Genomic DNA, 56,739 nt, shown 5'->3' on the forward strand with positions numbered 1-56,739 from the left:
CTCTGGAAAAAGCCAAAACGAGCATGAGGGCCTCGGGCATGTCATCGCTTGACGAGACCGAGACCATCTACCCGGTACAGTTCCAGCCCCAAGACTGGTTTAAGGGGCTGTCCACGGACTTTCAGGCCGAAGACCTGCTGATTGACCCCATGGCGCTACAGTCAGAGTTGCTTCAGAAGCAGCAGCAGATCGCCCAGCTGCAGGAGCAGTACACCTTTTTGCAGTCAGGCCACACCGGCGACGAAGCCGATCTGCATGAAAAGGCGGACGCCTGCCGCAACGTGCTCGACACGGCCCTTAGCGGCCTGACCCAAATCTACGGAGAAAACACGATCACCGTAGCTCGGATGTATTTCGCCTCCACAAAAGAGAAGGATGCAGACAAGACCGGCCTGGACGCGGCTCTTGAGAAGTCCGGTGTCGAGAAGAAGGACCCTATATCAGACCAGCAATGGAACGAACTCAAATCAGGCATGGCCGCAGTTAGCACGGCGCAACAGAACCTCACGGCGGCTGGCCGGAACCTTGTGACTGTCCAGGTGGCGGAGGCCACGGCAAAGACTACGGACAACAAGCAGCTGATGGACCAGCTTCAGACGCAAATGGCCCAACTTCAAAGCCAGGTCCAGAGCCTTCAACTGACCCTTTTCTCCGCCCAAGGCCGAGCCAAAATGGCGGCGCTGAACACGGCCACGGACGGGACCGTCAACTACACAACCGAAACCGCCCCCGATGCGGCCGGAAAGTTGACCAATTACCCTCTCCTTCCCACACCCATGCCGGCCCCGGGCCAGTTTTTTGATGTCGTCTTTCATTTCACCGAGGATTCCTCAAACACGACCTCCAGCGCCCAGGCCGCCTCCTCGCAATCCAGCTACGACGTTGACCTGTTTTTCGGCAGCGCGAGCGGGTCAACACAAAACACTGAAGGGTCAGCGGCTTCATCATTCGACGTCCGCCACTGCGACATCCAGATCGGCTTCCGCGTCATGAAGGTCACCATGGATCGTGGCGGATGGTTTGACCCGACCGTGTTCGACGACACCAGCGACTTGGCCCATCTTCCCGCAACCTACACGCCCGTCTCATCCGGTGCGCCGAAGGCCTCAGGATATTCGGACCCTAACGCAGCGAAGGAATTCGCCGCCACGGCTGCTGCACAGATACTGCCCGCCTACCCCGTTTCGTTCATCGTCGCCAAAGACGTGACCATAGTCGTGAACGACAGCAACGCCACAGATGCGACCGTGGCAAGCGCTGCATCCGCAGCCACGTCAAACTCCGGAGGATGCTTTTGCTTCAGTGTTTCCTCCTCCTCGGCGTCGTCCTCCTCGTCCCATTCCGCCGTCTCATCCAGCATCGGGAAGAACATGATCATCAAAATTCCGGGGCCCCAGATCCTGGGGTGGTTCTCTGAATACGTCCCGGCAGACGTCTCGAAGCACTACGATGGCATGCCCACGGGCTTCATCCCGACGAAGCCTGCCGCGTCAACGCCCACCGCACCCCATCTCGAGTTTGCCGGCCCTCCACAGTTGCGCGGGCTTATCCCCTCCGCAGCACCAGGGGAGCCGCCGGCAATGGCGGAAGGTGAGATGGAATCCGCACTCGGCGCAGAAATCTCATCGCTGATCATGCAAACCGAAGGGGCCCGACCGGCTGCTTCTTCCGAAATCCCGACCGCCAATACGCATTCGGCACCAGGAGTCACAAATCTCGGTGTTGCCAACGGTGCAGTAGCGAGCCGCGCCTAGTACGTACGCCCGGCGCCGCGGCAAGCGCGCTTGCTGTACTGCGCAGAAAGATTGGTAGAGCGGCTGATGGGCGGGTGGTGCAATCGTGACGAAGATCCAAGCCCAGCTTTCAGCTGTGGGGAGGGGCTCAACCTGGCCCCTAATGGGCACAACCCGTTCTAGGGTGCTGGTTTCCTGCCGCGCGTCTTACCGGTCCGTCAGCCCGGGACGGCGGCGTCGAGGGCTGTACGCTCGCGGGGTCGAGTTCGCCACGGCGCAGCTTGAACCGCGGGGCGTGCAATCAAACGCCGAGCTCGTGATCTTCGCCGCTGCCGGTGGCTTTGTGGCGCGGCTCCGGCACTCTGTTCCAGTCACGTCGTGGCGCGGTGATAATGCCGGCGCTGCGCCGATCAGGGATACTCTCACCTTCGAATCAAGCCTGTTGCGACGATGGTTGGATACCGCCCTGTCCCAACCAATGAATGACACGCCGCCGGTCGACTGAGCCAGGATCGCCTGGATTCCCGGGCGTGGAGAGACTCCGCACGCCGATCGCTGCGCTGGTGAGCGTGGCGGCTCCTCAGCTGACGGCCTTCTTCATGAGCACGCTGCTCCTTGGGTTCATACGGCGGCCAGTTTGAGCTGTGCGGAGGCTCCACTGGCCCCCAGTGGGCGGGGCACAACCCGCTAGGGTTTGGGCTTCCTGCCGCGCGTCCTTCCGACCCGCCACCCCGGGACGGCGTTGTCCAGCGCCTCCGCCCTGGCGGGGGCGAGTTCGCCGCGGCGCAGCATGAACCGCTGCGTATGGAGCCACACGCCGAGCCCATGCTCTTCGCCGGTGGCCGTTGCCTTGTGGCGCGGCCAGTCCTGCCCGGAGGCCCGGTACGCCGCCAGGGCCGCGAGCTGGTCCTGCCACCGGGCCTGTTCGGCCACCGCCCGGGGGACGCCCCGCCACGCCGGCAGCATGCCCAGAACTTCGTCCAGCGCGGGCGCCAATGTCCCGTCGGCGGCTTCACGGCGGCGCCACTGAAGCCACTCGGCCAGCGTCCGTTCCGAGACGTCGTCTGAGCTTCTGGACGGGTACCCGCCGGTATCCTGCACAAACGCCACAAGCTGCTGCACCCGTTCCGCGACCTGTGCCGTGAGCCGGGCGGGTTTCCGGCTCGCCGTTTCATGTTCGCGCTGCAGCCCAGGGTCGAGTCTACGCGCGAGCCCGAGGTGGTAGCCCACGGTCGCCGGCGCGGCACGGGTGAGGTCGGCGATCTGGCCACGGGTCAGTCCCTTCCGGTACATGAGCACCCACTCCTGGTAAGGAGCGCCGCGTCGCGGAGTCGTCGTCATGGCTTTATCCTGCCAAAGTCCGGCCAGATTCTTCGCGCTTCCGCTGCATGCAGGGACACGGGAGCTATGTGGTCTGCTGGCTGTCAGTATCCGGGAATTCACGGAGCGTGGCCGCTACGGCCCTAACGGCGGCCGGGTCTTCCGCCCAAGGCCGGCCCGTCCGCGTGCAGGCCTGGAAGCTGGTCACTTTCGAGGCTTTGGCTGCCTCAACGAGTTCGTCCCACGCGCACCGCAGATCCTCCAGGAGTTCCGGTGACAAGGGCTCATCCTGGGTTACGGCAGCCACGGGAGCGGTCACCTTAGGGGCCGTGGCTGCAGCTTTTCGCTGAAAGAGATTTCTGAGGCCCATTTCTATCTCCCTTCTGACAACGGGGAGCGTATGGCCAGGCTTCACGAAGGCTTCCAGCAGACGGCGGCGCAGTCATTTGATCCCCCAATAGTCGAGCTTCCATTCTGATCGGCACGACAGCTTAGTGTCCATCCATCACTCTTGGGCAACCGCGTGTTCGCAGGGCTCGCACCCCTTCGGGCGTCCGCTTCTCGGCGGGCTATTGGGTCCAGTGCGCCGCCGCAGAGCTCCGGCCCCCTGGACGGCAGAAGTTACAGCACAGGACGCACGGGTGCACGTCATCACAGTTCACCAATGCTATCGAGCGTGTACGCGGGTGGACTAGCGAAGTGACACGATCACATGCAGCAGCAGTCGTTGGATCGTCAGGGAGCGCTTTACCGACGCATCAGAAGTAGACACGTTTGACGTGCGCCGAGGCGCTCGCAGTCTGTTAGACCGAGTACGGCCAAGTCCAAGCAACGCCCTCTTGGGGTTCGAAGGCCACCGAGCCCTTGGACGTCGACACATCCAGTAAGACTATGCCATTGAGTTTCTCGCCTTTGCCTACGTGGTCGGGCAGCAACACAGTGCTATCGCTCAGGCAGTTGTGGCTGAAATTCGAATCCACGGTGTTCATCCGTGTCCCGTTAGCCGCATATCCCCGCCAGTAGTAAGGAGAAAAGCTGATCATTCCGGGTGCGCCGTTGATGATCAGCGGCCCCTCGAAGCTGGGCGTTGTCTCGATTTCCACAGCCACCGCAATAGCCTGTCCCTTAGGTGGGGCTGCATACGGGGCGTCGCAGGTGACCGCTTTGATTGAGGTGACCTTGAATTTCATGGTTATAGAGTCGCCGGCGTCGGCAGTCCCCATACCGGCTGTCTCGCCGATTTTCTTGATGATCTGGCCGCGTTCATTGGTTTTTGGGGTTGCGCTTGCCGTTGCTGTAGGCGTGGGGGTGGGGGTCGGCGTTGATGCCGGAGGGACGGAGACCGTCGGTGCTGCCTGGGGCTGTGGGCCGGAGCATGCCGTGAGCAATAGGGCCAAGAGGGCAGTGCCAGCGACGATGCGAGACGTATTCATTTTTCCCCATGATGTAAGAAGTGACGAGATGCCGTAATCGTAGAGGCAGCTGCTGACACTTTTGAATCCGTGACCAGCGCGTCCACCACTAACCCCGTTTGCACCCACGGTCGAGAGCGACAGCGGTGTGCACGGGGGACCGATCGATCTTCCAACCCGAGAAGGGCGGCCCTCCCCGGGCTGATGGCCGGCCAATACTGGGGGTCCGGAGGGCTCGCGGACGGCAAGAAGCTCTAGCGAAAACTGCGACGGTATCTTACGGCCATCGTTAGGATCGGCGCACTTCGCCCGCATCGAGGCTGCGCTGAACACGCCGACCCTGAAGCTGCTGGACCGCAAGTCCGTCGGCGTACATACCCCTCTTGAACCGCATCGACATGCTCATTCAACAGGGAATTGACCACCTTCCTCCCGCTGCTGCAGTCCTTCACGTCTTGGGCCTCTACGTGGGGGCGTGCGGAGTCTGAGACCTGACCGGAGGAAGCATTCTTCGCAAAATGCCTTTCAACCGTTCTGGAAAGCTGGAGCTTTTTGGGTAGTAACCTATTTGGGGTTTAGTGCGGATGTATTTGACAGCAACAAAATCTACATCTTCAGCTCGAATCATAACAAGGGAATAGTCAAAATCCTGAACCTCTCCATCAGCATAGGTATATTTTACAGGCCGAAGAGTGAGTGCCCATTCGGAGGAGCTGTCCGCGATGCTGTAGCTGTAAAGATATCCCTCAACCAGCGCGCCGTTCTTTAACCTCGCGTGGACATATGTCGAGGTGCCTCTCCGTCCGATCAGAAGCGTCTGCCAGGTCGTTTGTTCCCGATCTACGAGCTTACGGCTGTCGAAGTACGGGTCCCTAAGGCGGAGAAACAGGTCATGGGATTTCTTTCCGCCTAGAAGCCACCCCAGCCACGTTCCTGCCAGCAGGGCCGCCACTAGTACGAGGAAGAAAAATTGCGAGTCATTCCGAATGAGTTGCGTTGAATCGAGTACGAGCAGGCTCAACCAGTTTCGGATATCCGCGCTAAACAACCCAGTCAGCACTGCAAGCAGGAAAACAGTACCGATGCAGAGCACGCTCACAAAGACAATTGTGGCTGACTCGCGGAAAGCTGATCTTCGAGATGGAGGGCGGTGCGCTTCTCGAGCAGCCGAGTAGGCAAGACCAGGAAAAAGTAAATATATATAGAAAAGTGCCTCCAAGAGATTCTTTGGCAAGTGCCCCTCCTCATCGTGGATTTGATCAGGCATGCAGGCCTATGATGGCACTTGAATGCCACGAGCAACAGGAGGTACGGGGCGTATGAATGGACTCCCCCTCGGAGAAGAGGGTAAGCAGTTCCCAGACAGGCGCGTCCCAGACAAGCGCGCCGACGCTCCGGCAGGCTCAGACGACGAGCCAAAGGAGTACGACTCGCCCGCTGATGGTGGGGGGCTCAGGCCGGAAAAGCCGAAGCCCAAAGAGCGCTGAGCAAGTATTTAGGGTGAACGTCGAGTTTCACTTTGCCCGCAGAGCGGGCCGCCTGGGGTTAACCTCTGTTGGTGCGGTCTGTGGCTGTACTCACGTTGTGCCTGTGCACCCCGGGGGAGGCGCTAACGACTCCAAATCCACCGGGTCACGTTCGCAACTGTGGCCAAGCAGAGCGGCGCTGCGATGGCCGGGCGGACAACCCTGCGGAGTCGCCCAGGGAGCCATCCTCGTCGGGTGCCGACGGAAGGCCCAGCAGGCCCAGAAGGTGCATGGCGTTGGTGTTGCTGACGTTCAGGTCCGGCATTGGCAAGTGCCGCGGTGTCCGGTCTTTAACCAGCGACTCTCTAACCAGCAGCGTCTCCTCCGTTATGCAGCGAGCTCATGGCAGTCGGCCTTTGTGAAGGTCTGGCCCGCCAGGGAAGCAGCGCCAGCCCCGAGCCGGCCATCAGGGGTGGGAGAATTCACCCATGGCCTTCACCCCGTTGCACCGCGCCCTAGGACTTCAACCTTCCGACCTGACGTTTACGATGCTGCAAAGCGCCATCGAGCAGCAGGTGAGGGAAAAGGGCGACCTGGATTGGAAGGAAAGACTGCCCGACAACCGCAACCCCAAAGCCCCTGAGGAGTTCGTCAAGGACGTTGCGGCCATGGTCAACGGCGGAGGAGGGATGATCGTCTACGGCGTTGCGGAGGATCGTGCCAGCAGCGCGGCGAAGGAGATAGTTCCTGTCGACGCCTGGACGGATGTCATAGAGCGGAAACTAAGGGGCTGGGCGTACTCCCTGATCCAGCCGCCGGTCCACGGCCTGGAGTTCACTTCCCTGGAAGAGACCGGCAATGATTCCCGTGTCGTCGTCCTGACAGTTCCGGCAAGTCTGGAGACACCTCACTTCGCCATGAAGGACGATGCACTCAGGGCCCCACGGCGGTATGGTGCCCAGACTGTCTTCATGAGTGAACGGGACATCGAGCAGGCCTACCGCACACGCTTCGAGGACCGGCGGAACAACGCCAGGAACCTATCGGATCTCCTGGAACAAACGACGACCGGTGTTGGCGAAGACGGCGTCTGGCTAGCAGCGGCCGCGCGTCCCGCCAGTCCTCGGCCTGCGTACGCGGGACGGATCGACCGGGAAGATGCCCAGCAGATTCTTGCTTCGCTTATGCACACGAACCCCTTCCTGAATGCCCGGCACGGGTTCGAATATGCCGGCCTGGATCCACGCCCGGGGTACCGGAAATGGCGCTCGATCAGCAACCCCGGGGGACAGATTTTTGGAATCGTAGACATCCACGACGATGGCAGCGTGAGCCTGGCTCATAGAGCATCCATCGGAAGAGACGACTGGGACCCGGATACCGACGTCCACGTCATGGATGCCCAACAGCTCCCGGCCCATATCGTCCACCTTGCAAGAGCTGTAGCCGAGCGGATGGACATGACCAGCGATTACGAGATCAGCATAGTTATGAGCGGCCGAGGCAGCGAGCCCATATTCATTAGGACCTTCGAGATGGGGATCAAGCACCTACGGAGCCGGGACCAACTTATTGCCATCCACAAATTCCACCCTGTCACAGGGGTTCTTGCCGCGAACATTCCTGCTGCTGAGGCACTGGAGACAATCCGCAGCCTGGCCTTGGACATCATGAACCAGGGAGGATCCCCGGCTTTGGGAAGGCTTTATCTAAAAGAGCAGCTTTGAGCTGGTAACTGCGGATCCGCCTGCCTGCGGACCCGTCGGTCTAGCGCTTTGAGCCTAAGATCGCGGCCCAGAGCAGGTACCGACCGGTTTGGATTCTCCCCCCTGGCCTTCCGTGATGCGCCGCAGCATGTTTGCCGGCAGGATGGCGGAGTCTGCGGCTATCCCGGCGTAGCGGCGGTTTATCGTTGCGCCATGTTTGACGCCCTGAGCTTGTTCGATCGCCGCGCGCACGAGTTTGCGGAGTGCAGCATTCTCCGAACCGGCAAGATCGACCTCGACCACTCGTTCCAAGCGGTTCTTCGTGCTGGCTACTGGTGGCTCTGCTTCGCCGTCGAATAAGTGCCGTTCCCGGACATACGCAGCCTCAGAAAGGCGTTCCAGGATGATCACGCAGTCATTGCCCACATTACGGTAGTCCTGCTCAGTTCTTGCGTTCTGGAAATGCCGCCGGAGTTCCGTGATTTCTTCGTCTACCCGGGTCCAACCGGTTCGAGGGTGCGACGTTACAGGAGCGGCGAGAGTCGAGGCGACGGTACCTGCCTCCAAATCCGCTAGCTGTTCGTGCAAAGGATCGAACAGCTCCGAGAGCATCTGCCGACGTGCCTGCCAAGAATTGGACCGTTGTTGCTTTTCCAGTAGCCGTAGAATCCGTCGAAATCATAGAAGGGGGGCCGGAAGTCAACGCCCAAGCGCTTCAGCACCGCCCTTAGGGCAGCCATCACCGCACGGGACTCATGGACCGAGATCCTGGGATTATTTTCAGTGCCGCGATTTCGATACTCGTCACGGACGAGTCTGGCCAAGGGGACGGCGATTTCGACATCAGTAGCAGAATGAAGGGGTCCTGCGTGGACTCGCTCTATAAGATCGGTGTTCAGCGTCTCCTGTTGACGGGCCCAAACATCGGCGGCCTCTGCCTCTTCGAAAAAGTCGTTCTCTCGCACCCTGAAGTCTAGATAATCCCGGCCTGCCACTGTTCTGCGACCACAGCATGTCGCCACAAAGTCAGAGCGAGCACCTAGCGGACGCTACCTGTGGACAATCTCGCCGCACGGTAGATCTCCGGGGTTGACAAGCGCGGTTGGCGAAATGCGTCGGGCTGATTGCATCGCCGGCTGGATGAGCCACAGCCCGCCTTCTTCCACTTCTGCCGCGCCACATGCCTATGCAAAGGGGGGGCTGGTCGGAAAGAACTTTCGCCGCCCATCCCTGAGTTCGGAGTTGGGGCGATCTTTGCCGCTGTCACTGGTCATGCCCATGCAGCGCGGGGGAGAGGGGTTCACGACCCAGGACAACGGGGTCACCCGGCCGCGGCCATTGCACATATCCATCTACGATGTCGCGCATGCCACCGCCCGTACCGGTGCCGGTCAATGCCAGGTCTGGCCGCACCAGCAGCGGCCTTCCTTGTGCTCCTGGATGACGAGGACCCGTTCCTCTCCGAGCAGGATGATGTCTTCGTAGCTGAGCATGGCTCCAGTGCAGCATCAGCGGCCGGCTGCCGGTAGGGGAGTCGTTGAGTATGTGGAAAACAGCTGCGATCTCAGCCCCTGCGGGCGGGCGTCTAGCGATGGAAGCGTGCCATCGAGTGCGCGGCAGCGTCTTCTTCGGCATGTCCCCTGCTCAGGTCGTGGGCGCGATGCGGTAAGTCTGGCCATTTCCGCCCGGCTCCTTTACGTGAGCGGGGAGATGCCAAGGCGTCAGGCATCTCCTCTCTTTTCCGTCGCGGGGTCGGAACTCGAGAGTTAGTGAACATGTGGTGGTCGCAGTGGAATGGGGCTGTTTGTGTTGATTTAGCAGGCATCTTTTCTCCTCGTTTATGAGCGAAAAACATACCCCTCACATAGACCCCCGGGAGCAGGCAAGACTATGCACGATCGGTGGGGCGGCGAACTTCGCCCGATCGCGGTGACGCTGCGCCGCGGTGACCATTCGAGCCTGTCCACTCGGACTCCCGGGCGACAACATTTCGGGAGACAATCGGCGGCGCACTTGTTGAAAGCGGCCTCCGCCGGACACGGGTGATCGTGACCGAGCTCGAGCCCGCGTCCCACGCGATGATCATCCATGCCGCCTGATTGCTCCTACATCAGTCGGCCGCTGGTTGGTTGAGCGGGCACGATGCGACCGGGAGCCTATGCCGACCCACCTCGTTCGTGAACGTTCGTCAGTCAAACTCCTCTCAGATGGTCTCTCGCAAGGGCGCTATCGTCCTCCGGTGAAGCTGGGCACGGTCGACTTGATCGCCGTGCAATGGGCCTACTGAGTGCCGAGAACCTTGCCTGAACAGGGGAAACACCGGTCTGAAACGACCCACCTCCTGTTTCAACATTCACCGGCGCCAACTGCAGTCTAATCCTTGGAGCCCTGTTGCTGGCGGCGCGCAGCGTGCGGCTCGGACGGCTTCCTGCGGCTGCCTTGGCCCTGGCAGGCCTGGGGCTCTTTGTGCTGATGGTTGGCCCGGACGCCAGTGTCCTGCGGGCGTCGCTGATGGGTGCGATCGCCCTGGCGTCCCTTGCCGGCGGACGAGGAGGGCGCGGTCTGAGTTTCCTGTGCCTGGCGGTCATCGGGCTTCTGCTCATCGACCCCGGGCTCGGCACGAGCTTCGGATTCCTGCTGTCGGTCCTGGCCACCCTGGGCATCATCGTGCTGGGCCGGCAGATCGTGTCGTGGATTCCACGTGTCATTCCGCGCTGGATGGCAGCCGGGGCAGCTGTGCCGTTGTCCGCCCAGCTGTTGTGCGGCCCCGTCGTGGTGCTGCTGCAGCCACAGTTCGCCACGTATTCCCTGCTTGCCAACGTATTGGCGGCACCGCTGATTGCGCCGGTCACGATCCTGGGGACCGCGGCGGTGCCGCTTGTTCCGCTGCTGCCGTGGCTTGCAGCGCCATTGATCGGGGCTGCCGGGCTTTTCGCGGCTGGAGTGGCCGGCGTGGCCAGGTTCATGGCTGGGTTGCCGGGTGCGGCCCCGCCGTGGCCGGAGGGCCCCTTCGGACTGTTCACCATGGTGCTGTTTTCCGTTCTGAACGTGTTGCTCGTCTGGTTGGCGGTGAGTCCGGCCCGGACCGTGGGGCTTGTCTTTGCCGCGCATGGCGCCATCGCTGAAATGCTGGAGCGGATCGCGCGGACGTGCCAGCGGACCGGATCCTCCCGCACCGGCCGCACCGGCCGCACCGCCGTGCGCGGCTTGGTGCACCGGGTGCGCCATGGTTGCCGTAGAGGCAGCAATATGTATCCCGGAAGGAACCTGGAGCGGCCGCTGCCCAGACCCAACGATCCAGGAAGACGTGTCCGTTATTCAGCCGATGCCCCGCGTCATTTAGCTGAACAGCTCCGGGTTAGTCACGGTGCGTTCGAAGAACCGGGACACTGTCGCGTTCGAGGGCAGCTGACCGAAGAGCCCGGGTGATGACCTGAGGATGTCCACGTCCGAGGCATGTTCGCCGCCGGCGGCGAGCATCGCCGCAAGGGATCCGAGCACACGGCCGGGACGGTGCCGTGCGCCGGGAGGAACGAACTGGCCAAGCCGCTCTTCGCACAACCTGCCAAAGCCCAGAGCGTCCATAAATCCGGTGAGGACTTTGACCCCGGCGTGGGAGACGAGCGACTGGCCGGTGAAAGAGACCGGAAGTGACGGGAAAACAAGGCTAAGATTAGACACCGGAAGGGTGCTCCTTCGCTCGGCAAAATAACGGTCTCGACAACCACTATTTTCCCAGCTCAGAGCACCCTTCCCCTGGTTTAACACGCACCCAGGAACGCCACCTCATGAAAACCCGGGGCTAGTGGAATATCCGACGCTACCGTTCCGTTTGGCTTCTCTGGTGGGAGTCCGTGCAATGGGAAAAGTTGGATACTGAGGCAGGTGTGCACGGGAATGTTCTCTTGCGGCGTCTGGACGCCTTCCGCCGGGGACTTCCACCTGGCCATTGACTGAAGCGTGTGGGGTGAGCGGCCGAAACGCGCGTGTACTCGGCGTCCTGAGCCGTCACGGGCACCCGGTCGCCTCGCCGCGGCCAGCCACGTCGACGAGGGCGCCGATGAGTTCGGGACCCAGCGCCAGTGCTGCATCGTTGTGGTTCGCCGCCGCTACCTCCACCTCGATGACGTAGTTTCCGGCGTCCCGGGCCGCCTGGGCCACGTCCCGGCTCTGCTGTGGGGGCACGATGGTGTCCGCGCTCCCGTAGACCACGGCGGTCGGGATGTCCGCTCGCGCTACGTTCTCGCGTACTGGGTAGTGATCGCGGAGCATCCAGCCCACTGGCACGCCGTAGGCTGCCCGGCCGGCGTCGGCGAGCGAGGTAAAAGGTGAGCGCAGCAGCATCGCGGCTGGAGGGTGCTCGGTGGCGAGCTCCGTGACCACGCCGGCGCCGATGCTCTCCCCGAAATAGACGAGCGAGCCGGCCGGCACTCCTGCCGCACCTGTCAGAAACTCGCGAGCGGCACGGACATCGCGCGCGAGACCGTCCTCGGTTGGGTGCCCGGGATTCGCCGCGTAACCGCGATAGTCGAAGAGCAGCACGCCGAACCCAAGCTCGCTGATCGCTCGTCCCAGCCCTGCCCGATAAGCCCGGTTGCCGCCGTTGCCCGGTGCGACGAGCACGGTCGCGCGGCAGCCGTCTGTGGCTGGCAAGTACCAGGCACCGAGCTCGAGGTCGTCACTCGTCGTGAGCGTGACTTCCTGGGCTCCGGGCAACAGCTCGGCGGCCGGGCGTGGCTGGCCGCGGTCGGGAAAATAGATGAGCGAGCGTTGGAAGAACCACGGCATGCCAATCAGGAGCCCGACGACGACGAACACGGTCGCGAGCGGCATGATCCTTCGCACCGTCAACTTTTTCGCCACCGTCTTATGATCCCAGAGCGGTTCGCGCCGCACACGGCACGTGACCCACGACCCGCCAGCGGCCGTCGTTGCGCTTTTGATGTGGCGGCTGTGCGTGAGGCGGTAGCTATCGCAGACATCGAAAAGCTGATGCGCATCGTGAACGGGGCTGTCCGCCAGCCCGCCATCGACGAGGGCCTTCGGCCAACACCGCTGGACTTCATCCAGACCAGACACTGTCAAGTCACCTCGCCGACTCTAGCCGGGGGACTCCCTGTCAGAATTCGGAGCAACTCGCCATGGCTTTCTGGGACCACGTAGACCTCGCCGAAGCCACCGCGCTTGCCGACAGGATCATCCGTGAAGACACGGAGACAACCCCGAACCAGAAGAGGAAGTGGTTGCTCGCCCAGCCCGGCCACACGCATTTGGAGCGGATCCCCTTCACCGAGCGCTTCGGCCGGCAAGAGCAGGGATGGCTGCTGCGCGAAGTACCCGAACCCACGGCTCTCTTTACCGGGGTCGGGAGAACGCAGGTCTGGGGTTCTGGAAGCGTTTTTTCGTAACCGCCCCTCTCCTCAGGACTGGGCTGGAGTGCACGTCATAGTTGCACTACTCCTGATGTCGTTACGAAGATGTGCACGATGTCTTTGTCGGCGGGTGAGACTAGGAGCGATAGCGTAAGCAGCAACCCAGACAGCACAAAGGGGCCAGATCAAGACACACAACTGTCGGAAACTTTGTCTGGGGCCAACTGCAGCCTCGTCCTTGGAGCCCTGTTGCTGGCGGCGCGCAGCGTGCGGCTCGGACGGCTTCCTGCGGCTGCCTTGGCCCTGGCAGGCCTGGGGCTCTTTGTGCTGATGGTTGGTCCGGATGCCAGTGTCCTGCGGGCGTCGCTGATGGGTGCGATCGCCCTGGCGTCCCTTGCCGGCGGACGAGGAGGGCGCGGTCTGAGTTTCCTGTGCCTGGCGGTCATCGGCCTTCTGCTCATCGACCCCGGGCTCGGCACGAGCTTCGGATTCCTGCTGTCGGTCCTGGCCACCCTTGGCATCATCGTGCTGGGCCGGCAGATCGTGTCGTGGATTCCACGTGTCATTCCGCGCTGGATGGCAGCCGGGGCAGCTGTGCCGTTGTCCGCCCAGCTGTTGTGCGGCCCCGTGATCGTGATGCTGCAGCCACAGTTCGCCACGTATTCCCTGCTTGCCAACGTACTGGCGGCACCGCTGATTGCCCCGGTCACGATCCTGGGGACCGCGGCGGTGCCGCTTGTTCCGCTGTTGCCGTGGCTTGCAGCGCCATTGATCGGGGCCGCCGGGCTTTTCGCTGCTGGAGTGGCCGGCGTGGCCAGGTTCATGGCTGGGCTGCCGGGTGCGGCCCCGCCGTGGCCCGAGGGCCCCTTCGGACTGCTCACCATGGTGCTGTTTTCCGTTCTGAACGTGCTGCTCGTCTGGTTGGCGGTGAGTCCGGCCCGGACCGTGGGGCTTGTCTTTGCCGCGCATGGCGCCATCGCTGAAATGCTGGAGCGGATCGTGCGGACGTGCCAGCGGACCGGGTCGTCCCGCGCCGCCGGCACCGCGGTGCGCGGCTTGGGGCAGCAGGTGCAGCACGGCAGGCCCAGAGGCAGCAATATGTATCCCGGGAGGAAATCACAGACGGTTCCATGGCCCCACAAGTTGCGGGACAGATGAGCGCACCAAAGGGCCTATTCCGTCTTCTGCCGTAGGCCTAGGATTCAGGCATGGCAGGGGAGACGCTCAAGCCTGCCCCGCGGGGCCGATGGGAAAAGATCCTGCCACGGTCGTTTGGGCTGCTGGTCTTCTTGGCCACGTCAACGTCCGGCCTGCTCTGTGAAGACTTCGGCTTTTGGGAATCGACGACTATGTCCTTCGGCGCCTTTGGTTTAGGCGCTCTCCTGCTCGTCCGGCTCGCGGCGCCGCAGAGGAAGGATCGGCTGGCACGTGATGCCGAACGAGGCATCATCGAGTGCACCATCCGCTATCCGGATTCCCACCCGGGTTCCATTCGCCACCGGTGGCTGCCCGGGTTCGCCCAGGTCACCCGCGGGGCCATCAGGTTCCAGCCTGACCTTGCGGGTCAAGGTGACCCGGCAGGCACGATCAGACCGTTCTTCGATGTCATCCTCAAGGGGCCCGTCGAACCGCCGACCAAGCGACGCGCGGAGGTGAAGCGTGGCTGGCAGATCGTCGCCCTGGAAACGGACGAGGGGCTACTTCATGTGGCGGCCAGTGATAACAGCCTGAGGCTGCTCGAAGACCGACTCTGAGCGATGTCCTGACGAGACAGCGCTACGGTCCGCCGACCCGTTCACTCCAGGGGGCAGTGGTCGGGGATCAGGTCCTGGGCGACAGCAGCTGGGGGAGCGGTGGTCACCGCTTCATCTAATCATGGAGCCTCGCCAATCCCAGGTACGGTGCACCAGGGATGCATCGACAGATGCTGCCGGAAATGCTGGTCACTGCGGGCAGTCGATGTGGCGGGAACTGGCCGGTAGCCCAGCTGGTGCAGTACTGACAGAGCGCCTCGGCAAGCTGCTTCAACAAAGTCAGAGGCAGTATGAAGGCTCGCCGGCGGCGTCTCCACCGACGCACCTGAAAGGCCAGCCAGACCATTGCAGCGATCGGCAGCAGCGGGAACACGAATTCGTCTTGGTTCATGGCGCCCGCGACGACCAGAGGCGTCTGGACCAGATCCGAGCCATAACCGGGGTCATGCGCGACCTAAAACGGGACCTCTCCCGGAACCCTCAATGAGGCGCAAACCGCCGATGGTGCCGATGCCGGAGCCGTCGTTTCCGTGGCCCGGCGTCCCTGACAACGGCTAGCGCCCCGACGGCGGCGAATGCCATCTTGGACGTGGACTTTTGGGCAGCAAAACTTCATTGCGCCATCATCCGGCTCGATGGACACTATGAACGTCCGGGATGGGACAGATCTCGACAAATCGGAGGGCTCAGCGATGGGAAAGCACCTGCAGGCCGGTGATCTGAACATCTGGACGGAACAAGTGGGGGAAGGCCAGGACGTTCTGCTGATCGGAGGCCTCGGCGACACCGTCGAATCATGGCAGTTTCAGCTGGACGGGCTTGCCGACAGCTACCGCCTCACAGCCTTCGACAACCGGGGGGCCGGCCGGACCGCGAAGCCCGACGGGCCGGTGTCGATCGAGATGTTGGCCGACGATGCAGCCGTCGTCCTTGACCGCTCCGGCGTCTCGTCAGCCCATGTGGCCGGATTCTCCGGCGGAAGTGTCATAGCCCAGGAGTTGGCCCTGCGTCACCCCGAGCTGGTCCGCAGCTTGGTCTTGCAAGGCACGTGGACAGTGATGGATACGTATCTCCGGACTTGGGCGCTCTTCATGAGATGGCTCGTTGAAGTGGCACCCAGCGAGCGGGCCTTCCACGAAGGCCACTTCCTGTTCACCTACACGCCGAGGGCGTACAACGACGGGACTGTCGAGCGGATAATCGACAGCCTGATCGCCTTTCCGCATAAGCAGAGCACCGAGGACATACAGGCATTCATCGACGCCTTCATCGACCACGAAACAACAGACCGCCTCTCCGGACTGAAGGTCCCGACCCTTGTGCTGGCTGGCGGCAACGACCTGATCAGCCGCCCCAATCTTTGCCAAGCCGTGGCCGACAGAATTCCCGGCTCGATCTTTGAAGTCTTCGAGGGCGAGGCCCACCAGCCCTTCCAGGAAATCCCGGAAGTTTGGAATGCACGCGTAAAGGCCTTCTGGCACAGCGTCGAGGATGCAGAATGATGCAGCGTTTATAACAGCAGGCTCAGGAGTCGGGTCGGGACCGCCGGCCGCGTGTCCTGCCTGTCCGCCATCCCGGGACGGCTTCATCCAGGGCTTGGGCCTTTTGGGGATCGAGTTCCCCGCGGCGGGCCTTGTACCTTGGGTGTGCAGCCAGACCCCCAGCTCGTGTTCTTCGCTGGTGATGAATGCTGGAGGGGTAGCGTCCCGTCTCCTGGACCAAGGCCACCAGCTGCTGCATGCGCTCCAGACCCTGAGCCGTCACCGTGGTTTTCCAGACGACAGCCGCATCGTGCGCCTGCGCAGCCCGGGATCCGCAGCGGCCGCGACCCGAAGGTGATAGCCTTCCGTCGAGGCAGGCGCTCTCACGAGCTCCGGCGATCCGTGCCCGGGTGGGGCCGCCCCGGTACACCAGCACCCACTCCGCATTCGGAGCCGCGCCCGCCTCGTCTTCGCCACGAGACCCATCCTGCCAGCTGTGGTGAACTGCCCCAATCATTCCCCAGATGGCAGAGGAGCGTGCCGCATCAGGTCCCGACACCTCCGCCAGCGGATAGCTGACAGGTGTCCTCGCCGCGGCGAGCATGGGCGTCGGCTTTTGCCCAATGGGGAACCGGATTATCGTTCATTGGTACGGTCCGGTGGACGCGAAGCTACGGGATCTATTGGCCCGGTTTCCAAACGTCGATGTTTCAGCCGAGTCAGCCTCCTGTTCTCCAGGGAAAATTATAGATTTTGCCAGCGAGCTGTTGGCCTCAGACCTTGCTGTGAACATCACTTCGGTATCGCCCGGACAAAGTGCAGTTTGGGGACATTGCCCCGCCAATGGTTGATCCGGCCCCGCAATACTGGACGTCGTAAAGCACGCCCGACCGCGACGCTCTACCTAAATAGCCAAGAGTCTTCTCGCGCGTCCACTGAAGGTTCCTCAAACGGACGCGCGGGTCCAGCGACTCATGCCGCACGATCAATCGGAACAGCTGAACGACTACTGGACACTTTGGCGGCAGCTCAACGACAAACCGGGTAGAACAGGCCCTTTCTACGGAACTCTACCTTGACCACGTACGCCTGGGACTCGGCAAGCAGGGGAGATTCTGCCTAAGAAGGACCCGCCTCGTAAGTCAACAATCACTGGCAAGAGAATCTGGAATTTTATATGGTTTCAAAACGGGGCAACTTCGCGCATTTCCGCAGATCAAAGCCGTTTCTATTACCCATCTCCGGACTAATAGCTTGTGACCACCAATGTTCATTTTGAGGTATTCGATGCGCCAGGTTCTTCGCAGGCGGCGCAGATGCCCAGGAGTTCCACGGTGTGAGTGACGGCCGCGAAGCCGTGTTCGCGGGCTATCCGGCTGGCCCAGCGTTCCACCGTGGTCTCAGCGACTTCAACGGTGTGCCCGCACTGGCGGCAGACCAGGTGGTGGTGGTGTTCCTGGCGGTGGCAGCGCCGGTACTGGACCTCGCTGTCCTGGTTGCGGAGCACGTCCACTTCACCGTCCTGGGCCATGGATTGCAGGAGCCGGTAGACCGTGGCCAGCGAGACCGCATCACCGTCCTCAAGCAGCATGGCGTGCAGCTGCTGGGCGCTGCGGAAGCCTGTGGTCCGCCCCAGCATCTCTTCAAGGGCTGAGCGCTGCCGGGTCCGCCGTTCCACTCCTAGGCCCCCTCGCGCAGCCGGACGTCGTCCTCGGCGTCCAGGTGGGGATCAGTGTGGCGCGCCGGCCGCCTGACCAGCGGACGGATGATCGCGACGGCGGCGTAGACGCCGATCGCGAGGACCACGATGGTTGCCCCGGGCGAGAGCCGGTGGAAGTACGTTATGGAAAGCCCGGTAACGCAGACTGCCGCCCCGATGGCCATCGCAGTGCCCATCGTGGCACGGAAGGACTGTGCCGTCAGTTGCGCGATGGCGACCGGGACGATCATCAGTGCTGAGACCAGCAGCACCCCGACGACCCGCATGGACACGGATACAGTAAGTGCCGCGAGGACGGCCACCAGGATGTTCAGGGTCCGGATGGGAAGGCCTGTCGCGCGTGCGAATTCCTCATCATGGCTCAGGGCGAACAGGGCAGGACGCAGGCCCAGGCCGATGCCCAGAATGAGCACGGCCAGACCGGCAGTGAGCCCGACGTCCAGTGCCGTGACGGTGGAGATGGAACCGAAGAGGTAACCGGTCAGGTTTGCGGAGGTGCCGCCGGCGATGCCGATGAGGAGCACGCCGCCGGCGATCCCGCCGTAGAAGAGCAGGGCGAGGGCGACGTCGCCGCTGGTTTTTCCCTTTTCGCGGACGAGTTCGATGAGCACGGCTCCGATGACGGCGGCGACGACGGCCCCGGGGACGGCAAGCACGTCATGGGGGGTGAGCCCCGCGGCGCTGCCGGCCAGCCATCCCATGGCTACACCTGTCAGGGCCACGTGGCCGATTCCGTCACCGAGGAGGGCCAGGCGGCGCTGCACCAGGTAGGTGCCCATCACGGGCGCTGAGATGCCGACCAGCACGGCGACCATGAGCCCTCGCTGCATCAAAGGGCTGGCGAGCATGGTAGTTAGAGCGTCAAGGAAAGCCATCACCACTCCGAACGCAGGTCAGGGACCGTATGCCCGGGCGGGGGTGTGTCCGCGTGGGCGTGCACGTGGTCGTGATCGTGGTGATCGTGTCCGGGCGCAGCTGGTGGGGGCTGACCGTCGAAGATGACCCGGCCGTGGCGCAGCACGACAGCGCGGCTGATCATCCGGGTAAGTTCTCCTAGCTCGTGCAGGACCACCAGGATCGTTGTGCCTTTTGCCTGCATTTCGGCCAGGGTGCGGGCCAGTGCCTCTTTGGAGGCTTTGTCGATCCCGGCCAGCGGTTCATCCAGGATAACCAGGTCCGGATCGCGCACGAGGGCCCGGGCGATGAGGACGCGCTGCTGCTGGCCGCCGGAGAACACCTGCACGCTGTCGTGCGCGCGGTCGGCCAGCCCGACCTGCTCCAGCGCCTCCAGCGATTTCCGCCGGGCGCCACGGCCCGGGCGGAATCGCCGGTTATTCAGCAGCCCGGAGCCCACCACTTCCAGGGCTGTGGCCGGCACTCCGGAGCTGGGGCCCAGCCGTTGGGGAACATAGCCGATCCGTGACCAGGGCACGGACCGGCGTGCTGTTGTGATGTCGGCGCCGTAGAGTTCTGCGGCGCCGGATGTCACGGGGGCGATGCCCATGAGTGCTTTGACCAGCGTGGATTTGCCGGACCCGTTGGCGCCCAGAAGCGCCACGGCTTCTCCGGCCGCGACGGTCAGGTCGATGCCGTGGAGGATGGTTCCGGTTTCCACTGCCACACGCAGTTGCCGGGTCCGGAGGGGTGGCTGGTTTTCAGGCACTTTAGGCGCAGTTCAGGGCTGTGCGCAGGGCTTCGAGGTTTTGGCGCATGACCTTTTCGTAGTCTGAGCTTTCGTCGATGAGCCCTTCAAGCGGGTCCAGGACTGCGGTCTTGACGTTCAGGTCAGCGGCGAGGGTTTCAGCGACCTTGGGGTTGACCAGGGTTTCGGTGAAGATAGTGGTCACTCCTTCATCCTTGACTACCTGGCCGATTTCAGCCAGACGTGCCGGGGAAGGTTCGGTGTCCGGTGCAAGGCCGGAAATCCCTGCCTGCTTCAGGTCATATTTGTTCGCGAGGTAGCCGTATGCCTCGTGGGACACCACGATGGTCCGGCTCTCGCAGGTTGCCAGGCCCTTTTTGAAGTCCTCATCCAGGGTAGTTAGCTTCCCGGACAGCGTTTCGGCGTTGGCCTCGAAGGCGGCAGCGTTTGCCGGGTCTGCTTTGCCCAGTTCCTCGGCTACGGCGTGTGCGGTGTGGGACAGGCGTTCCGGGTCAAGCCAGAAGTGCAGGTCCTGGGCTGACTCTTCGCCCGCGTGTGCCCCTTCAGTCTCGTCAGCGTGGGCGCCTTCGGTCTCGTTGGCGTGCGCTTCTTCTGTGGCGCCATCGGTGGGTGCTTCTGAGGCGTGTTCCTCTTCGGAGTGCCCGGCCGGCAGGGTGGCTTCTTCCGAGACGTCCAGGACGCGGGCGGGGGAGGCCTGCTTGATGGCTTCGTCCACGGCGGGCTGGAATCCGGACAGGTACACAACGGCGGCTGCGCTTTCCAGGGAAGCCACCGATGCCGGGGACAATTCCAGATCGTGGGGCTCGGTGCCCGGGGGGGTGAGTGATTCAACATCCACCTTGTCCCCTCCGACCTGCTCCGTCACGTACTGCAGCGGGTAGAAGGACGCCATCACCTTCAGGGGCGCAGCGCCGGTCCCGGGGGTACCGGAGGCGGACGTCTCCCCTGAACCTGGAGCGCAGGCGGTCAGGGTAAGAGCAGATAAAAGGGGCATGCACAGAGCAAGGCGGGTGCGGGGTTTCATGACACTGATTCTCAGCTGGATGAGAATCAGTGTCAATTTCGCGAAATTAGTTTTGGGGGGCGGGCGGGGCTGGCGGCGACGCTGATGGGCTGTCCAGGCGCCGCCGCCCGAATATGAAACAATCAACCGGACCGCGCTCACCGCGGCCTAAGACCCCGAGTCAACAAAAGCCGGGGCAGTCCCTTTGGCCAGTCCAACTATCGGGGACCAGTACACCCCGGGGCCCTCACTCATGCGCCTCTGCGTCAACTCCTGCCGATGGCATGGATCTTGCCTTCGGACTCGGGTCTGTCAATTTTTGGAGCTGTGCGAGGTGGAGGGCCCCGATGAGGGCTCCTCGATCGGCGCATCCAGAAGGGCCGGCCGGCGGCAGCCTGCCGCGTAGGAGGCATTACCAACAGTCGCTGTGCGGATAAGTGAGTCAGGCCGTTCCACTGGCCGCCAGCGGGTATTTTCATGGCCGCTGACATGTCCCGACGGTTCTCGGGGAGTCTGGGTTGCTGGTGTTAGTGCGGTTGGAACTGGCTGACGGGGAATTGCACGTCACAGATCCGGTCTAGCAGTGATTGCTCGTGGCTGATCACGATGAGTCCCAGTTGGTGGGCTCGTGCGATGCCGAGAAGCAGGTGCCAGATTTCGGCTTGTGTGATGGCGTCGAACATGGTGGTCATCTCATCCGCCACGAGGTACTTGGTGTCAGGGTGCAGTGCTCTGGCTATGCAGAAGCGTTGTAGTTCCCCTCCGGAAAGTTCATCGGGCCAGCGGTCGAGCCAGTCTTGACGGATGCCGACTTGCGTGAGGTCTTCGGGTGTCATGCGCCGTGATTCGTTGAGTACGGTGCGCATCCTCCATCGTGGGTTGACGGCGTGGTCGGGCTGCTGGTGAATCATTTGCACCGGACGGAATTCACGTTGTGGCAACGGGTTCCCGTCGATGCGTATTTCCCCGCTGAGGGGTTGAAGGTCCCCGGCGATCAGGGCGCCAAGTGTGGATTTACCTGACCCGCTGGGGCCGGTGAGGCCGACGACGGTTCCGGGTTCGACAGTGAGTGTCGCGGCCTCGTAGAGGGGCGGCTGGCCCGGGTAGGCGAAGCTGAGATCGGTGACGGTCAGTGCCATGCTTCACTCCCGGAGCGTGCGAATCCGTTGTGGGGAAGCGCGTGCCATAAGGCCCGCGCGAAGGGATGTTGGATATCGTCGCCATCTGCGGTGAAGCTCGAAGCGTTCTCGATGGTGAGCAGTTTGCCGCCGTGCATGACCGCGATGCGCTGTGAAACACCGGCCGCGGCGATTATGTCGTGGGTGATCAGGAGCACGGCGGCACCGGATGCGGCAAGTTCCTGCAGGTGCCTGAGGATTTCGGCGACCGCGTCAGGGTGCAGACCGGGGGTCGGTTCGTCAGCGATGACAAGTTTTACGGTGTTTCGGATGCTGGTGGCGAATAAGACTCTGCGGAGCATGCCGCCCGAGAGCTCAAAGGGGTACCGGTTGGCGACATCCTCGGTGAGTCCGTAGCGGTTGAAGAGGGTTTTCTGTTCGGCGCGGGCGGTCCTGGGTTCGAGTCCTATGCGTACTTGCCGTCCCACGGTCATCAGCGGATCGAGGTTCTTCACGGATTGGGGGATGTAGGAGATTTCCCGGCCCCGCAAGCGGATCAGGCGCGCGTGGTCGAGCGCTTCGCCGTTGTAGTGGATGCGGCCGGTGGCGGTTGCGTTGCCGGGCAGGATGCCGAGGATCGCTTGGGCCAGGAGTGTCTTGCCGGAACCACTGGCGCCGATCACCGAAAGAATCTCGCCGGGCGCGACGTCCAGGCTGAGGGACGCAACGCCCACAACGGTGCGGGTGCCGACGATACCGACGTTGCGAGTGAACGATACGGAAAGGTCATGGAGGGACAGTTGTGGAACGGGCATGGCGGTATTCACCCTTGGGCTAGTCGTGGGTCGATACGTGCACGCAGCTGATCGCCGAGCCGGGCGAAGCACAGCACTGTGACCAGGAGTGCGAGGCCTGGGAAGACGGCGAGCCACCATTTACCGGAGAGGATGTGCGGCAGTCCTTCGGACAGGAGTATTCCGATGGCAGGGGTCTGCGGGGAGAACCCGAATCCAAGGAACGTCAGGGCTGCCTCGTGCAGGACTACGTGAGGGAACATGAGCACGAAACCGACCAGCAGTTGCGGCAGGGTGAGCGGCAGCAGGTGCCGCGTGGCGATGAAGAATGCGGACTTGCCCAGCCCTCGAGAAACCTTCACGAAATCAGCGTCACGTAACTGCTTGGTATCTGCGCGTACCAGCAAGGCAAGGCTCATCCAGTGGGTGGTCGCGATTCCGAGGACGATCCCCGGGACTCCGCCGCCGACCGCGAAGGCGATGAGGATCATGAAGATCAGATGCGGGATCCCGATAAACAGATCGATTACCCACGAGATCGCGTTGTCCAACCAGCGAGGCGCTAAGGCCGCAGCTAATCCCAGCACCGCCGAGACGAGCGTGCTCAGCAGTGCCGTGATCAAGCCAACCGCCATTGATAGGGCGAGCCCCTTGATGACACGGGTGAACATGTCTCGTCCGAGATGATCGGTCCCGAAGGGATACTCGATACTTGGTGCACGTAGCCTGAAGGTGGCATTGGATTTCAGGGAGTCGGTATCAAGGAGGTAATTTCCCGCGGTCACCCCGGTGATGAGCAACGCCGTAACCGTCAGCGACAAAACCAGTGCGTAAGAACGCTGTCGGCGTGCTGTTGCCATGGCGGACGTGGTGGTGCTCATAGTCTGTACCTCACGCGGGGGTCGATGGCGGCGGTGAGCAGGTCAGCGGTGAGGTTTCCGGTGAACACGAACGCGGAACTGATCAGCACGATGCCCAGCAGGAGCGCGACGTCGCCGCCAAGCGCGGCCGCCGTGAGCGTGGATCCGAGCCCAGGGTAGGAAAACACGGTTTCGGTGAGCACTGACCCGCCGAACAGCTCGGCGAAATAGGCGAACTGGAGGGTGAGCGCCGGCACAATTGAGTTGCGGAGTCCGTGGTTCCAGAAAAGCGCGGTGCCGTGTTCGCCACGAGCTCGTGCGAAGGTGACGTAGTCACTGTTGAGTACGTCTGTCATCCGTTCGCGGGTATGCATTGCGATGTTCGCGACGCCGATGAGCGACAGAGTTGCCGCAGGCAGTACGAAGTGATGCAGGCCCTGAATGAAGGTCACGTCCGCTGCCGCGACCCCGTGCGGACCGGCGAGTCCCACCGGGAACCAGCCCAACCCCACCGCGAAGACGACGAGGAAGATGATCGCGAGCCAGAAAGTCGGTGTCGAGGAAAGCACGTAGCTGTAGGCCGTGATGATCCGATCAGCAGTCCTCCCACGGCGGAACGCGGCGATCACTCCCAGAAGATAACCGAAGACCCCGGAGAGCACCCAGGCGACACCCATGAGCGCCAATGAAGCCCAAAAACGAGCGGCTATGATCTCCGCCACCGGAACCCTGTAAAGGGTTGACGTGCCGAAGTTGCCTTGCATCAGGGCATGCGCCCAAGCGACATACCGGTCGACAGGCGAATCGTTGAGGCCCCAGTACTCACGCAGTTTCGCCAGCTGCTCATCGCTGAGACTGACGTCCGTTCCGACGTACGCCAGAATGGGGTCAACCGGGGAACCCAGCACCAAAACGAACGCCAACACTGACACTCCCACGAGGAGGGTCACGAAACGAATCAGCCGAACCGCAACGATCCCCGTGAGGCTGCCCCTGGCTGTCAGCGTCCTGTTGCGGATCAGTCGCGCCATTTCCACTGGCCGATGGTGTTGAACAGCGCCCATTCGTGGCCGTGACCCTGGATGGGCTGCTTGCCAAGGTCCAGGCCATCCCTGACCAGATACAGGTGGTCGATCCTTGCCAACCAGATGATGGGAGCATCGCCGTCCTGGCCGGCGACCCCGGTCTCACCATCCCACTGGGCCCGCTTCCAAAACTCGTTCGCTTCATCCTGCGTTGTTGCCGCCAGTCCCTGGGCGAGATACTCATCCACCGCGGCATTGGTGTACTGAGGCATGTTGTTATACCCCGTGTCGATGGACTCCGAGGAGTACATCTCGAAAAGCTGGTGGGCGTGGTGGCGGCCGCCACCCCAGGTGACCGGGTTAGCCTTCCCATCCAGGTAAATTCCGTCCCACGTGGTGCCCTTCGTGGTGATCTCTATACCGATTTCACGCGCCTGGTCCGCGACGACAAGTGCGAGATCGCTGCGCAACTGATCATCCGCCGGGTAAAGCAGAGTGAACTCCGCGCGCAGTCCGTCCTTATCCATGATCCCGTCATTGTCTGAGTCGGACCACCCAGCACCGTTCAGAAGAGCCTTAGCATCATCGACACGACCATCCTCGAACTCCGTTTCCTCGTTGAACCAAGGCAATTGGTCAACAAGGGTGTAGGTGGGACGTCCATGGCCCTGCAGGACAATATCGACGATCTTGTCGCGGTCAAGGCCGATGTTCAACGCCTGCCGGATGGCACGGTCGGCGGTGACATCATTTCCTACTGCCACATCGGCACCACGAATCTGCCCGGTATTACCTGAAGGAAGCGTCGGCAGGGTAAGTCCGCGGGAATCAACCGTTTCAAAGCTCTGCAACGTCATGCCCTGCACGTCCTGATCCGCGAAGGCCGGGGGCACGTAGGCGATGTCAACTGACCCTGCCTGCGCCGCGGCCAGGGCGGCGTCCTCACCCAGAAAGAGGAACGTCAGTTTCTCGAAGTCCAGGGCGTCCCCGTACCAATGGGGATTGGCCTCCAGAATCAACTGCTGACCGTCTTGGAAGTCCACCATCTGGTAAGGCCCTGAGCCGATCGGGTTGCTTGAATAATCCGGACCGTAGTGCTTCTCCGGGAGGATAGGGATCTCGGAGAGCTGGCTGACGAATGTCGACCGGGGGGCGGCAAGATGAAACTCGACGCGTGTTTCATCCACCGCAACGATTTCCTCGACGAAACTCAGATCAAAGCGTTTTCCGTCCGCTTTGAGCATCTCGTAGGTGAAAGCAACATCCTGCGCAGTGACGGGCTCTCCCGTCGACCACTTCGCCTCATCACGCAGGGTGAAACTCCAGGTCAAAGCATCCCCGCTCACCTCATACTCGGATGCGAGCTCGCCGACAAAATTCACGTCCTCATCAATGGCCAGCAGCGAGCTGTGAATAGGACGAATCTGAGCGGGACGGGAACCCCACCCCTTCAACGGATCGAATTCTCCCCCCGAGACGTCGCCGACAGCAATCACGAGGTCCGACCCGCGCTCCTGCGCGGAGGCCAAGGAGTCAGCAGGGGACGCTGTCTGGTTCCCATCAGACGTGCACCCCGTCAACACCAGGGAAGACATCACAACGACCGCACCTACTCCGCGGAATGCTCCAAAAGGGCGACCACTAAACATGCAAGGACCTCAACTATCCACCTAGGGAGCACCATCGCAAGACACGACTTTCTATATGTTACTGATTATCATTCGCAATAAAAATTGGAGGGAGCTCAGCCCTGGTCTTGTGACGTAAGCCGGCAAAAATGATGAATGTTTCGGTGCCTATTGGGTTGAGTCGGTATATCCACCGTTAGTTGTGGGACACATCGGAGCCAGCCCATCGGTGGCCGACCAAGTCAATTTCCATGAGCCTAAGCGCCACTGCCCCGTAAAGCGTTCGGCGCCTGGTAATCCGAACCAACGCAAAATACGTGTGCTTAGGATGACCATATGAGCATCCCCGAAGATTCCGACGAACCTCTGGGCCACGCGGATCTCGAGGCTGTCCCGCCCGTCGATACACTCATGCCCCATGGCGCGTGCCTACGCAAGGTCGCGCGCGTCCAGCCTCAATTTGCAAGGTCGACCGGGTACCCGGAGCTGGCTACCACCTGAGAGGTCTCGCCGGAAAGTGCTCTTGGTGGGAGTGCGCGATCTGCTGCGTGCTGGCCTTCGCGGCCGGAGCTCGTTCGCGAGGCGGCAGCAGGTCGACGCGGTGCGCGGTCACTGCTGGCGACCGTCCGGGGAACGGATCCGCCGGGCTTTGCAGCCCTGCTCGACGCAGGGCCACGGAAGCAGCAACAGTGCCCCGGCGCGGATGGCGCCCCTCTGAATCGGGCGGAGGCTAACCGCAGCCGCCGCTGCGATTCACCTCGGGAAGGGGTCCGCGACGAATGCAACGTGATGTCCTGTGTCAACGTCGTGCCCGGCCGGCGGGGCAGAGGGCCTTTCAGCGGCATGTGCACAGCTGCCGTGAGCAGCGTCTTCAGTGCCGGAAACAGAGTCTGGATCGCCTCGTACTCTTGATCCTTGGTCCTGGCCTCGCAACTGGCCAGCGGATGCAACAACTCGAGGAACCTGCTGATCGGTGACGGGCGTCCGGCTGCGACCGCCAGCGCACAGACAATGCCCTCGATGAAAGCCACAGCGCGCTCGAACGTGACCGGGCTTGCCATATGCAATTCGGGTCGTATGGCGAAATGAACTGGCCACGCCCGCCGGGGTTCCATGCATGAGAGGGGAGGTGCCGAGACGTCTGACATCTCCTCAGTTTTCCACCGCGGGAACGGAACTCAACAACTAGTGAGCATGTGGTGATCACAGCGGTTGTGCCTAATTGTGCGGGAATCGCAGGCGCGTTTTCTGCTGGTCCGCGCACCGTCGTGGAGAACCGACACGCTTCAAGCCTGGATCCTGCAGCGACTTTGACGGCCCGCATCCGCCTGCCAACGGCTAGCCCGTGGAAGGGCAAGGAGACAACCGGACATCGATTTCCTTGCCCGCGGGCCTCCAAATATTAGGGAGTTGTAGCCCTACCGATATTCCCCCGTTTTCTGGGACTGCATCCACCCGGCAGCGACGAGCAGGGGAGTGAACGACGGGATTACACCCCTTGTTGGAGAAGGCAGGAGTGATCATAAGCCGGATATTTTCCATGGGGGAGTTTGTGCAGCCATTACCGCAGCATATGTTCGGGTCGGGTCTAAGCGCTGTCTCGTACATGACCCAGCGGTTCACCCGGCGCGGCCAAACAAGGCGTTTCCGAGGCAGTTTCATGGCGTCGATGTCACAGATCGGGCGCGGGCGGTGTCTTCATGTCGTAGGACCCAGAACCGACCCGCAGGAGGAGTCATGACCATGAGGATCCCGGCCGCAGAGATCACCGGTTTCTACGGCGCACTCATCAAGAAGTTCAGCGCGAAGATGTTCGGCAAAGTCCCGGAATCGCTGGGCGTCATGTGGCACAACCAGCCCGTTCTCAAGGCATCCATGGGCTTCGGACAGAAGCTGCAGAAGTGGAACAGCTGCGATGAGTCGCTGAAGTCCTACGCTCACATGGCCGTGGCCTCCTTCATCGGCTGCACTTGGTGCCTGGACTACAACTACTTCATGGCGCACAACCACGGCCTGGACCTGGAGAAGGCCCGGCAGATCCCGTGCTGGCGCGAGTCCGACGTCTTCACGCCGCTCGAGCAGGACGTCCTGGAGTATGCCGAGGCCATGAGCGCCACACCTGTCTCGGTGACCGACGGACTGTCGGCCCGCCTGCTCGAGCAACTGGGCGCGCCGGCGCTAATCGAACTGACTAGCGTCATCGGCTTCGCCAACCTCACGACCCGCAGCAACGTGGCCCTCGGCATCGAATCAGAGGGATTCGCGGATTCCTGTGAGCTGAAGCCGCTCGCAGCGCGCAGCGGCCACGGAGTAGCCTGAGCGGCATGAGCAGCCTCGGCACCCCTGGCGGGTCGGACCCGTTTGTCGCTCACCGCAGCCTGCTCTTCACTGTCGCCTACGAGATGCTCGGCTCCGCCGCGGATGCCGAGGACGTGGTGCAGGAGGCCTGGCTCCGGTGGGCTGAACTGGACCCCGACGTCCGCGCGGGGGTCCGCGACCCGCGGGCCTACCTCGTTCGCACCGTCACCCGCCAGGCGCTCAACCGCCTCCGCGCGGTGTCACGACGGCGGGAGGATTACGTCGGGGAATGGCTTCCCGAGCCCCTGCTCACCGTGCCGGATGTCGCCGAGGACGTGGAACTGGCCGAAAGCGTCTCGATCGCCATGCTCACGGTGCTCGAATCGCTCACCCCTGTGGAGCGGGCGGTCTTCGTACTGCGGGAGGTTTTCGACGTGCCCTACGAGGAGATTGCCGAGGCCGTGGGCAAGTCAGCGGCCGCCGTGCGACAGATCGTCAGCCGTGCGCGCTCTCATGTGGCTGCCCGACGCCCCCGCATGCGCGTGGACCGCAGCGAGCAGCAGGAAGTCGTCGAAAGGTTCCTGGCGGCGGTCACCACCGGGGATGTGCAGGGCTTGATGGACGTGCTGGCGCCTGACGTCGTACTCATCGCCGACGGCGGCGGCGTCGCCCAGGCCGTTCGGGTGCCGGTGTACGGTGCGAAGAAGGTGACAAATCTGCTGCGGTCCTTCCCAGCGGCCGCGCTCAACCCGAAAATCGCTCTGCTCTGGCTTAACGGCGGCCTCGGCATCCGGATCGACGACGAAGCAGGCGGTCCGTCACTCATCAGCCTGGTGGTGGAGGACGGCAGGATCGCACGGATCTTTGCCATGCGGAACCCGGACAAGCTCGGCCACTTGAAGGAGGAGACCCGGCTGGCGCGTTAGCCGCTCAGACTCTCCATAGCGATCTCGGCGCCAGCGGGCGTGACCTCGTACAGCGAAAGAGGGATCTACTGCTGATCGCTCTTCCAATGCCCAAAAGGAAGAAGGCAGTGACAAAGGCAACCGTGCCTGCCAGTACACCGAGCAATACCTTGCGGCCTCTGCTCATGCTCTTCCGGCTCCCCACGGCGTACCTCCCTGGTTGTCAGGCCCGGAGTCCACCCCGCACCGCGCTGGGCTGGTTCACCGACAGTCTCGCCTTCGCCACCTACCATCCTGATCCGGGTGAATGACCGTCCTGCTGCGCAGGAGGCCGGAAGCGCGTACGGAGTTAGCTGACGCGGCGATAGCGGATGTGGGTGGCCAGCGGTGAGTGAAGCACCTCGGCGGGCTCGAAGCCGAAGGATTCAACCCCGTCGAAGATGCGCTCGCCCGAACCGAGCAGGACGGGTGCGACGTCGAGGGTGAGCTCGTCGATCACGCCGGCGCTCAGTGCCTGTCGGACGGTCGAGGCCCCACCGGCGATGTCCACGCCTTTGTCCCCGGCGGCCTGGCACGCTGCGGAGTAGGCCGCGTCGAAGCCCTCGGTGACGAAGTGGAAGGTCGTCCCGCCGTCCATCTGGATCGGGTCATGTCCGTGACGGGTCAGCACGAACACCGGCGCGTGGTACGGCGGTTCGACTCCCCACCACCCGGTCCATTCCTCATCCCAGTCCCCGCGGATCGGGCCGAACATGTTCCGACCCATCACATACGCGCCCCGCGGTCGCATGAGCCACTCGTTCGCGACCTTGTCGGCATCGTTGGCCCGGGGGTCGCCGATATGCCAGCCGTGCAGCTCCAGCCCCCGCTTGCCCAGGGGGTCTTCGCGGCTCTGGTCCGGCCCGGCGACGAAGCCGTCCAGTGAGATCGACATGTGGCATGTTGTGTACGGCACTGCGAACCTCCTGAGTGGTTGCGATCTGAATACAGCCGCGTGACAATTCTGGCGATCGTAGCACGCGATGGCATCCTCGCCGACGGCTTCCGGCGGCTGGTCGCCGCAGCACTCTGTGCACGTCCTTCTGGTGCCAACTGCACCCTTTGGGGAGCAGAGAGAAAGAGTATTCCGATTCGCCTGCAGATGTCTGGATCGGAGGTGGCAGCGCGCGTATTCTGGTGTCACATCGGACGGGATGTGAGCTGGAATCATGGCAAGAACGCGCCTGTCATCGCCAATGCGCAGGCTCCTGGTGAGGATGTTCGGATTCGTCATCCTCAGCAGCGTCTGCGGCGTCCTCGTGGCAGCCTTCCTCGTTCCGCAGCTCACCCTCGCGGGCACCGTCGCCAGCAGGTCGCTCACTTATTTCAACAGCCTTCCGAGCGAACTGGCGGTCGAGCCGCCGGCACAGACCACGAAGATGCTGACGGCGGACGGAAAGACGATCGCCACCTTCTACGCGGAAAACCGTGTTCGGATCCCGCTCCGGCAGATGTCCCCGTATGTCAAAGATGCGGTCGTGGCGATCGAGGACAGCCGTTTCTACGTACACGGCGGGATTGATCCCTTGGGCGTCCTCCGGGCACTGACCACCAACATCACTGAAGGGGAGCGGCAGGGGGCGTCCACCATCACCCAGCAGTACGTAACCAATGTGGCCAACGAAGCAAGGATCTCCGCCGGACGTGAAGAGCAGGTGATCCTCAGCGGGCAAAAGAACATCGGGGACAAGCTCCGTGAAATGCGGCTCGCAATCGAGCTTGAAAAGAAATTCACCAAGGAAAGGATCTTGGAAGGCTATCTCAACATCGTCTTCTTCAATCGCAACGCATATGGCATCGAAGCGGCCGCCCAGCACTACTACAGCGTTCCCGCGAGCAAGCTCGATCTGCCGCAGGCCGCACTCCTGGCCGGGCTCGTCAACAGCCCCAGCGTCTATGACCCGGTGACAAGTCCGGAGAACTCGATCCAGCGCCGCAATCAGGTCCTGGGCGCCATGCTCGACCAGGGCAAGATCACGCAAAAACAGCACGACGACGCCGTGGCCGCCGACGTGGGATTGAAAATCCGGCCCTCCAAACAGGGCTGCGCCGGGGCTGTGATGGCTCCCTACTTCTGCGACTACGTCGCTCAGCTGATCCTGAACGACCCCGCCTACGGGGCAGACATTGAAGCGCGCGAGCAGAAGCTGCGCCGCGGGGGGCTGACCATCACCACCACCCTCGACAGCCGTCTGCAGGCCGCGGCCCAGGCCCAGGTGGATGCAACGGCCGGGGCGAATCCAACCAAATGGGGTGCAGCACTGGTCACCATCCAGCCCGGTACCGGCAAGATCCTCTCGATGGCGCAGAATACGGTGTTCCTGCCCCAGAAGGGGAAATTCGACACGCAGCTGAACTTCAACGTGGATTCCAAGGACGTCAATGGCAATGACATCAATGGCGCCGGCGGCTTCCAGCCGGGTTCCACTATGAAACCGTTCACCTTCGCGCAATGGCTTAATGAGGGCAAGAAGATCACGCAGGTCGTGGACGCGTCCCGGCGGGAGTACCCGCTCGGATTTAGGTGGCGCTCCTCCTGCGGGAAGGTCCTCGGCGCCTACAGCAGCCAGCAGCGCAGGGCCGGACTCGATGCCTCCGAGGATCTGCAGAACAACTCGGGAGAGTTCTACCGGAGGATGCCCGCCGACTACGGGCTGTACAACTCCATCAACACGGCGACGTTTGCCGAAGCTGCCCAGCTGGACTTCTGCGGAATCCAGAAAATGGTCGATGCAGTGGGTATCCACAGCGGGCTGGACGGCTCCCAGGTGAACATGCACCAGCTGGGCAATATCCTCGGAGGGACGGCTGTGGCGCCGCTACAGATGGCCAATGCCTTCGCCACCTTCGCCGCTGACGGCCGCTACTGTGAGCCGTTTGCCATTCTGCGGGTGAACGATATCGCAAAGCAGACCCTTCCCGCTCAGAAGCCAAGCTGCAAGGCCACGGTGGACCGGGAAGTCGCCCGGGGCGTCAATTCGGTGCTTCAGGATACGATGAAAAAGGGGTCCGGCGTCCACATCAAGCCCAAGATCAAGAGCGGGATGCCCATTGCGGCCAAGACAGGTACGAACGACAGCAACGGCGCCACCTGGGTGGTGGGCTACACCACCGGGCTGGCCACGGCCTCCTTCTTCGGCGACACGCTGGAAGGCCAGAAGCGGCCCGGCAGGAACCTCACCATCAACGGAAAGCTCTACGACCGCATCGACGGCTACATGCTCGCCGGACCGCAGTGGTCGACATATATGAACAAGGTTGCCGGACTCTACCCGACAAAGGCGTTCCCCAAGCCTCCGGCTTCGATGATCGGCAAGTGAGCACGCGCGGTCGGGCAGTTGCAGAGATCCCTGGTAGCCGCAGAAAGGCTTGGCAGGGGGTGCCCTTGGGGTCGGCTACCTCACGGGGTCGCCTACGTCACGCCGCCTTCCGCCTCTGCTCCCTACGGCGCGGCAGCTTACGGCGCGGCAGATTATGGTGCGGTAGAGCGGTTACGGTAGATCCGGCCGTCGGCGTGCTGCCGGCTGCGATGTGGCCGCCTTCCGTGACGGTGCTGTCGCCGTGGAGACGGGCCCCGTCGTCGATCTGGGCGCGCGCTCCAATGCGTGAGTGGCTGCCGATGTGAACGTTGTTGCCGACGGCTGCCCCTTGACCCACGTAGACAGCGTCTCCAATGACGACACCATTACCGATGCGTGCCCTGCGGTCGATCCAACTGCCCGCACCGATCCGGCAACCGGAGCCCACGGACGCGCGAGCCTCAACATATGTGGTCGAACTTATGAATGAAGTGTCGTCCACCTTCGCGCCCCGTCCGATAAGCCCGCCGCCGTTAGCGTGCCTGCGGTACGTGATGACGTTGCCGGCTTCGTCTTCTACTGATTCGGTGCTGTTGCTCATTCCCTTCCTGTCCGCGTCCGGCGAGCGACTCAAGATCGGCCGGACATCTGAATTAACGCGCATGGGACTTCAGGCATTCCCGTGCTGGTGCGGGTGGACCAGCCGGTAGCACACCCGATTGCGAGCTTCCGGCGTGCCGAAATGAACTCGTGACAGGAATGCCGTGCAGTGGTGTAGGTTGCTTTCCGGTCAGAGAACAAAACCTTGAAAAGAGAATCAGCCACGTGCCAACCGACTATGACAACGCGTACAGGCGCAGATGATGCGTGGTGGTTCATGCTCCGTCTGAAGCGGCTCGCAGTCCTCTGCCTTTTCGCAGTCTGCGTCATCACTGGGTTCTCGTTCTGGGCACTCCACGTGTCCGGCGGGGGGAGGCACGGCGCCCAGCCTCCGCCGCCGAAATCGGAGGCGAAACTCGGGGTGCTTTCAACAGACAGCACCCGTGCGGTGAACATCACCAAGAGCACAATTGATGCCCAGTGGCTCAACCGGACTGCGGCCCGGACCGGCATCCCGGCCCGGGCTATCCTTGCCTACGCGGCCGCAGCCGGTATGGCCAACGCCGAATCCCCGACCTGCCGGATCGGCTGGAATACGGTGGCAGCCATCGGCTTCATCGAGTCCGCCCACGGAAGTCACGGCGGGGGAACTTTGACGACCTCCGGTCAGGCGAGCCGGCCGATTATCGGTCCCAGCCTCAATGGCGAAGGATTCGCCGCCATTCCTGACACGGACGCAGGCGCTCTGGACGGTGACGCCCTTTGGGATCATGCCGTCGGGCCAATGCAGTTCATTCCCTCCACCTGGCGGCTGTCCGGCCGGGACGGGAACGGAGACGGAGAAGCCGACCCCCTTAATATCGACGACGCCGCCTTCAGCGCCGCCTCGTATCTTTGCGCGGGCGGCCGTGACCTTACGACGGCCCGCGGGTGGAAGGACGCCGTGTTCTCCTATAACCAGTCGGATTCTTACGTGGTCCAGGTGCGCGACCAGGCCAACGCCTACGCCGCACGGTCAGACCCTGCCGGCTGATTCATTTCATTTGGCCTTTCAGCTATGGGATGCGTCACGAAGAGCTGGGTTCGGCGTTTGTTCTATAGCGAACTGAGAGCACTGTGTGACTTCAAGCGTCACGGCAACTCCTTGCGGAAGGAACAATAAATGAACGCGCAGGCCACACCGGACACCAGATCTTCGTCATACGGGGAGAAGGAGGCGGTCGATTCCGTCGAGGATCGGCTGGAGCTGATTCTCAGACTCCGGCGTGAGGCCATCGACCCTCTGGGGCCGGTGGCGGGGGTTTGGGCACAGTCGCAGTTGGCCCACGTTGAGGTGACTTGGCTCGTTGAAACCCTGCAGCGCGTCACGGCCTTTGCAAGGCAATTGGAACAACTGGCCGTAGCTCCCTGCGAAGGATGTGGGGCTGGCCAAGGCAAAGCGGAGGTCCGGCGGCGTGAGCCGTCTTCATTGGATTACCTCGCCTGATTCACCTGTGCTGCGGCAACTGTCCCGTCGGCAACTATCCCGTGGATAACCGTCCCGGTAGGCCCTGCCTACTGGGAGCCGCGGGTTCCGGCCCGTGACTGGAGGTAAACCGGGCCGAAGGCTGAATGTGGTCTACAACCGACGGATGTTGCGTAAGCGGAGCAATCGCCGAGCCGGTCATGGGACTCCAGCTCCGTCGTTGCAGCGTTCGGCGCTGCAGGCAGCAGCATGAGCACCACAACGGCCGCCGCTGCGCCGAGGGCTTTCAGCCCTTGGAGGACGGTAGGGACAATGTCAGCGGATTCATGAAAGGTTTCCGCGATGTGGGCAAAGGGGCAGTGGGCTGGGGAAGACAAGAGCTCGAGGATCCGGACGGCCATCACAGGCGAGAGCACCGCTGGAAGAAGTCCGGGGTGAACGCCCTGCATTTTAGAACTGACGTCGCCCAATCCTTGAAGTGCCCGGCGGCAGCTCCGGCAGGTGCGGATGTGACTGTCCACTTTGGCCTGGTTCGCCGGGGTAGCGCGCTCCAGTGCAGCGCCGGCCAGAAACGGAAGCATGGACTCGCAGCCGCTGGCTTCTGCGTTCCGCAGATATACCACGAGATAGGCTTCACGAAGGCCGTTCCGTGCACGCCCGACGAGAGCCGAAAGTGCGTTGGGCGTGATGTCGAGAAGGGGGGCGGCTTCGCGTGGCTTCAGTCCTTCAATTTCCACATACCAAAGAGCCCGCTGCCATCGGAGGGGCAGTGTGGCGAAGGCCTCCGCCACGAAATCATGCTCCTGCTGGCCGGTATGGTCGAGCCCGGGTTCCGATCGTCAGCCAGCTCGGTTATTCGTTCTGATGGATGCTCAGCGGACGAATGACGGTCCAGTGCCGCTGAGCGGACAGCCCTTAGAAGATAGGGCCGGACCGGGCCAACTGGCCCTTTCCCGCGTCGCATCGCCGAGAGTGATTTGAGGAAGGCCGTCGCGGCGATGTCCTCTGCGTCATGTATAGACCTGCTCAGCCTTTGGGCATACGCCAGGGCAGGTTCCCAATGGATCCGGTACAGCTCAAGAACTGCCCCTGCCCTGCCTTCCCGGCAGTCCTTGACAAGGCTGGCTTCGGCCTCGGCCATTGCCTCCGCCTCGGCCGTAACGGCTTCCATGCCCGCGGATCCCCCGGGGAGCATGGTCTGGGAGGAGGCCTTCACAGCCACGCCTGGCACGTGGATGCGGCAGGTGGCTGAGGGGAAACTGTGAACATGGTGACTCCGGGCGGACGATGAATTCCTGACGGATGCGAAAGTTGTTAGCCTTCACAAAATCACCTTGTGCAGCGTTCAATGAGTTTTGGTCATAAAAAACATGAACAAGTTACTGTGTGACGGAAGCCGCCTCTATTCACGGTGGTCATTCATATGGTTGCGGCGCCGACGGATGATCGGCCATGCCATCTTCGTGGTCCATTGAAGCCAGCAGCCGGTCCAGGGACCGGAGGATCCGGCCAGTACGTCGTAGTGTGAGAACCGGGTCAACCGGACCTGGACCCCCACTGGTCGCGGCAACGTAGTCAGCCCATTCGCGGTTCAGTTCCTCGAACTCCCGCTGGCCCACCGATACGGTCATCCTCGGGTCATGTTCTTCAGGCATGCCGATCACCCCCGGATTGCTGCCTATGCCGATGATCTTCATCCTACCGGTCCGGGCGGATCCGGTCTTTTTGCATGACATGAGAGCCGGCGCGGGCATGGCCAGTGTTGGCTCCGTGAAAGGGACTCCTGGCGGTTTGGGGGCAAGTACGCTTTGGGCGGTGCTTGTGGAATCTTGACCGGCCGGAATTCCGCTGGAAATGCTGATGATGGACCCCCCAAGTGACATCACCGGACAGGCAGATGCTCGGCGATACGGATTACTACCCCATTAACGGCCCGGAGGCGAAAAGCTGACGCCTGGCGGCGGTACGAGAATCACCGGCACGGCCAGACCGGGTCGGATCCGTCAGCACCTGCGAACGGTTCGCAAAGAAACATGGGCCACAGCGTCACGAAACGGGCTTATCCGAGGTGAATGGAGTGAGGCACAGGGAGTGTGGCCTCACTTTCAGCGTCGACGGCAGGCAACCAGATGGAAACACTTGAGCACGTTTCACCGGGGGATGGGCAACTGTGCCCTGCAGCATCCAGCGAGCCATCCGGAGCCAAGCAGGACGTGTCGGAGGCCAGCGCCGCGAGGGAGCCCTCTGCGATGCCGGCGGCTTTCGGTCCTGAATCGGATTTGATTGACGGCGTCCGCTCCGGGGACGCGGAATCGATGGCGGTGCTATATGAGAGGTATCGCGAGCCGGGGCTGCGGTTCATCCGGGGCCTGATGTCCGGCGCCCAGGAGTCCGAGGACGTGCTTCATGACGGGTTCGCGAAGGCTGTTGGCGCCATCAGAAACGGGTACGGACCGACCGATGTGTTCGGCCCATACTTGAACAGTGCAATCCGTTCAGTCGCGATGACGTTCTGGACAAAGCGCGGCCGTGAGCAGCCAGCACCGGACGAGGACTTGGATCCGGGTCCTGTTGACGACCACGGGCTTGAGACTGTTCTGTCTGTGTTCGAACATGAGCACGTCGCTTGTGCGATGCGTTCCTTGCCGGAGCGGTGGCGGAAAGTGCTCTGGTATGCCGAGGTGATGGGACAGAAGCCAAGAGACATAGCACCGATTTTGGGCATCGAACCCAACGCGGTCTCGGCGTTGCTGATCCGTGCCAGGGCCGGGCTGCGCAGCGCGTACGAGCAGCAGGGCGGATCGTGAGGCGGGCAATCAGCTGCGCGTACTGGGCACCCTGTCACTTCGGGCCAAGGTCCATGTCTGGCCGCGGCGGTCCCCGCGTCAGGAATCACAGCCTGGGCAGTTAAGGGAGTGTGCAGGCGATCAGTTATCCATGCTGCGTCCGGCGGCCACCCCCCCAGCCAAAGGACGTCTGACTGCACATTCGCGACGCGGACGTGAGACACCCGCGGGCGGACGGGACGGGCGGCATCGGGAAGGCTCGAGTTCTTGCCGGATGCCCCCGTCCCGCACAACCGAATGTCCCACGTGGACGCCCATCCAACTTGGCCACGCGCCCACACAGCCGCACGTCCATGGCCAGACTGCCCACACGACTGCGCGGCGGGAGGGAATTCCCCCCGCCGCGCCTGTTTTCCTGCCAGGGCTTCTATCTGCGTGGAGTCGGATAATGCTTGTGGAGAATTGCCGTGAGTTCCTGGATCAGGCGGGCGGTGACTTCCCTGCCGCCCTCGATCCCGTCATCCATGAGCCGGGCGTGGATTTCTCTGAGAGCACGGTAGAGATTTAGCTCGGCTTCGATGCGGTCGTCACGTTCACGGTCCGTGTGCGTGAAATACCTGGCGTCGACGTCGAGCCATCTGGCAAGTGTGTCGAGCACTTCAGGCCTTCTGACGGAGTTGGGGACGCCGTCGAGGAGATTGTTCCACCACTGAGCGGTCGGTACGTGCCCCGACCCGGCCAGGAGCCCTGTGATGACTGCCAGCCCCGCTTCCCTGCTCATTTCCGGTTCAACGGCCGAGAGGACCCTGTTGACACGGCGAGACAATTCGACCGGATCATGGAGGATCCCAGCGCCAACGGCCGGCGTCTGGGCCTGGGCGGCAGCATCCCGGGCAGGCGTCCCGGTTGATCGTGACGGCAGTGCCCGAATCAGGGTTTGTTCATTTTCCGCTGTCGCCCGAAGCTGTCCCGACACACCCATTTCTTGTCCCTTTCCTTACACCCGTCAACTCGACAAGGGTCATGCAAGGCTAACCAGCAAAGGGCCGGATCGTGACGGACAGGCAGGGGGCCGAGTCGCGGCGTCAGACTGTGGCGTCCGAATCCGTGAGGTCCACGACTCTCCCAGTGGCTGCGGCTTCTCGCACAGTCCAGATACCTGCGATTGCGACATCCTCATGTGCGAATGCCTCCGAGGTGAGCATGACGGTACCGTCCAATGCGACGAGTCGGAACCTGAAGCAATCATCCGCGTCCAGATACAGTTCGAACTTAGCGGCCATGGTCGTTCTCCTCGCGTGGTGGGATTCAGGGGTCTTAACTGCGTAAGCAGGTGATCGTGACGACTCATGCGCACTTCCCGCAAACGTCCGCAGCGGACCGGGTCGTCCCGCACCGGCCGCACTGTCGTGCGCGGCTTGGTGCAGCGGGTGCGCCATGGCAGGCTTAGAGGCAGAAATATGTATCCCGGGAGGAACCTAGAGTGGCCGCTGCCCAGACCCAACGATCCAGGACGGCGACGAACACTGCCACTTGGCGGGACGTGAAGCCGGCCGCCGTCGTGCTGGTCACGGGACCGGAAGAATACCTCGGCATCCGGGCTATGGACCACGTCCGCTCGCAGGTCCGGGCCGCTGCTCCGGACGTTGAGGTCACCCGGCTCAACGCGGGGATCTACGAGGCAGGGTCGCTGGCGATGAACGTCAGTCCCTCCCTGTTTGGCGAGAGCAAGCTCATCGAGGTCGAAGGCCTCGAGTCCATGAACGATGCTTTCCTGGCCGACGCGCTTGGCTATTTGCAGCATCCGGAGCAGGATGCGGTGCTGGTTCTTCGGCATGGAGGCGGTGTCCGGGGCAAGAAGCTCCTGGATGCCGTCAAGGCCGGGGGATGGCCGGTTGTTGATTGCCAGCCGCTGAAGAAGGACGCCGAAAAGACCGCATTCGTGGTGTCTGAATTCAAGGCAGCGTCGCGGCGCATCGAGCCGGACGCCGTGCAATCGCTCGTGAACGCCGTCGGCGCCAGCCTGTCGGAACTTGCGGCGGCCTGCAGCCAGCTGATCGCTGATGCGTCCACGGCAGTCGACGCAGACATGGTTGACCGCTACTACGGGGGGAGGGTCGAGGCAACGGCATTCAAAGTGGCCGACGCCGCAATGGCCGGCAACGCTCCCTTGGCACTATCCACGCTCCGACACGCCCTCGCCACAGGAGCCGACCCCGTGCCGCTGGTGGCGGCACTGGCCGCGAAGCTGCGGACAGTGGCCAAGGTGGCGGGCGCCCAGGGATCATCGGCGCAGATCGCCAGGCAGCTTGGCATGCAGCCGTGGCTCGTGGAACAGGCGCAACGAGATGTCCGGCGGTGGACTCCGGAAGGCCTGGCCAGGTCCATCCAGGTCACGGCCGAAGCCGACGCTCAGGTGAAAGGACTGTCCCGGGATCCTGTCTATGCCGTGGAGCACGCGGTCACCGTCATCGCCACGGCAGCCCGCGGCCGTTAGGCACGCCTGCCGCGCGCCACCCCCGCGGGTTTCGTGCATGCCCCGTACTCCGGCCGGTTGAAGGAGAGCGGGCCGGCTAAAACTGGTTGGCCTTAAAGAGATGTGGCCGGCACCAATGGTGCCGGCCACAAGCATCAGTTCAGTTGAACTGGAAAACCTTAGAGTGCGTTGACCTTCTTGGAGATCGCCGACTTGCGGTTTGCAGCGTTGTTCTTGTGAAGAACACCCTTGCTGACAGCCTTGTCCAGCTTACGGCTGGCAGTAACGAGCGCAGTAGTAGCGGCTTCCTTGTCAGTGGACTCAACGGCGGTGTTGACGGCGCGGATGGCAGTCTTCAGCTCGGACTTGACTGCGTTGTTGCGCAGACGAGCCTTTTCGTTGGTCAGGATGCGCTTCTTCTGGGACTTGATATTTGCCACGTGTGAACTCTCTTTTTAATGCGGAAATGGTCTAGAGGGCTTTCAGGCTGGCCATTGACTGAGCGGCGTGGGGATACCTATGGCGGCCAACCATCAGTGGCCGTCGACCTGCACGGACACACAGCTATAAATAATAGCAGAATCCGCCCGGTTGGCACGATGTCCGTGGGTGCGGCGCGTCCGGCGCCTCATTTCCACCCGCGCAGCCGCCTCAGCGCGTCTGCCACCGGGGAAAACTGGCTGCGGTCCAGGATGGCTCCTTCCCTCCTGATGTCGGCGGGGCGGATCTGGAGGACCCGGTCCAGCTTGGCTTCGCTGGGACGCCCCTGCCGGTCCCACGGCCCGGCGCCGATGTCGACGTAGTCGCGCTGCCCGCGGGGATGGCCGTCGTGGTCCTTGCTGGTCAGCATTAGGCCCAGCAGGTACCGCCCGTGGCTGCCGACAAGCAATACCGGACGGTCCTTGCCGCGGGAATGGTCCTCTTCATATGGGACCCAGGTCCACACCACCTCGCCGGGATCGGGCCGGCCGTCCGGCGAAGGGGAGTACCGCAGGGTCGTCGTGCCGTGGAAGTCGCCGGGATAGGGGCCTGACAGGACCGCCGTGCCCGCCCGGGACGGGGCCATCCGCGGCGACTTTCCGGATGATGCCCGAGACGCTTTGGCCGAGCCGTTTCTTTCTCCGCCCCTGCGTGACCGTTTGGGGTCCGGGGAGCCTGCGAGGAAGCGGAGCCATGCGCGGACGGCGTTGCCGATGCTGCGGAAGTTCAGGGCCATGCGGCCAACCATACCGCCGGGTCGTTCCGGCATGCCGGACTACTGACATGTGCTGTCCTTCGAATGTGCTGTCCTTTCGAAGGCACTGTGGTTCCGAAATGTACTGCGGCGCGCCCGAACGTGGGAGACTAGAGGTTCAGATATGCGGCAGCAGCAGGATGGCCCGAGTTCGGCCCGGAATGACGCCGCGGAAATGCCAACAGTAAGGACCCTGCGTGTCTCCCATGGCCCGCACCGCCCCGGTGCCCGCCGCGACAGATCCGGCCATCATTCGGAATTTCTGCATCATCGCGCACATTGACCACGGTAAATCCACCCTGGCCGACCGCATGCTGCAGTTCACCGGCGTCGTGCAGTCCCGCGACATGAAGGCCCAGTATCTGGACCGCATGGATATCGAGCGAGAGCGCGGCATCACCATCAAGTCTCAGGCAGTGCGCATGCCTTGGGAACTGGACGGCGTTAGCTACGCGCTGAACATGATCGACACCCCGGGACACGTGGACTTCACGTATGAGGTATCCCGCTCCCTTGCCGCCTGTGAAGGAGCAGTGCTCCTGGTGGACGCAGCGCAGGGCATCGAGGCCCAGACGCTGGCCAACCTGTACCTGGCCATGGAGAACGACCTCACCATCATCCCGGTCCTGAACAAGATCGACCTCCCGGCGGCGCAGCCGGAGAAGTACGCCGCGGAACTTGCCAGCCTGATCGGCGGTGATCCCGAAGACGTGCTTCTTGTTTCCGGCAAGACCGGCGTCGGCGTGGAGGCGCTGCTGGACAAGATTGTCCGGGACCTTCCTGCTCCCGTGGGGGATCCGGATGCCCCCGCACGTGCCATGATCTTCGACTCCGTCTATGACACCTACCGCGGTGTGGTCACCTACGTGCGCGTCGTGGACGGCATGCTCCACCCGCGCGAACGCATCCAGATGATGTCCACCCGGGCCAGCCATGAGCTCCTCGAGATCGGCGTCAGCTCACCTGAACCCACCCCGTCCAAGGGCCTGGGCGTCGGCGAAGTGGGCTACCTGATCACCGGGGTGAAGGACGTCCGCCAGTCCAAGGTGGGCGACACCGTCACCAACCTGGCCAAGCCGGCCTCGGAATCCCTGAGCGGCTACGCGGACCCCAAGCCCATGGTGTTCTCCGGCCTCTACCCCCTGGATGGCACCGACTACCCCGTGCTGCGTGACGCGCTGGACAAGCTCAAGCTGAATGATGCAGCTCTGATCTACGAACCGGAAACCTCCGCAGCGCTGGGCTTCGGCTTCCGCGTCGGATTCCTGGGCCTGCTGCACCTCGAAATCGTCCGTGAGCGCCTCGAACGCGAATTCAACCTGGACCTGATCTCCACCGCCCCGAACGTGGTTTACGAGGTAACGCTCGAGGACAAGAGCGTGGTTACGGTCACGAACCCCAGCGAGTTCCCTTCCGGAAAGATCAACGAAGTCCGGGAGCCCATGGTGGCTGCGACCATCCTGGCGCCCAACGAGTTCGTCGGCGCCATCATGGAGCTGTGCCAGGGCCGCCGCGGCGTCATGCGCGGCATGGACTACCTGTCCGAAGACCGCGTCGAGTTGCGCTACTGGATGCCGCTGGCGGAAATCGTCTTCGACTTCTTTGACCTGCTTAAGTCCAAGACGCGCGGCTACGCCTCGCTGGACTGGAAGGCCGACGGCGAACAGGTCGCCGACCTGGTCAAGGTGGACATCCTGCTCCAGGGCGAACAGGTGGATGCCTTCAGCGCGATCACGCACAAGGACAAGGCCTACGCCTACGGCGTGATGATGACCGGCAAGCTGCGCGAGCTGATCCCGCGCCAGCAGTTCGAGGTGCCGATTCAGGCGGCCATCGGATCCCGGATCATCGCCCGTGAATCCATCCGCGCCATCCGCAAGGACGTCCTCGCCAAGTGCTACGGCGGTGACATCTCCCGCAAGCGCAAACTGCTGGAAAAGCAGAAGGAAGGCAAGAAGCGCATGAAGATGGTGGGCCGCGTGGAAGTACCCCAGGAGGCCTTCATCGCCGCCCTGACCACCGACGAATCCAAGGACAAGGCCAAGAAGTAGTGATGACCGTGGCCGCAACCACCGGAGGCCGCACGCATGCCTAGCGTTCTTCCCCTGGGTGACCCCGCGCCGTCGGACGGTCTGCTGCCCCAACAGGCGGCGGACGGTGCGGCAGAGCGGGCCTTTGGGCTCTACGTGCACATCCCGTTCTGCGCGGTGCGTTGTGGCTATTGCGACTTCAACACCTACACGGCCACGGAGCTCGGGGGCGGCGCCTCCCAGGACGCATACGCTTCCACCGCGATTTCGGAAGTGGACCTTGCCGCGCGGGTCCTGGAGCAGTCGGGCCTGCCTGCCCGGAAGCTGAGCACCGTGTTCTTCGGCGGCGGCACGCCGACGCTCCTGCCGGCAGAGGACCTGGCCAGAATCCTTGGTGCCGCCATCGAGAAATGGGGGATTGAACCGGACGCCGAAGTGACCACGGAGGCCAACCCCGATTCAGTCACGCCGGAGTCACTGCAAATGCTCGCAGACGCGGGGTTCACGCGGGTCTCCTTCGGTATGCAGTCCGCGGTGCCCCACGTGCTGAAGGTTCTGGACCGCACCCACACCCCAAGCCGTGTCCCGCTTGTGGTGCAGTGGGCGCGCGACGCCGGACTCGCCGTCAGCCTGGACCTGATCTACGGAACGCCGGGGGAGTCCCTCGACGACTGGCGCTTCTCCCTGGAGACCGCACTGTCGTACCAGCCGGACCACATCAGCGCCTACGCGCTGATCGTTGAGGACGGCACCAAGCTCGCCGCCCAGATGCGCCGTGGCGAAGTTCCCGGAATCGACGACGACGACCATGCCGACAAATACGAGCTTGCCGACCAGATGATTTCGGACGCCGGCCTCCGCTGGTATGAGGTCAGCAACTGGTCGGCCACTGCCGAACAGGCGTGCCGCCACAACCTGGCCTACTGGCGCGGGGACGACTGGTGGGGCATCGGACCTGGCGCGCACTCGCATGTCGGTGGAGTCCGCTGGTGGAACGTGAAGCACCCCACGGCCTATGCCGGCAGGCTCGGCTCCGGCGTGTCGCCCGCCGCCGGCCGCGAAACACTCGACGCCGCTACCCGCGGCGTGGAGCGGATCATGCTTGAGACCCGGCTCGCATCGGGGGTGGCGGTCAGCTCGCTGTCCGACGCGGGCAAACACGCTGTGGCCGGGCTCATTGCCGACGGTCTCGTGGCACCGGCGGAGGCTTTCCGCGGCCTGCTGGTTCTGACCCTTAAGGGCCGCCTGCTGGCCGACGCCGTGGTCCGCAGAATCCTGCCGGATTGAATCTGCAGGCAACAGCAGCGGCTTAAACAACAGCGCCCCAGACCCAAACGGGTCTGGGGCCGCTTTGCGGTTACTTGATCCAGCGGAGGTTGTACTGGTACCGGTGCGGCTGGCCCCGGTTGACGTGGATACCGGCGGACACCGCGAAGCACGTCAGCGCAATCCAGATCAGGGTGGCAATGACAGCGAAAATATTTCCCACCACCGGGAGGAGGACCAGAAGGTTCGCGAGCGCCGCCGCGATGGTGGGCGGCAGGGTGAAGTTGAGGGCTTCCTTGGATTCCTGAGCCGTGAACGGTCCACGCTCCCGGAAAATGAGGTAGATCAGCAGTGCCGGCACGCAGCCGAGGATACCGCCGAAGTGTGCCAGCGTTGCCCACTGCCGGTCCTCGCTGGCAGTCAGCGGAAGTGCATTGGCCGGCACGCCATGGTACTGGGGCACGTCAGGGCCGGACTGATGGTCCCTGCGGTCACGAGCGTCTTCTGCCACGGTTTGTCTTCCTTAAACTTGCGTTGATGCGGTGGCGCCGGTGGTTCGCCGCCGGCCGGTTGCGCCGGACGGCGGCGTGAAAGGCTCCCCTCCAAGAATACTGGGTCGGGCGCAAAATGAACGACGCGCCGCAGGCAGCAGCTTCCCTGACCGTGCGCGTCCTTTAGGCCTGCCCGTCCTTTATCCGTGCTCGGGGTTCAAGCCTTTGGCGTACGCGGCCTGCCCCACGTGCTGGAGGCAGTCAGCAAAGGTGCTGACCAGCCGCACCCCGAGAGTGACGGGCGGGTCCCAGTGATAGTCGACGATGCGGTCGAGGTCATCGTCGCCGAGGGTTTTCAGGAACTCGACGGTCTGCCGGTGAACGGCATCGTAATATGCGAGCAACAGCTCCGGCGTACCGTGCACCGCGTCGACCTGGTCGGTCGAATGACCGTAGCCAGTGTCGCGTTCGGGAAGCTTCAAATTGAAGCGGCCGACGAACCCCTGCGAGGACCACACCTGATCCAGTCCCGCGGCGGAGGCGACCTGCGAGTCCTCTATCCGGCTGAGATGCCAGATTAACCACGCAATCGAGTTTCCGCTGCCTGCCGGCCGGCGGATGAGGGACCCGCCGTCGGATCCTTCCAAAACGGCGGCCACAGTGTCATGGATCCGGCCGAAGGCGTCCAGCAGCAAGTCGTTGGATTTCATCTCGGCACTGTATCGCTAAGGCCTGGGTATTTCTAAGGCACAGGTATTTCTAAGGCGGGGCACTCTAAGGCACGGTGAGGAAGTCGATGACCTCCTCCACCCGTCCCAGCAGGGCAGGTTCGAGATCGGCATAGGTCCGCACCGCTCCCAGGAGTTTCTGCCAGCCCAGGCCGATGTCCTCCTTTGTGGCGTGCGGCCAGCCGAAGGCGGCGAGGATCCCGGTCTTCCAATCGGTGCCCCTGGGCACCACAGGCCACTGCGCGATCCCCAGGACGGAGGGCCGGATGGCCTGCCAGACATCCACATACGGGTGGCCGACGATGAGCACGTTGCCGGCGGCGCCTGGTGAAGCCATGACCGTCTCGGCAATGCGGGACTCCTTGGAATCCGGGACAAGATGGTCCACGAGGACGCCCAGCCTCCGGCCAGGCCCCGGGCGGAAGGCGGCGACCGCCCCCGCCAGGTCGTCAATGCCGTGAAGGGGCTCGACGACGATTCCCTCCACCCGGAGATCGTCGCCCCAAACCTTCTCGACGAGTTCAGCGTCGTGCTTGCCTTCGACCCAGATCCGGCCGGCCTTGGCCACCTGGGCGCGCTGGCCCTCCACCCGAACGGAGCCCGACGCCGTGCGACCGGCCGGGGCGGAACCTGGCCGCTTGGCCGCCGGCGGCATCAGCCGAATAGGCTGGCCTTCCAGCAGGAACCCGAAGCCGAGCCTGAAGGAACGTGACTTGCCGCGGCGGTCCTCCAGGGCGACCACATGCATCCCGCCGGACTTCTCCACCCGCGTCACGGCACCGACCCAGCCGGACTGCACGTCCTCCAGGACCATGCCGCGCTCCACCGGCACTTCCGGCAAATCGTTCTTGGCGGGCGCTGCAATCTCCTGCGGACCCCACGTCTGATACTGCATAGTTAAACACCGCTTTGCGCTAGGAGGCTGCCGCCCCGGCCGGGAATCAGCCTCCGGGCGGACACGGGTCCGGAATTTCGCCCGGAGCGGTACCAATGCTAACAACGGCCCGTCTCATATTAGACTTGTTAGCACTTAGGGATGTCGAGTGCTAACCATGCGTCGCCGGGCGCTGCATGGCTTTGCCCGGAAAACGGTTGATCGGAGGTGGATAGTGAGCGAACCACGCAAGCTCGAGGTGCTGCGCGCCATTGTGGAGGACTACGTCCATTCCCGCGAGCCTGTGGGCTCCAAAGCGCTCGTCGAGCGCCACCATTTGGGCGTTTCCAGCGCCACCATCCGCAACGACATGGCCGCGCTCGAGGACGAGGGGCTTATCACAGCACCGCACACCAGCGCCGGGAGGATACCCACCGACAAGGGGTACCGGCTGTTCGTGGACCAGATTTCGGCGGTCAAGCCCCTGTCCCCGGCTGAGCGCCGCGCCATCCAGTCGCTGCTGGAGGGGGCCGACGATCTCGACGACGTCCTGGACCGCACGGTAAGGCTCCTGGCGCAGCTGACCAACCAGGTTGCCGTCGTGCAGTACCCGCACCTGAGCCGCGCCGTGGTGCGCCACATTGAATTCGTCCAGCTGGCGCCGCGCAAGGTCCTCATTGTGCTGATCGCGGATTCGGGCAAGGTCGAGCAGCGCGTCGTGGACGTCGGGCAGGAACTCAGCGACGACACGCTGACGGCCTTGCGGACCAGGTTCCTCTCGGGAGTCGCAGGCATCGCGCTGACCATGCTGCCCCAGTACCTGGCCGCCGTGGTGGCCGGCTGCGCTCCGGCCGAACGTCCCGCTGCCGCCGCCCTGAGCAAGGCCCTTGAGGCACTCTCGCACAGCAGCAGGGAAGACCGCATGGTCATGGCCGGCACCGCGAACCTGGCACGGTCCAACGTGGACTTCCCGCTCAGCATCGGACCCGTCCTCGAGGCCCTGGAGGAGCAGGTGGTCATGCTGCGGCTCCTCAGTGAGATGGCGCAGGACCCCCGCGGCGTGACCGTGAGCATCGGCCGGGAGAACCCTTACGACGGACTCGCCGAGGCGTCGGTGGTGGCCACCGGCTATGGACCGGACGCCACCGCGAAGATCGGCATCCTTGGGCCCACCCGTATGGACTATCCCACCACCATGGCCGCCGTCCGCGCGGTGGCCCGCTACCTTTCGAGGGTTCTCGGCCCGTAATCGCACGGCCCGACGAATCCGATACCCAGGCACCATAACCAGGAAGAGATACGAACTTTGAGCAGCCACTACGACGTTCTTGGAGTCTCCCCGGAAGCCACCGGAGAAGAGATCAAAAAGGCCTACCGCAAGCTGGCCCGCACCCTGCACCCGGATGTGAACCCGGGACCTGAAGCCTCGGACCGGTTCAAGGCCGTCACCCATGCCTACGAAGTGCTGTCCGATCCGCAGAAGCGCAGGGTCTATGACACCACGGGCAACGAGAACGGCACGGACAACGGCTTCGGCGGCGGCAGCTACGCCGGCCAGGGCTTCGCCTTCCAGGACATTTTCGACACCTTCTTCGGCGCCGGCGGAACCGCAGGCCCGGCTTCGCGGGTCCGTCGGGGACAGGACGCCCTCATCAGCGTCCGGATCGACCTGCGCGACGCCGTCTTTGGCGCCAACAAGAAGCTCGAGGTCGATACCGCCGTCGTCTGCCCCACCTGCGACGGTTCCTGCTGCCGGGAAGGCACGCATCCGGAACGCTGCGACATCTGCGGCGGCAGCGGCCAGGTCCAGCGCGCCGTGCGTTCCATCCTTGGCCAGGTCATGACTTCAGCACCGTGCGGATCCTGTGAAGGCTTCGGGACGGTCATCAAGGACCCCTGCAACGAGTGCAGCGGCCAGGGCCGCATCCGCAGCCGCCGGTCACTGACCATCAAGGTTCCCGCCGGCGTCGCCACGGGCACCCGGATCCAGCTGTCCGGGCAGGGCGAGGCCGGCCCGGCCGGCGGCCCGTCCGGGGACCTCTACGTCGAAATCCGCGTCAACAATGACCCCACGTACGTCCGCGACGGCGACGACCTCCACGCAACGCTGAACATCCCCATGACCGCCGCGGCCCTGGGCACCGAGCTGAGCCTGGACACCTTCGACGGCAAGCAGGAGATCGACGTCAAGGCGGGCACGCAGTCGGGAGAAGTCATCACCCTCCGCGGACTCGGCGTCACCCACCTGCGCGGCTATGGCCGCGGCGACCTCAAGGTCCACCTGCAGGTCGAGACGCCCGCCAAGCTCGATCCGGCGCAGGAAGACCTGCTGCGCCAGCTCGCGAAGCTCCGCGGTGAACAGTTCTCCGAGGGCAAGCTCGCGGCGAGCGGCGGCGTCTTCGCGAAGCTCCGGGACCGCCTCGGTAACCTGTAGCGGTGAGCAACCCCGTATTTTTCACCGCCGCCGGAACTCTGGACAACACCCAACCCGGTTCGGTTTTTGTGCTGGACGGGCCTGAGGCGCGCCATGCGGTGACGGTCAAGCGGCTGGCGGTGGGGGAGCGGGTCGATATCGCCGACGGCGCAGGCAGGCGCCTCACCGGAACTGTGGAGCAGACAGCTCCGGCCGAACTGACCGTGCGTTGCTCGTCCGTTAGCGTAGAGGACCGGCCAGGCGTGCGCCTGGTCCTCGTCCAGGCTCTTGCCAAGGGCGACCGGGACGAACTGGCTATTGAGACGGCCACCGAGCTCGGCATCGACGCAGTCATCCCCTGGCAGTCGGAACGGTCAATTGTGCGCTGGAAAGGCGAGCGCGCCGCCAAAGCCCACGCCAAATGGCAGTCTGCGGTCTCCGCAGCGGCGAAGCAGGCACGGCGGGCGTGGATCCCGGAGGTGCGTCCCGCCGTCGATACCCAGGGCCTCGCCGCCCAGGTGGCGGGCGCCGCCCTGGCGGTGGTCCTCCACGAAGACGCCGTCAAGCCCTTCCGCGGAGTCCTTGAGGCATGGCAGGAGGCAGGCCCGTCAGGGGAGGCACCCGGCGAGATACTTCTGGTTGTGGGGCCGGAAGGGGGCATCAGCCCGCGGGAGGTGACCAAACTGTGCAGCGCCGGCGCCGTGACAGCGCTCTTGGGCCCGCACGTGCTGCGGTCCTCCACCGCCGGGCCCGCTGCCGTTGTCGTGGCCAGTGATGTGCTCGGGCGCTGGTAGCCGCTGCTAGCGGACTGAGAAGCCCCGGGTGTCCACGTTCGGTTCGTCCTCGGTGTTGCCGGGATCGATCTGCGAGACGCGGATCTCGTAGTTGCCCGGGCTTAGCTTCACGGCGAGGCTGAAGATGCCGGAGGCGTCTGCCTCTGCTGCGGCGGTGGCCTCGCCGTCCAGGTACTTCTCCTTCTCGCCGTTCTCCTGGACTTTCAGGATCCGCCAGCGCAGCTTGCCGCCGGGATCCGTGCTGCGGCCGTTGATCTTCACCCGTCCGTCGGCAACTTCAATGCCCTCCTGGGGGTCAATGATCCATACCGGAGCCACCATGCCCGCACTGCGCGCCATGGGTGCGCCCAGCCTGACGTGCTTGAACGCCTGGTAGTCGGTGTGCCCCTCCACCAGGATCGTCACCTCAATCGGCTGGGTGGCGTCGATCAGGCCGGAGCTCGCTCCGGCGGCCGTCGCCGTGTACACGAGCTGCTGGATGGCGCGCTGCGCCATCTCCGCATCAAGGTTGCTGTTGAAGGCGTCGGCCGAGACATCCACAGTAATCACGTTCGTGCCGGAGATGGACGTGGCAAGGTTCTTGGGGTTCTGCCACGGAGTGAAGAAGTCCGGGTCCAGGGGAGTCTCGGACATCATGGCGCGAAGCGCCTTCGTGATGGGGTTGTCCTCGCCCGGCACGTCCCGGAACTCACGGTAGAGGTAGACGTCCGTGTTGCTCCGCCCGATCCAGTACACGGGGGCTTTGTTGGAGGACTGCATCGTTTCCAGCGGGGCGCTGGTGGTCGGAGCGCTGTCGACTCCGGCTGTACGCCGCGCCTGGGTCGGAACATCCGACGTGGTGGCCGCGGGATCGGGATCCGCGATGCAACCGGTCAGGAGCAAAGCGGCAGGCAGCAGCCCAAGCGCCAGCGCGCAACGGATCCGCGCAGCTGCTTTCCGGCCGGACAATCCTGGCTGCCTGATGTCAATGCTCCCTTCGGAAACGCGGTGGACCGCCCGCCGCGAGGCGGCAGGCAGTGGGTCTTCCCAACGGCGGCGGGCATGCGTAACCGGTGCCCGCTCTCTGTATTTCCAGCATTGCACAGGGCTCCGGGGCGCCGGGCGCCAATACGCGCCGGGGCCTGAACTGCAACGGGAACGATATGAGGCCGATACAAAGTTGATATCTAATGGCGGGAACCCGTCATCAAAAGCGGGCCGGGACGGCCCGGCCCGACGGTGAGCGTGGCCGCATGCTGGCGTAAGATAGAAGGACTTTGAAGGGTAATTTCACACTGGAGGGAACCAGAGGCCTGCGGGCCGGCACCATGACTGAATCAGCAAACGGAAAGCGCCGCCTCAACACCGGGGACCGCACCGCGGGAGAATTCCCGCATACCTTGCCCGGTATCCGAACGGAGGTGGTCATCTTCGACAACTCTGATCAGATGGTCCAGTCCCTCGGCAGCCATGACGAAGCCCTCCGCTTCATCGAGGACCAGTTTCCGTCCGTCAGCTTCCACGTCAGAGGCAACGAGCTCTCCATCAGCGGGCCATCTGCCGACGTCCCCCGCATCATGCGGCTCCTCCACGAAGTGCGGGGCCTGGTGGCGCGCGGCACCGTAATTACGCCCGCCGTCCTTCAGCAACTGGTGCTGTTGCTGCGCAGCCAGTCGCTGCAGAACCCGGTGGACGTCCTGACCCACGACATCCTTTCCAGCCGCGGCAAGACAATCCGTCCGAAGACGCTGAACCAGAAGAACTATGTGGATGCGATCGACGCCAACACGGTGATCTTTGGAATCGGCCCGGCCGGAACCGGCAAGACGTACCTCGCGATGGCCAAGGCCGTGCAGGCGCTGCAGCAAAAGGAAGTCAGCCGGATCATCCTTACGCGTCCCGCGGTGGAAGCAGGAGAGCGGCTCGGGTTCCTCCCTGGAACGCTCAGCGACAAGATCGATCCCTATCTCAGGCCGCTCTACGACGCCCTGCATGACATGATCGACCCCGAATCCATTCCACGGCTCATGGCTGCCGGCACCATCGAGGTGGCGCCGCTGGCCTACATGAGGGGCCGCACACTCAATGACGCCTTCATCATTCTGGACGAGGCACAGAACACCACGCCCGAACAGATGAAGATGTTCCTGACCCGCCTGGGCTTTGGCTCGAAGATGGTGGTCACCGGCGACGTCACCCAGGTGGACCTGCCGTTCGGAACACGCTCGGGCCTGCGGATCGTCGAAGAAATCCTCCAGGGCATCGACGACGTCAATTTCTCCGTTCTGGACGCTGCGGACGTGGTGCGCCACCGACTGGTCGGCGACATCGTCAACGCCTACGGCATCTGGGACGAAGCACAGCGAAACCGGGTTAAGCATTCCGTTCCCCGGGAGAAACGGGGAGAGCACGCATGAGCATCGAAGTGAACAACGAATCGGGCGTCCAGGTGGACGAGGCCCAGCTGGTGGCGCTTTCCCGGTTCATCTTCGAGCAGCTGTACATCCACCCCCAGGCCGAGCTGTCAATCCTGCTCGTGGATGAGCCTGCCATGGAGAAACTCCACATCGAGCTGATGGATGAACCCGGCTCCACCGACGTGCTCTCCGTCCCCATGGACGAACTCACGCCGGGCACGCCGGACAAGCCCACGCCGCAGGGGATGCTGGGCGACATCGCCATCTGCCCCCAGGTGGCGGAGGTGCAGGCACGCAACGCCGGCCACTCCACACAGGACGAGATGCTGCTGCTGACAACGCACGGCATTCTGCATCTGCTGGGATATGACCACGCGGAGCCGGAAGAAAAAGCAGAAATGTTCGGCCTGCAGCGTGAGCTGCTGGCAGAGTTCACCGGCAAAGAAGCCCCCTCCGAGACCATCCAGTGACGTCACTGCTCCTCGTCTGCATGGCGCTGGTATTCCTGGGTGCCGCAGCGCTGCTGACGGCCGCCGAGGCGGCGTTCAGCTTCCTCCCGCGGCATGATGCCGAGCAGGCGCTCCTGAAGAGCCGCGGGACCGCGCTCCGCCGGATCCTGGACCAGCCCATGACGCACATGCGTGCGCTGAGGTTCTGGCGCATCTGGTTCGAGACCGCGTCCGCGGTTGCCGTGGCGGTGCTCTTCTACAGCCTGCTGGACAATGTGTGGCTTGCCGGCCTCGCGGCAACAGGCATCATGGCCTTCCTGGGCTTTGTCATCGTGGGCGTTTCCCCGCGACAGCTGGGCCGCTCGCATGCACCCGGCGTGGTGCTGTTCTCGGCGTCCCTGATCAGGTTCCTTGCCTGGGTCCTCGGACCCATTCCGGGCTGGCTGGTCAGGCTCGGCAGCGCCGTGACACCCGGCTCGCCCGGGGGAGACGACGCATTCTTCAGCGAGGAAGAATTTCGGGAGCTCGTGGACAGGGCCACCGAATCGGACATGATCGAGGACAACGAGGCCGAACTCATCCAGTCCGTCTTCGACTTCGGCGACACCCTGGTCCGCTCCGTCATGGTTCCCCGGACGGACATCCTGAGCATCGACGCCGGCTCCAGCCTGCACCGGGCCATGTCGCTCTTCCTCCGGTCCGGGTACTCAAGGATTCCGGTCATCGGGGAAAACACGGACCAGATCCTGGGGATCGTCTACCTCAAGGATGTGGCCGCCGTCCTCCACGGCCTGGCGCCGGATGAAGAACCCCCGCTGGTGGAAGAGCTGGCGCGGGAGGTGCGGTACGTCCCCGATTCCAAGTCTGTCAGCGACCTGCTGCGGGAGCTGCAAAAAGAGTCAACGCACGTCGCGATAGTCATCGACGAGTACGGCGGAACGGCCGGGCTCGTCACCCTTGAAGACCTGATCGAAGAGCTCGTCGGTGAGATCGTGGATGAATACGACACCGAAAGCGCCGAAGTGGTGGACCTTGGAGACGGGACGTACCGCGTCAGCGCACGCATGAGCATCGATGACCTCGGCGAACTCTTCGACCTCGAACTCGACGACGACGAGGTGGACACCGTGGGCGGTCTGCTGGCCAAAGCGCTGGGCCGCGTGCCGATCGTGGGCAGCACCGTGGAAGTCGAAGGTGTCTCACTCCGGGCGGAGCGGCTGGAAGGCCGCCGAAACCGCGTCAGCCACATCATTGCGGCCGCCGTTCCAAAAGGCGCCGTTCCAGCCGATACTGACCTTGAAGACTTTCTCGACGAGGCCGAACAAATGCAACAGGGAGTTCCACGTGAGCAAGCAGAATAAGGCCGACGGCGGCGAGCCCTTTGGCGGTTACCACGCCGGGTTCTCGGTCCTGGTGGGCCGGCCGAACGCCGGGAAATCAACGCTGACCAACGCCCTGGTGGGCAAGAAGGTCGCCATCACGTCCGCCAAGCCGCAGACGACCCGGCACACCATCCGGGGCATCGTCCACCGGGAGGACGCCCAGCTGATCCTGGTTGACACGCCCGGTCTCCACCGGCCGCGCACCCTGCTCGGAAAGCGCCTTAATGACCTGGTCGCGGACACCCTTGCCGAGGTGGACGCCATTGGTTTCTGCCTTCCGGCCAACGAGAAAATCGGCCCCGGTGACAGATTCATCGCCGCGCAGCTCGCCGCGGTGGGCCGCAAGCCGGTCATCGCCATCGTCACGAAAGCCGACCTCGTCGACCGGCAGGCGCTGACCGAACAGCTGCTCGCCGTCGCGGCCCTGGGCCGGGAAGTGTTCGGCGAGGAAGGCTGGAAGGACATCGTCCCGGTGTCGGCCACAGACGGGTTCCAGGTGGGCACGGTGGCCGACGTGCTGATCAGCCACATGCCGCCGTCGCCTCCCCTCTACCCGGACGGCGAGCTGACGGACGAACCGGAGGCGGTCATGGTGGCTGAACTAATCCGCGAGGCAGCCCTCGAAGGGGTCCGGGACGAGCTTCCGCACTCCCTTGCGGTGGTGGTTGACGAGATCGTCCCCCGGGAAGGGCGGAGCGAGGACAACCAGCTTCTCGACGTCCGTGTGAACCTCTACGTGGAACGTCCATCGCAGAAGGCCATCATCATCGGCAAGGGCGGAAGCCGGCTGAGGGAAGTCGGCACCAACGCACGCAAAGGCATCGAAGCCCTGCTCGGCACGCGCATCTACCTCGATCTCCATGTCAAGGTGGCCAAGGACTGGCAGCGCGACCCCAAGCAGCTCGTTAAGCTCGGGTTCTAGACCGCCCGCACACTTTTCCCGGCGCTCCCGCGCCGGCCCTTGGGTGCGTTTCGGCGTTTTCCCAGACTCGGCCACTAAAATAGGCCGGATTTCGTTTTTAGAGGAAGGTACACCCGTTGGTGCTACGCCGCGACAACCGCGCCCAAGGGCCGGGCACACCCGCCCGGTCCCAGCCAGCTGCCCGGCATGCCCCAGACGCCCGTGTTGGCGCTGCCCGGCATCTGACCCCGCACCACAGGCCCCTGTGGCTGAAGGTGACCACCGCCGTCGTTTCCGCCGTCCTGCTGGGCGGCCTCGCATTCGCCGGCTACTGGTACTTCAGGCTGCAGTCCAATATTTCCTCGTCCGCCCTCGGGGCAGGCACTAACAAGTCGGACGTCGTGGACGACGCGACCGGCCGCCTGCAGATTCTCATCCTGGGGTCCGACACACGGGACGGCAAGAACTCGGGCTACGGCACGGCCGACGATTCGAAAGGCTACGGCAACTCCGACGTCATGATGCTCATGGACATCTCGGAGGACAACAAACGGGTCAGCGTCGTCAGCTTCCCGCGGGACCTCCTCGTCGATATCCCCCCGTGCACCGACCAGAAAACGGGGGAGGAGTTCCCGGCGCGCACCGGCGTCATGATCAATGAGGCCATGGGTGAAGCGGGCATCGGCTGCGCCGTCGACACCGTGAACAAGCTCACCGGGCTCGAGGTGGACCACTTCATGATGGCGGACTTCAACGCGGTCAAGGAACTGTCCAACGCGGTCGGCGGAGTGGAAGTCTGCATCAGCGACGCCGTCTACGACCCCGACTCCCGCCTGCGGCTGCCCAAGGGCAAGTCCATGGTGCAGGGTGAGCAGGCCCTCGCCTTCCTGCGTACCCGCCACGCCTTCGAAAACGGCGGGGATCTCGGCCGGATCAAGGCCCAGCAGGGCTTCCTGTCCTCGCTCACCAGGAAGATCAAAGACGACGGCACCCTGTCCGATCCGGTGAAAATGCTCAACATCGCCGACGTCGTGACGCAGAACCTCACCGTCGATGAAGGCCTTTCCTCCGTGCCGGCGATGATTACCATCGGCAACCGCCTCAAGACCATCGACGTCAGCAAGGTCGCCTTCGTTGCCGTGCCGACTGTCCCTGCTGCCAGCGACCCCAACCGGCTTGAGCCGGCCCAGCCTGCAGCCTCACAGCTTTTCGCCGCCCTGAAGAAGGACGTTGACCTGACGGATCCGGACGGCAAGCAGAGTCCCTCACCGTCAGCTTCGCCGAAGCCCAGCACCACGGCACCGCCCACCACTCCGGCCGCGCCGCCGTACGACAAGTCGCTGCAGCCGGTTACCGTGGCCAACGGAACCGGGGTGCCCACACGGACGCAGGAGATTGCCGAGGCGCTGATCGCCGGCGGCTTCACCCAGGCCGGCCAACTGGAGGCAGGCCCCACCGCGACCACCATGGTGTACTACGGCACCGACTTCGCCGACGTCGCGGCTGACGTCGCCGCGCTGCTCGGCATTCCCGCCAGCCAGGTGGCGCCGTCGCCGGGCATATCCGGAGTCCAGGTCTATCTTGGTTCCGACTTCGCCTCGGGGCCCAAGTACGGCAAGGCATCGGTCCCTAAGGACATCGTCAACCAGACGGCCAAGGACGCCACCTGCCAGACGGCAAACCCGGAACTGATCGTCGCCGAGGGCGCCGGCTAAGCTGACCCGCGTCACGCACCGGGGCACGAAAATGCCGGGCCAACGAAATCGTTGGCCCGGCATTTTGCTGCTTACCAGATGCTGACGCGTTCCTCCGGGGACATCCACATCCCGTCCTCTTCGGTAACGCTGAACGCGGCATG

General features: G+C 63.4%; 54 protein-coding genes and 1 pseudogene (2 of these 55 running past the window's edge). 24 read left to right on the top strand and 31 right to left on the bottom strand.

The features are described 5' to 3' along the window. Positions 1–1,754, top strand: partial view of a hypothetical protein gene (locus AC6CH3_RS15430; RefSeq protein WP_498133248.1) — the 3' portion only. Its footprint begins 631 nt before the window's first position; only the last 1,754 of its 2,385 coding nucleotides appear in the window; its start codon lies beyond the left edge, outside the window; it ends in the stop codon at positions 1,752–1,754. Between the two features lie 666 nt (positions 1,755–2,420). On the opposite strand, the gene AC6CH3_RS15435 is transcribed toward AC6CH3_RS15430, so the two are convergent. The 5 genes from AC6CH3_RS15435 to AC6CH3_RS15455 all read right to left on the bottom strand — a co-directional run bounded on the left by AC6CH3_RS15435 (position 2,421) and on the right by AC6CH3_RS15455 (position 6,256). After that, positions 2,421–3,074 (bottom strand): helicase associated domain-containing protein, encoded by a 654-nt coding sequence (locus AC6CH3_RS15435; protein WP_498133249.1) that lies wholly within the window; start codon positions 3,072–3,074, stop codon positions 2,421–2,423. 64 nt (positions 3,075–3,138) lie between these two features. Continuing rightward, positions 3,139–3,360, bottom strand: coding sequence for a hypothetical protein (locus AC6CH3_RS15440; protein WP_498133250.1), 222 nt, complete (start codon positions 3,358–3,360; stop codon positions 3,139–3,141). Between the two features lie 496 nt (positions 3,361–3,856). Beyond that, positions 3,857–4,243 (bottom strand): hypothetical protein, encoded by a 387-nt coding sequence (locus AC6CH3_RS15445; protein WP_498133251.1) that lies wholly within the window; start codon positions 4,241–4,243, stop codon positions 3,857–3,859. Positions 4,244–4,928: 685 nt separating this feature from the next. Continuing rightward, entirely contained in the window at positions 4,929–5,732 is an 804-nt protein-coding gene (locus AC6CH3_RS15450) for a DUF6338 family protein (RefSeq protein ID WP_498133252.1), read from the bottom strand. A gap of 365 nt (positions 5,733–6,097) precedes the next feature. After that, positions 6,098–6,256, bottom strand: a complete 159-nt coding sequence (locus AC6CH3_RS15455; RefSeq protein ID WP_498133253.1) for a hypothetical protein — start codon at positions 6,254–6,256, stop codon at positions 6,098–6,100. Between the two features lie 163 nt (positions 6,257–6,419). On the opposite strand from AC6CH3_RS15455, the gene AC6CH3_RS15460 reads away from it, so the two are divergent. Further along, positions 6,420–7,658: an AlbA family DNA-binding domain-containing protein gene (locus AC6CH3_RS15460; RefSeq protein WP_498133254.1), complete on the top strand. Its 1,239-nt coding sequence runs from the start codon at positions 6,420–6,422 to the stop codon at positions 7,656–7,658. Positions 7,659–7,712: 54 nt separating this feature from the next. On the opposite strand, the gene AC6CH3_RS15465 is transcribed toward AC6CH3_RS15460, so the two are convergent. Further along, positions 7,713–8,249, bottom strand: a complete 537-nt coding sequence (locus tag AC6CH3_RS15465) for a hypothetical protein (RefSeq protein ID WP_498133255.1) — start codon at positions 8,247–8,249, stop codon at positions 7,713–7,715. 1,797 nt (positions 8,250–10,046) lie between these two features. On the opposite strand from AC6CH3_RS15465, the gene AC6CH3_RS15470 reads away from it, so the two are divergent. After that, complete coding sequence (locus AC6CH3_RS15470) at positions 10,047–11,066, top strand: ComEC/Rec2 family competence protein (protein WP_498133316.1); 1,020 nt, start codon at positions 10,047–10,049, stop codon at positions 11,064–11,066. Here the strand turns inward: AC6CH3_RS15470 and AC6CH3_RS15475 are convergent. Together AC6CH3_RS15475 and AC6CH3_RS15480 are read right to left on the bottom strand one after the other, a co-directional pair. Continuing rightward, positions 10,980–11,318 (bottom strand): annotated as a pseudogene (locus AC6CH3_RS15475) (transposase); the annotation flags it as partial. The gene AC6CH3_RS15470 and the pseudogene AC6CH3_RS15475 sit on opposite strands and share 87 nt — an antisense overlap. Positions 11,319–11,645: 327 nt before the next feature. Continuing rightward, positions 11,646–12,716 (bottom strand): alpha/beta hydrolase, encoded by a 1,071-nt coding sequence (locus AC6CH3_RS15480; protein WP_498133256.1) that lies wholly within the window; start codon positions 12,714–12,716, stop codon positions 11,646–11,648. A gap of 62 nt (positions 12,717–12,778) precedes the next feature. Between AC6CH3_RS15480 and AC6CH3_RS15485 the strand changes: the two genes are divergently transcribed. The 4 genes from AC6CH3_RS15485 (at position 12,779) to AC6CH3_RS15500 (ending at position 16,265) form a co-directional block, all read left to right on the top strand. After that, on the top strand, positions 12,779–13,045 hold the full coding sequence (locus AC6CH3_RS15485) for a hypothetical protein (protein ID WP_498133257.1): 267 nt from the start codon (positions 12,779–12,781) through the stop codon (positions 13,043–13,045). Between the two features lie 174 nt (positions 13,046–13,219). Next, the gene (locus AC6CH3_RS15490) at positions 13,220–14,167 is read left to right on the top strand and encodes a ComEC/Rec2 family competence protein (RefSeq protein ID WP_498133258.1); all 948 of its coding nucleotides are present in this window, start codon (positions 13,220–13,222) and stop codon (positions 14,165–14,167) included. Between the two features lie 50 nt (positions 14,168–14,217). Then, entirely contained in the window at positions 14,218–14,763 is a 546-nt protein-coding gene (locus tag AC6CH3_RS15495; protein ID WP_498133259.1) for a hypothetical protein, read from the top strand. 635 nt (positions 14,764–15,398) lie between these two features. Then, positions 15,399–16,265, top strand: a complete 867-nt coding sequence (locus AC6CH3_RS15500; RefSeq protein ID WP_498133260.1) for an alpha/beta fold hydrolase — start codon at positions 15,399–15,401, stop codon at positions 16,263–16,265. A 1,249-nt stretch (positions 16,266–17,514) separates the two neighbouring features. Here AC6CH3_RS15500 and AC6CH3_RS15505 read toward each other — a convergent pair. The 9 genes from AC6CH3_RS15505 to AC6CH3_RS15545 form a co-directional block, all read right to left on the bottom strand. Then, positions 17,515–17,922, bottom strand: a complete 408-nt coding sequence (locus AC6CH3_RS15505) for a Fur family transcriptional regulator (RefSeq protein WP_498133261.1) — start codon at positions 17,920–17,922, stop codon at positions 17,515–17,517. 2 nt (positions 17,923–17,924) lie between these two features. Beyond that, positions 17,925–18,839 (bottom strand): metal ABC transporter permease, encoded by a 915-nt coding sequence (locus tag AC6CH3_RS15510; protein WP_498133262.1) that lies wholly within the window; start codon positions 18,837–18,839, stop codon positions 17,925–17,927. Next, on the bottom strand, positions 18,839–19,579 hold the full coding sequence (locus tag AC6CH3_RS15515) for a metal ABC transporter ATP-binding protein (protein WP_498133263.1): 741 nt from the start codon (positions 19,577–19,579) through the stop codon (positions 18,839–18,841). The genes AC6CH3_RS15510 and AC6CH3_RS15515 overlap by 1 nt, the downstream gene beginning before the upstream one ends. A 49-nt stretch (positions 19,580–19,628) precedes the next feature. Continuing rightward, the gene (locus AC6CH3_RS15520; protein ID WP_498133264.1) at positions 19,629–20,651 is read right to left on the bottom strand and encodes a metal ABC transporter substrate-binding protein; all 1,023 of its coding nucleotides are present in this window, start codon (positions 20,649–20,651) and stop codon (positions 19,629–19,631) included. A gap of 506 nt (positions 20,652–21,157) precedes the next feature. Next, a complete protein-coding gene (locus tag AC6CH3_RS15525) occupies positions 21,158–21,769 on the bottom strand; it encodes an ABC transporter ATP-binding protein (RefSeq protein ID WP_498133265.1) in 612 nt (203 codons plus the stop codon). Then, positions 21,760–22,563 (bottom strand): ATP-binding cassette domain-containing protein, encoded by an 804-nt coding sequence (locus AC6CH3_RS15530; RefSeq protein WP_498133266.1) that lies wholly within the window; start codon positions 22,561–22,563, stop codon positions 21,760–21,762. Before AC6CH3_RS15530 ends, AC6CH3_RS15525 begins: the two co-directional genes overlap by 10 nt. A gap of 8 nt (positions 22,564–22,571) precedes the next feature. After that, positions 22,572–23,423: an ABC transporter permease gene (locus AC6CH3_RS15535; RefSeq protein WP_498133267.1), complete on the bottom strand. Its 852-nt coding sequence runs from the start codon at positions 23,421–23,423 to the stop codon at positions 22,572–22,574. Then, the gene (locus tag AC6CH3_RS15540) at positions 23,420–24,433 is read right to left on the bottom strand and encodes an ABC transporter permease (RefSeq protein ID WP_498133317.1); all 1,014 of its coding nucleotides are present in this window, start codon (positions 24,431–24,433) and stop codon (positions 23,420–23,422) included. The genes AC6CH3_RS15535 and AC6CH3_RS15540 overlap by 4 nt, the downstream gene beginning before the upstream one ends. After that, positions 24,421–25,956, bottom strand: coding sequence for an ABC transporter substrate-binding protein (locus AC6CH3_RS15545; RefSeq protein ID WP_498133268.1), 1,536 nt, complete (start codon positions 25,954–25,956; stop codon positions 24,421–24,423). The genes AC6CH3_RS15540 and AC6CH3_RS15545 overlap by 13 nt, the downstream gene beginning before the upstream one ends. 1,836 nt (positions 25,957–27,792) lie before the next feature. Between AC6CH3_RS15545 and AC6CH3_RS15550 the strand changes: the two genes are divergently transcribed. Then, positions 27,793–28,374 carry a carboxymuconolactone decarboxylase family protein gene (locus AC6CH3_RS15550; protein ID WP_498133269.1) on the top strand — a complete coding sequence of 194 codons (582 nt, stop codon included), beginning with the start codon at positions 27,793–27,795 and terminating at the stop codon, positions 28,372–28,374. 5 nt (positions 28,375–28,379) lie between these two features. Beyond that, positions 28,380–29,279 carry an RNA polymerase sigma-70 factor gene (locus AC6CH3_RS15555; protein WP_498133270.1) on the top strand — a complete coding sequence of 300 codons (900 nt, stop codon included), beginning with the start codon at positions 28,380–28,382 and terminating at the stop codon, positions 29,277–29,279. A 328-nt stretch (positions 29,280–29,607) separates the two neighbouring features. On the opposite strand, the gene AC6CH3_RS15560 is transcribed toward AC6CH3_RS15555, so the two are convergent. Continuing rightward, on the bottom strand, positions 29,608–30,213 hold the full coding sequence (locus AC6CH3_RS15560; protein WP_498133271.1) for a dihydrofolate reductase family protein: 606 nt from the start codon (positions 30,211–30,213) through the stop codon (positions 29,608–29,610). Between the two features lie 253 nt (positions 30,214–30,466). Here AC6CH3_RS15560 and AC6CH3_RS15565 point away from each other — a divergent pair, with 253 nt between their 5' ends. Next, positions 30,467–32,617, top strand: a complete 2,151-nt coding sequence (locus AC6CH3_RS15565; RefSeq protein ID WP_498133272.1) for a transglycosylase domain-containing protein — start codon at positions 30,467–30,469, stop codon at positions 32,615–32,617. 97 nt (positions 32,618–32,714) lie between these two features. On the opposite strand, the gene AC6CH3_RS15570 is transcribed toward AC6CH3_RS15565, so the two are convergent. After that, positions 32,715–33,197 (bottom strand): transferase, encoded by a 483-nt coding sequence (locus AC6CH3_RS15570; RefSeq protein WP_498133273.1) that lies wholly within the window; start codon positions 33,195–33,197, stop codon positions 32,715–32,717. A gap of 276 nt (positions 33,198–33,473) precedes the next feature. Between AC6CH3_RS15570 and AC6CH3_RS15575 the strand changes: the two genes are divergently transcribed. Then, on the top strand, positions 33,474–34,229 hold the full coding sequence (locus AC6CH3_RS15575; protein WP_498133318.1) for a lytic transglycosylase domain-containing protein: 756 nt from the start codon (positions 33,474–33,476) through the stop codon (positions 34,227–34,229). A gap of 129 nt (positions 34,230–34,358) precedes the next feature. Then, positions 34,359–34,682 carry a hypothetical protein gene (locus AC6CH3_RS15580; RefSeq protein WP_498133274.1) on the top strand — a complete coding sequence of 108 codons (324 nt, stop codon included), beginning with the start codon at positions 34,359–34,361 and terminating at the stop codon, positions 34,680–34,682. A gap of 68 nt (positions 34,683–34,750) precedes the next feature. On the opposite strand, the gene AC6CH3_RS15585 is transcribed toward AC6CH3_RS15580, so the two are convergent. The 3 genes from AC6CH3_RS15585 to AC6CH3_RS15595 form a co-directional block, all read right to left on the bottom strand. Beyond that, positions 34,751–35,452, bottom strand: a complete 702-nt coding sequence (locus AC6CH3_RS15585; RefSeq protein WP_498133321.1) for an RNA polymerase sigma factor — start codon at positions 35,450–35,452, stop codon at positions 34,751–34,753. Then, positions 35,380–35,856, bottom strand: a complete 477-nt coding sequence (locus AC6CH3_RS15590) for an RNA polymerase sigma factor (protein ID WP_498133319.1) — start codon at positions 35,854–35,856, stop codon at positions 35,380–35,382. The genes AC6CH3_RS15585 and AC6CH3_RS15590 overlap by 73 nt, the downstream gene beginning before the upstream one ends. A 220-nt stretch (positions 35,857–36,076) precedes the next feature. Continuing rightward, complete coding sequence (locus AC6CH3_RS15595; protein ID WP_498133275.1) at positions 36,077–36,316, bottom strand: hypothetical protein; 240 nt, start codon at positions 36,314–36,316, stop codon at positions 36,077–36,079. A 474-nt stretch (positions 36,317–36,790) separates the two neighbouring features. Here AC6CH3_RS15595 and AC6CH3_RS15600 point away from each other — a divergent pair, with 474 nt between their 5' ends. After that, positions 36,791–37,468 (top strand): RNA polymerase sigma factor, encoded by a 678-nt coding sequence (locus tag AC6CH3_RS15600; RefSeq protein WP_498133276.1) that lies wholly within the window; start codon positions 36,791–36,793, stop codon positions 37,466–37,468. A gap of 406 nt (positions 37,469–37,874) precedes the next feature. Here the strand turns inward: AC6CH3_RS15600 and AC6CH3_RS15605 are convergent, their stop codons facing one another. Next, positions 37,875–38,228: a hypothetical protein gene (locus AC6CH3_RS15605; protein ID WP_498133277.1), complete on the bottom strand. Its 354-nt coding sequence runs from the start codon at positions 38,226–38,228 to the stop codon at positions 37,875–37,877. Positions 38,229–38,532: 304 nt separating this feature from the next. Next, complete coding sequence (locus AC6CH3_RS15610; RefSeq protein WP_498133278.1) at positions 38,533–38,886, bottom strand: YegP family protein; 354 nt, start codon at positions 38,884–38,886, stop codon at positions 38,533–38,535. 44 nt (positions 38,887–38,930) lie between these two features. On the opposite strand from AC6CH3_RS15610, the gene holA reads away from it, so the two are divergent. Then, positions 38,931–39,944 (top strand): DNA polymerase III subunit delta, encoded by a 1,014-nt coding sequence (gene holA, locus AC6CH3_RS15615; protein WP_498133279.1) that lies wholly within the window; start codon positions 38,931–38,933, stop codon positions 39,942–39,944. Between the two features lie 158 nt (positions 39,945–40,102). On the opposite strand, the gene rpsT is transcribed toward holA, so the two are convergent. Then, a complete protein-coding gene (rpsT, locus tag AC6CH3_RS15620) occupies positions 40,103–40,363 on the bottom strand; it encodes a 30S ribosomal protein S20 (protein ID WP_215050069.1) in 261 nt (86 codons plus the stop codon). Between the two features lie 188 nt (positions 40,364–40,551). Next, positions 40,552–41,172 carry a type II toxin-antitoxin system PemK/MazF family toxin gene (locus tag AC6CH3_RS15625; protein WP_498133280.1) on the bottom strand — a complete coding sequence of 207 codons (621 nt, stop codon included), beginning with the start codon at positions 41,170–41,172 and terminating at the stop codon, positions 40,552–40,554. A gap of 182 nt (positions 41,173–41,354) precedes the next feature. Between AC6CH3_RS15625 and lepA the strand changes: the two genes are divergently transcribed. Then, the gene (lepA, locus tag AC6CH3_RS15630; RefSeq protein ID WP_498133281.1) at positions 41,355–43,208 is read left to right on the top strand and encodes a translation elongation factor 4; all 1,854 of its coding nucleotides are present in this window, start codon (positions 41,355–41,357) and stop codon (positions 43,206–43,208) included. Positions 43,209–43,244: 36 nt separating this feature from the next. Next, positions 43,245–44,474: a radical SAM family heme chaperone HemW gene (hemW, locus tag AC6CH3_RS15635; RefSeq protein ID WP_498133282.1), complete on the top strand. Its 1,230-nt coding sequence runs from the start codon at positions 43,245–43,247 to the stop codon at positions 44,472–44,474. A 70-nt stretch (positions 44,475–44,544) separates the two neighbouring features. Here the strand turns inward: hemW and AC6CH3_RS15640 are convergent, their stop codons facing one another. The 3 genes from AC6CH3_RS15640 to AC6CH3_RS15650 all read right to left on the bottom strand — a co-directional run bounded on the left by AC6CH3_RS15640 (position 44,545) and on the right by AC6CH3_RS15650 (position 46,567). Further along, positions 44,545–44,964, bottom strand: coding sequence for a DUF4870 domain-containing protein (locus AC6CH3_RS15640; RefSeq protein WP_498133283.1), 420 nt, complete (start codon positions 44,962–44,964; stop codon positions 44,545–44,547). Between the two features lie 180 nt (positions 44,965–45,144). Then, positions 45,145–45,654 carry a mycothiol transferase gene (locus AC6CH3_RS15645; protein WP_498133284.1) on the bottom strand — a complete coding sequence of 170 codons (510 nt, stop codon included), beginning with the start codon at positions 45,652–45,654 and terminating at the stop codon, positions 45,145–45,147. 64 nt (positions 45,655–45,718) lie between these two features. Continuing rightward, positions 45,719–46,567 (bottom strand): DUF3097 domain-containing protein, encoded by an 849-nt coding sequence (locus tag AC6CH3_RS15650; RefSeq protein WP_498133285.1) that lies wholly within the window; start codon positions 46,565–46,567, stop codon positions 45,719–45,721. Between the two features lie 214 nt (positions 46,568–46,781). Between AC6CH3_RS15650 and hrcA the strand changes: the two genes are divergently transcribed. From hrcA to AC6CH3_RS15665, 3 genes are read left to right on the top strand one after another with little or no spacing between them, the layout of a single operon-like run. Then, entirely contained in the window at positions 46,782–47,795 is a 1,014-nt protein-coding gene (gene hrcA, locus AC6CH3_RS15655; protein ID WP_498133286.1) for a heat-inducible transcriptional repressor HrcA, read from the top strand. Positions 47,796–47,852: 57 nt separating this feature from the next. Next, the gene (dnaJ, locus tag AC6CH3_RS15660) at positions 47,853–48,980 is read left to right on the top strand and encodes a molecular chaperone DnaJ (RefSeq protein WP_400576182.1); all 1,128 of its coding nucleotides are present in this window, start codon (positions 47,853–47,855) and stop codon (positions 48,978–48,980) included. Between the two features lie 2 nt (positions 48,981–48,982). Then, positions 48,983–49,753, top strand: coding sequence for a 16S rRNA (uracil(1498)-N(3))-methyltransferase (locus tag AC6CH3_RS15665; protein WP_498133287.1), 771 nt, complete (start codon positions 48,983–48,985; stop codon positions 49,751–49,753). Between the two features lie 6 nt (positions 49,754–49,759). Here the strand turns inward: AC6CH3_RS15665 and AC6CH3_RS15670 are convergent, their stop codons facing one another. Further along, entirely contained in the window at positions 49,760–50,701 is a 942-nt protein-coding gene (locus tag AC6CH3_RS15670; protein WP_498133288.1) for a GerMN domain-containing protein, read from the bottom strand. A 359-nt stretch (positions 50,702–51,060) separates the two neighbouring features. Between AC6CH3_RS15670 and AC6CH3_RS15675 the strand changes: the two genes are divergently transcribed. The 5 genes from AC6CH3_RS15675 to AC6CH3_RS15695 all read left to right on the top strand — a co-directional run bounded on the left by AC6CH3_RS15675 (position 51,061) and on the right by AC6CH3_RS15695 (position 56,596). Beyond that, entirely contained in the window at positions 51,061–52,149 is a 1,089-nt protein-coding gene (locus tag AC6CH3_RS15675; protein ID WP_205653879.1) for a PhoH family protein, read from the top strand. Further along, positions 52,146–52,619 (top strand): rRNA maturation RNase YbeY, encoded by a 474-nt coding sequence (gene ybeY, locus AC6CH3_RS15680; RefSeq protein ID WP_400576190.1) that lies wholly within the window; start codon positions 52,146–52,148, stop codon positions 52,617–52,619. The genes AC6CH3_RS15675 and ybeY overlap by 4 nt, the downstream gene beginning before the upstream one ends. Continuing rightward, the gene (locus AC6CH3_RS15685) at positions 52,616–53,959 is read left to right on the top strand and encodes a hemolysin family protein (RefSeq protein ID WP_498133289.1); all 1,344 of its coding nucleotides are present in this window, start codon (positions 52,616–52,618) and stop codon (positions 53,957–53,959) included. Before ybeY ends, AC6CH3_RS15685 begins: the two co-directional genes overlap by 4 nt. Next, positions 53,943–54,902, top strand: coding sequence for a GTPase Era (gene era / locus AC6CH3_RS15690; RefSeq protein ID WP_400576194.1), 960 nt, complete (start codon positions 53,943–53,945; stop codon positions 54,900–54,902). The genes AC6CH3_RS15685 and era overlap by 17 nt, the downstream gene beginning before the upstream one ends. Before the next feature lie 116 nt (positions 54,903–55,018). Next, positions 55,019–56,596, top strand: a complete 1,578-nt coding sequence (locus AC6CH3_RS15695; RefSeq protein ID WP_498133290.1) for an LCP family protein — start codon at positions 55,019–55,021, stop codon at positions 56,594–56,596. Positions 56,597–56,667: 71 nt separating this feature from the next. Here the strand turns inward: AC6CH3_RS15695 and AC6CH3_RS15700 are convergent, their stop codons facing one another. Continuing rightward, positions 56,668–56,739, bottom strand: the final stretch of a protein-coding gene (locus tag AC6CH3_RS15700; RefSeq protein ID WP_498133291.1) for a M13 family metallopeptidase. Its footprint extends 1,881 nt past the window's final position; only the last 72 of its 1,953 coding nucleotides appear in the window; the start codon falls outside the window, past its right edge; its stop codon occupies positions 56,668–56,670.

This window comes from Arthrobacter sp. GQ119, assembly GCF_059759125.1.

What these genes read in the sequence shown, in the direction of transcription:
- AC6CH3_RS15435 (WP_498133249.1), bottom strand. Translation starts at nt 3,074, where the DNA reads ATGACGACGACTCCGCGACGCGGCGCTCCTTACCAGGAGTGGGTGCTC.
- AC6CH3_RS15445 (WP_498133251.1), bottom strand. Translation starts at nt 4,243, where the DNA reads ATGAAATTCAAGGTCACCTCAATCAAAGCGGTCACCTGCGACGCCCCG.
- AC6CH3_RS15450 (WP_498133252.1), bottom strand. Translation starts at nt 5,732, where the DNA reads ATGCCTGATCAAATCCACGATGAGGAGGGGCACTTGCCAAAGAATCTC.
- AC6CH3_RS15455 (WP_498133253.1), bottom strand. Translation starts at nt 6,256, where the DNA reads ATGCCGGACCTGAACGTCAGCAACACCAACGCCATGCACCTTCTGGGC.
- AC6CH3_RS15460 (WP_498133254.1), top strand. Translation starts at nt 6,420, where the DNA reads ATGGCCTTCACCCCGTTGCACCGCGCCCTAGGACTTCAACCTTCCGAC.
- AC6CH3_RS15465 (WP_498133255.1), bottom strand. Translation starts at nt 8,249, where the DNA reads ATGCTCTCGGAGCTGTTCGATCCTTTGCACGAACAGCTAGCGGATTTG.
- AC6CH3_RS15485 (WP_498133257.1), top strand. Translation starts at nt 12,779, where the DNA reads ATGGCTTTCTGGGACCACGTAGACCTCGCCGAAGCCACCGCGCTTGCC.
- AC6CH3_RS15495 (WP_498133259.1), top strand. Translation starts at nt 14,218, where the DNA reads ATGGCAGGGGAGACGCTCAAGCCTGCCCCGCGGGGCCGATGGGAAAAG.
- AC6CH3_RS15500 (WP_498133260.1), top strand. Translation starts at nt 15,399, where the DNA reads ATGGACACTATGAACGTCCGGGATGGGACAGATCTCGACAAATCGGAG.
- AC6CH3_RS15510 (WP_498133262.1), bottom strand. Translation starts at nt 18,839, where the DNA reads ATGGCTTTCCTTGACGCTCTAACTACCATGCTCGCCAGCCCTTTGATG.
- AC6CH3_RS15520 (WP_498133264.1), bottom strand. Translation starts at nt 20,651, where the DNA reads ATGAAACCCCGCACCCGCCTTGCTCTGTGCATGCCCCTTTTATCTGCT.
- AC6CH3_RS15525 (WP_498133265.1), bottom strand. Translation starts at nt 21,769, where the DNA reads ATGGCACTGACCGTCACCGATCTCAGCTTCGCCTACCCGGGCCAGCCG.
- AC6CH3_RS15530 (WP_498133266.1), bottom strand. Translation starts at nt 22,563, where the DNA reads ATGCCCGTTCCACAACTGTCCCTCCATGACCTTTCCGTATCGTTCACT.
- AC6CH3_RS15535 (WP_498133267.1), bottom strand. Translation starts at nt 23,423, where the DNA reads ATGAGCACCACCACGTCCGCCATGGCAACAGCACGCCGACAGCGTTCT.
- AC6CH3_RS15540 (WP_498133317.1), bottom strand. Translation starts at nt 24,433, where the DNA reads ATGGCGCGACTGATCCGCAACAGGACGCTGACAGCCAGGGGCAGCCTC.
- AC6CH3_RS15550 (WP_498133269.1), top strand. Translation starts at nt 27,793, where the DNA reads ATGACCATGAGGATCCCGGCCGCAGAGATCACCGGTTTCTACGGCGCA.
- AC6CH3_RS15555 (WP_498133270.1), top strand. Translation starts at nt 28,380, where the DNA reads ATGAGCAGCCTCGGCACCCCTGGCGGGTCGGACCCGTTTGTCGCTCAC.
- AC6CH3_RS15565 (WP_498133272.1), top strand. Translation starts at nt 30,467, where the DNA reads ATGGCAAGAACGCGCCTGTCATCGCCAATGCGCAGGCTCCTGGTGAGG.
- AC6CH3_RS15570 (WP_498133273.1), bottom strand. Translation starts at nt 33,197, where the DNA reads ATGAGCAACAGCACCGAATCAGTAGAAGACGAAGCCGGCAACGTCATC.
- AC6CH3_RS15575 (WP_498133318.1), top strand. Translation starts at nt 33,474, where the DNA reads ATGCTCCGTCTGAAGCGGCTCGCAGTCCTCTGCCTTTTCGCAGTCTGC.
- AC6CH3_RS15580 (WP_498133274.1), top strand. Translation starts at nt 34,359, where the DNA reads ATGAACGCGCAGGCCACACCGGACACCAGATCTTCGTCATACGGGGAG.
- AC6CH3_RS15590 (WP_498133319.1), bottom strand. Translation starts at nt 35,856, where the DNA reads ATGCTCCCCGGGGGATCCGCGGGCATGGAAGCCGTTACGGCCGAGGCG.
- AC6CH3_RS15595 (WP_498133275.1), bottom strand. Translation starts at nt 36,316, where the DNA reads ATGCCTGAAGAACATGACCCGAGGATGACCGTATCGGTGGGCCAGCGG.
- AC6CH3_RS15600 (WP_498133276.1), top strand. Translation starts at nt 36,791, where the DNA reads ATGGAAACACTTGAGCACGTTTCACCGGGGGATGGGCAACTGTGCCCT.
- AC6CH3_RS15605 (WP_498133277.1), bottom strand. Translation starts at nt 38,228, where the DNA reads ATGAGCAGGGAAGCGGGGCTGGCAGTCATCACAGGGCTCCTGGCCGGG.
- AC6CH3_RS15610 (WP_498133278.1), bottom strand. Translation starts at nt 38,886, where the DNA reads ATGGCGCACCCGCTGCACCAAGCCGCGCACGACAGTGCGGCCGGTGCG.
- AC6CH3_RS15625 (WP_498133280.1), bottom strand. Translation starts at nt 41,172, where the DNA reads ATGCCGGAACGACCCGGCGGTATGGTTGGCCGCATGGCCCTGAACTTC.
- hemW (WP_498133282.1), top strand. Translation starts at nt 43,245, where the DNA reads ATGCCTAGCGTTCTTCCCCTGGGTGACCCCGCGCCGTCGGACGGTCTG.
- AC6CH3_RS15645 (WP_498133284.1), bottom strand. Translation starts at nt 45,654, where the DNA reads ATGAAATCCAACGACTTGCTGCTGGACGCCTTCGGCCGGATCCATGAC.
- AC6CH3_RS15650 (WP_498133285.1), bottom strand. Translation starts at nt 46,567, where the DNA reads ATGCAGTATCAGACGTGGGGTCCGCAGGAGATTGCAGCGCCCGCCAAG.
- AC6CH3_RS15675 (WP_205653879.1), top strand. Translation starts at nt 51,061, where the DNA reads ATGACTGAATCAGCAAACGGAAAGCGCCGCCTCAACACCGGGGACCGC.
- ybeY (WP_400576190.1), top strand. Translation starts at nt 52,146, where the DNA reads ATGAGCATCGAAGTGAACAACGAATCGGGCGTCCAGGTGGACGAGGCC.